The sequence below is a fragment of the Vibrio renipiscarius genome, assembly GCF_000827885.1.
Lineage (GTDB): Bacteria > Pseudomonadota > Gammaproteobacteria > Enterobacterales > Vibrionaceae > Vibrio > Vibrio renipiscarius.
This window is the reverse complement of record NZ_JTKH01000005.1, coordinates 57,672-115,342: the sequence shown is the minus strand read 5'-3', so window position 1 is coordinate 115,342 and position 57,671 is coordinate 57,672. Positions and strand designations below refer to the sequence as shown.

Here is a 57,671-nt window from a genome sequence, read left to right as displayed (position 1 = left end):
GCTAACCTGTACTAATTGCCCGTGAGGCTTAACCATACAACACCCAAGGGGTTTTGTAGGACTCAATGCAAGAACATGATTGAATGTGTGTGAGAACATAAGACAGCTTTCCGAATTAAAGAATTTGCTTGGCGACCATAGCGTTGCGGACCCACCTGATTCCATGCCGAACTCAGAAGTGAAACGCAATAGCGCCGATGGTAGTGTGGGGTTTCCCCATGTGAGAGTAGGACATCGCCAGGCTTTAATTTCGTTTTCATCTTTAGCCAAGTGAAGACAAGAAACACCGTTATTTGCATAGCAAATAACAACATCGTCAGTGTACTAATCTGATGATGAAAGAACGTGGAGAGATGGCTGAGTGGTTTAAAGCACCGGTCTTGAAAACCGGCGTGGGTTTATAGCCCACCTAGGGTTCAAATCCCTATCTCTCCGCCACATTCGAATAACCCCAGTCGAAAGACTGGGGTTTTTTCGTTTATAAGTCTTTAAAATATAGAGCATGCAATCGTCATCGATAGATTCAATGCGATAGCTTGACCGCCCTATCCCCTAAAGAGATACAATTTATCAACTCTCAACTCTCAACTCTCAACTCTCAACTCTCAACTCTCAACTCTCAACTCTCAACTCTCAACTCTCCTTTTGTTCAGGTATAAAAAAACCGACCCTAAGGCCGGCTATAAAACTTGATTGAGTTAATGGCTTAAACGCGCTTAGCTGCCATGTCGCGTAGGGCTTGTTTCTCTGCGTTAGACAAGAACGCCAACTCTAGACCGTTGATCTGTGCTTGACGAATTTGTGCTTGAGACAGGCCAGCTTGTGGTGCAGCAACTTCATATTCGTAAGGAAGCTCAATACCTTCAACTGCGGGATCATCGGTGTTTAGACAGGCTAATACACCATGCTCAAGAAACTGCTTGATTGGGTGAGTCGCGAGTGATTCAACCGTGCTGGTCTGGAAGTTTGAGGTTAGACATGACTCAATACCGATACGGTTAGCTGCTAGGTAATCCATAAGTTTCGGGTCTTGGATCGCTTTTACACCGTGACCGATACGCGTCGCACCTAGTTCATGTATCGCTTGCCACATACTTTCCGCGCCAGCGGCTTCTCCGGCATGCACGGTCACATTCAGTCCTGCATTTTTTACTTGAGCAAAATGTGTCACGAAACGATCACCCGGCTGACCTAATTCATCACCCGCGAGATCAACTGCAACGATGTGGTCTTTCTGTGAAAGAATCGCATCAAGCTCTTGCTGACAAGCGTCTGTACCGAATGTACGGCTCATAATGCCAATAAGGTTAGCCTTAACACCAAAGTCACGGACACCGGCTTGTACGCCATCGACAACCGCCTCTACTACGCCTGCAATAGGAAGATTATGCTTCATTGCCATGTAGTAAGGAGAGAAGCGAAGTTCGGCGTAATCGATTTGTGCATTAAGTGCGTCTTCCACGTTTTCATAAGCGACACGACGACAAGCATCGAGATCGCCCAAAACCGCGACACCCCAATCTAGCTTCGAGAGAAACGCGACAAGTGAAGGCTCTGCTTCAACAATCTGGACATGAGGTGTTAGGCCTACAATATCATTCGCAGGCAAAGCAATACCGAATTGTCGACCTAACTCAAGAATGGTTTGAGTTCGGATGTTGCCATCTAGATGGCGGTGCAAATCGGTGAGCGGTAAATTCTTCGTTATCATTATCATTTTCCAAACGGAGCAAGTTGAGCTAAGTATAAGAATCAAATCAGCAAGTGTCAGTAGGGGATGTGTTGAAATTCCCTCAATCTCGATGAAATTGACTTCATGTTAACGAAATTTGTTGAGTCATTATTTGAGGAAGGATTGATGCGGATAGAGTTCTCCGCATCAATGGTATTGAAGAGTTTGCGATGGATGAATCAATAGAGCTCTTTGAGCTTTCTGGTGAGCGTATTTCGACCCCAGCCCAATACTTTGGCTGCTTCTTGTTTATGACCATTGGTATGGTCGAGAGCGGCTTCAAGTAAAATACGTTCAAACTCAGGTTGTGCAACGTTCAGTATTTCAGCGTCGCCATTTTCGAGCGCAGTTTTCGCCCAAGTCGAGAGTTGCTGTTGCCAGTTATTACCCGTGGAGTTGGTCTGCATGGTTTTCACTTCAAGCAGCTCGGCTGGTAGGTCATTGGGCAGCACTTCACTGCCACTCGCCATCACGGTCAACCAGCGGCAAATGTTTTCTAACTGACGAACATTACCCGGCCAATCCAATTTAGCGAGGGTTTCAACCGTCGCTGGGTGAAGCGTTTTAGCATCAACACTGAGCTCTTCGGAAGCAAGTTGAAGAAAATGCAGTGCGAGTTTTTCGATATCTTGGCGACGCTCTCGTAGTGACGGAATTTGAATACGTATGACATTAAGACGATGAAATAAGTCTTCACGAAAATCGCTATCGGCCACTCGTTTTTCTAGGTTTTGATGGGTTGCGGCAACAATACGCACATCCACTTGTATCGGAGAAATGCCGCCAACGCGATAAAACTGACCATCGGCCAATACACGTAACAAGCGTGTTTGGATATCCAGTGGCATATCTCCAATTTCATCCAAAAATAATGTCCCGCCATTGGCTTGTTCAAATCGGCCTTGGCGAACACCATTGGCACCGGTGAACGCGCCTTTCTCATGACCAAATAGCTCTGACTCAATCAAATCTTTGGGAATTGCGGCCATATTGAGGGCAATAAACGGTTTTTTAGCGCGCGGGCTATGACGATGTAATGCATGTGCAACGAGCTCTTTGCCTGTTCCTGATTCACCATTAATGAGTACCGAGATGGAGGATCGAGATAGACGGCCAATAGCGCGAAACACTTCCTGCATAGCAGGTGCTTCACCAATAATTTCAGGTGTGGGCTCTATGTGATTACCGACTTTTGCTTGTTGCTGTCGTTGCTCTTGATTGTGTGCGATTGCTCGCTCGACTAAAGTCAGCGTTTCATCCACATCAAACGGTTTCGGTAGATACTCAAACGCGCCTTGTTGGTAAGCGTTGACGGCAGCATCAAGATCCGAGTGCGCGGTCATGATGATGACGGGTAAATCCGGTGAACGTTGCTGTACTTGATTCAGTAGCTCCATGCCGCTAATACCAGGCATGCGGATATCCGAAATCAGTACGTCGGGGGTTTCTCGCTCTAGGGCCAAGAGTACGCTTTCGGCGTCAGCGAAGGTTTCACATTTTATATTGGCGGATGACAGTGTTTTTTCGACTACCCAACGGATAGAACTGTCGTCATCGACAACCCAAACGTATCCTTTGCTCATTGTTTCTTCCTCGCAGCCGTGTGCTTAATAGTGCTCATTATGTGATGGGTAAAAATATGGTGAAGCAAGTACGGCCAGGCCAACTTTCAACATCAATTTTGCCTTTATGTTGGTCGATCAAATTCTGTGAGATGGATAAACCTAGCCCTGTTCCCCCTTCTCGACCGCTTACCATTGGGTAGAAGAGCGTATCTTGCAGGTCAACGGGAATGCCTCTGCCATTATCAATAACTTCAATTCGGGCCGCGAGTTTGTAACGCTGGCCATGAATGTTGGCCTGATGCACGGTTCGTGTGCGTAGCGTGATGGTTCCATGCGGTTGGCTTGATAAGATTTGTCCGGCATTACTAACGATGTTCAGCAGCGCTTGTTCTATTTGCTCAACGTCCATCAGTATGTCAGGTAAGCTCGGGTCATAGTCGCGTTCAATGTGGATCTGTTCGTGAGTGTCGAGCTCAACCAGTTGACGTACTTTCTCAAGAATCAGGTGCAAGTTTTCCGGTTTCTTTGTGCCTGGCTTTTGAGGGCCAAGTAAGCGATCGACAAGAGATCGCAGCCGATCGGCTTGCTCGATAATGATTTGAGTGTATTCCTTTAAGCTTTGATCCGGTAAACAGCGTTCAAGTAGCTGTGCTGCCCCTCTCAAGCCACCAAGAGGGTTCTTTATCTCATGAGCCAAGCCACGGACTAATAATTTGGCCGCTTGTTGTTGAGCGTGTTGATTAAGCTCTTGTGATAACCGGCGTTGCTGGTCAATTTTTCGCATTTCTACGAGCAGCAATATTTCTTTCTGCCATGAGATGGGGCTTGCGGTGACTTCGAGCATCAAGGGTTTGCCATCGACAATAAAGGTCACATCGCTATCGGTTATGCTTTGGCCACTTTGCAGTGGTTGGGAGAGTAGGTCTAAATCAAGCGAAGCATGTTGGATATGCTGGCTTAAAAGTGTCTTCACTAATCTTTTCGCGCTCTGCGAGAAAAGCTGTTCAGTGGCAGGATTGGCATAACGAATCTGTAGTGATTCATCCATGATCAAAATCGCCGTAACTTGGTGATTCAGTATTATTGTATTTAGCTCGTGATCCACTCGAGTCTCCCTGCTCGTCATGCTTGAAGCGATTGCACTATATTGGTGCAACAACTTCAAGTATGGCGCATTCCCTATAGAAGAGAAAGTAAAAGTGCAGCTCTAGAGGGCTTTGGGTTGAGGTTTTACTTTCTTAACCACAGCTCGCTGAAGATGTACCGTAATACTAGGAGAGGATGCAATTTGCTTGCCGCTTTGTTTCGCTTCAATACTAAGTTGATGTGTGCCGCGGTCAATATTACGTAGTGACCACGTTGGGGAGGTGGTTGGAGCGTGGTAAGGCTGATTATCAAGTAATAATTGTAGCTGTTCACCTGGGACAAGTTGGCGATTGAGCTCCGCACTCACGGTGAAGTTTCCATCATTGCTGCGGATTATTTCATCGTTATTTGGTTGTGTTATCTCGAGTGCCAGCGCAATTATTTTTTCTTTAGGCTCTGGATTTGAAGTGATGTCATCATCTTGGTTTAGATCGTCAATATCACCAAAATCTGGGGTTAATTCCTCTAATTCAACAGGAATAGGTTGGAAGTCTTGCAGTTTAACCGCAGATGCGTCTGTACTGTCGGGGGTATCGCTAAAATGTAAAACACCGTGCTCGTCGACCCAGGTAAACACAGTTTTCCCATTGTTAGCATAGATAGGTAAGCTAAAACTAAGGCATAGAAGGGACAATAAGATAGTTTTCAGCATCGCATTTCTCTCTTCTTTTTAGTCCGGTTGGTTGTTCACTAAATAGACTATAAACAAGAAGTTTTTTTGCTGCATATAAAAAAGGCCCGCCTGCGAGGCGAGCCTGATAATCATGTAATCTGATTACACTGAGTAGTAAAGTTCGAACTCAAGCGGGTGAGTTGCCATGTTCACTTTCTCAACATCTTGCATTTTAAGTTTGATGTAAGAGTCGATAAAGTCATCAGAGAACACACCGCCAGAAGTCAAGAATTCACGATCTTCGTTTAGTGCTTTTAGAGCCACTTCTAGTGATTCTGCTACTTTTGGAATCTCAGCTGCTTCTTCTGCTGGTAGGTCGTACAAGTCTTTATCCATTGCTTCGCCTGGATGGATCTTGTTCTTCACGCCATCAAGACCTGCCATTAATAGACAAGCAAACGCTAGGTATGGGTTCGCTGCTGGATCTGGGAAGCGAGCTTCGATACGACGCGCTTTCGGGCTTGGTACCACTGGGATACGGATAGAAGCTGAACGGTTACGTGCAGAGTATGCAAGCATAACTGGTGCTTCATAGCCTGGGACTAGACGCTTGTATGAGTTCGTTGATGGGTTAGCAAATGCGTTGATTGCACGAGCGTGTTTGATGATACCACCGATGAAGTTCAGTGCCATCTCAGATAGGCCGCCGTACTTATCACCCGCAAACAAGTTTTGACCATCTTTGTTTAGAGACATGTGTACGTGCATGCCGCTGCCGTTGTCACCAACAAGTGGTTTAGGCATGAATGTCGCTGTCTTGCCAAAAGCGTGTGCTACGTTATGTACAACGTACTTGTAGATTTGGATCTCATCGGCTTTCGCTGTTAGCGTGTTAAAGCGAGTCGCGATCTCATTTTGACCTGCCGTTGCTACTTCATGGTGGTGAGCTTCAACAACAAGGCCCATCTCTTCCATGATCAGACACATTGCAGAACGGATGTCTTGTGATGAGTCAACTGGAGCAACTGGGAAGTAACCGCCTTTCACGCCTGGACGGTGACCTTTGTTACCGCCTTCGAAATCTGCACCTGTGTTCCATGCCGCTTCCACGTCATCGATCTTGAAGAAAGAACCAGACATGTCGTTTGAGTATTTTACATCGTCAAACAAGAAGAATTCTGGCTCAGGACCAACAAGCACAGTGTCAGCTAGACCGGTTGCACGCATGTAATCTTCAGCGCGTTTCGCGATAGAGCGAGGGTCACGGTCGTAACCTTGCATTGTTGCAGGCTCAAGGATGTCACAACGGATGTTTAGCGTTGAATCTTCTGTGAATGGGTCAAGCACAGCTGATGTTGCGTCAGGCATCATCACCATGTCTGATTCGTTAATGCCTTTCCAGCCAGCAACTGAAGAACCATCAAACATCTTTCCGTCTTCAAAAAAGTCTGCATCGACTTGGTGAGAAGGGATAGAGATGTGTTGCTCTTTACCTTTTGTATCAGTAAAGCGTAGGTCAACAAACTTAACTTCGTTTTCTTGGATCAGCGATAGAACGTTTTCAACTGACATCTTGGATAACCTCCAGTGTTATTAAAGCGGTATTAGCTCGATTTGGGTAATCTAGCATTGATTAATCTTGAGTGAAGTTCATTAATCGATGCTGATTTTTACTAAGCCAAATTCGTGCCAAAAAAATTAATCCATTAATTTCAATGTATTATGTAAATTGTGGTGTATTTTCTTTATTTCCTTGCACCAAATTGGAATTGCCATGCACCGTAGTGGTGCAATAAATGCAAAGTGCACAATAATGAAGCAAAAAAAACGATTCCATTCAGCCGTCGTTTGAATGAGATGTCAACGACTTTACGATTAAACTGGAGAGCGATTTCCATTATTTCGTCGGTAATTTCGTTCAAGAAGGCGAGATTCTTGGCTATGCTTAAGCTGTAGAGGCGGGCTGAGCAAAAAGTTAGCTGCTTAAAACGCCTAATATTGTCGAAAACCTCAGGGATGGATCACATATTTCTAGGTTTTTCGCTAAAATCTGGTACATTACGGACGTTTTTTTAATCAAATAAGTGATGCTTGGCTGAATTCTATTCGCTGAGGGTCATTTCTTTTATAAGTGAATCAAAATCCATGGCTACTACACAGATTGATAAATTGAGAAATATCGCGATCATCGCGCACGTTGACCACGGTAAAACAACACTGGTTGATAAACTGCTACAACAATCAGGTACCTTGGAGTCTCGTGGCGAAGCTGAAGAGCGTGTCATGGACTCGAACGACATCGAAAAAGAACGTGGTATTACCATTCTTGCTAAGAACACAGCAATCAACTGGAACGACTACCGCATCAACATCGTAGATACTCCGGGACACGCGGACTTCGGTGGTGAAGTTGAGCGTATCATGTCAATGGTTGACTCTGTTTTGCTTATCGTTGACGCAGTTGATGGCCCAATGCCACAAACTCGTTTCGTAACGCAAAAAGCATTTGCTCACGGCCTTAAGCCAATCGTTGTAATCAACAAGATTGACCGCCCAGGCGCACGTCCTGAGTGGGTTATGGATCAAATCTTTGATTTGTTCGACAACCTAGGCGCGACTGATGAGCAGCTAGACTTCACTACTGTATACGCTTCAGCACTAAACGGCTGGGCAACAATGGAAGAAGGCGAAACTGGCGAGAACATGGAACCATTGTTCCAAGCAGTTGTAGACAACGTAGATGCTCCAAACGTTGACCGTGAAGGTTCACTACAAATGCAAATCTCTCAACTAGATTACAGCTCATACGTAGGTGTTATCGGTGTTGCTCGTGTTACTCGTGGTAGCGTTCGTGCTAACCAACAAGTAACTATCGTTGGCGCTGACGGCAAAAAACGTAACGGCAAAGTGGGCACAGTAATGGGCTACCTTGGTCTTGACCGTCATGAAGTTGAACAAGCTGACGCTGGCGACATCATTGCAATCACAGGTCTTGGTGAGCTGAAAATTTCAGACACTATCTGTGATCAAAACAATGTTGAAGCATTGCCACCACTATCTGTTGATGAACCAACAGTAACAATGACGTTCCAAGTAAACACTTCTCCGTTCGCGGGTAAAGAAGGTAAGTTCGTAACGTCACGTAACATCCTTGAGCGTCTACAAAAAGAACTTGTACACAACGTTGCACTACGTGTAGAAGAAACTGACAGTCCAGACCGTTTCCGCGTTTCAGGCCGTGGTGAGCTTCACCTATCTATCCTGATCGAAAACATGCGTCGTGAAGGTTTCGAGCTAGCAGTATCTCGTCCAGAAGTAATCATCAAAACAATCGATGGTGAGCTAATGGAACCGTTTGAAACGGTAACTATCGACGTAATGGAAGAGCACCAAGGTAGTGTTATGGAAAACATCGGCATCCGTAAGGGTGAGATGAAAGACATGGCACCAGATGGTAAAGGCCGTATCCGTATGGACTTCGTTATGCCTTCTCGTGGTCTGATCGGTTTCCAAACAGAATTCCTAACAATGACTTCTGGTTCTGGTCTTATCTACCACTCATTTGATCACTACGGTCCACACAAAGGTGGCGTAATTGGTCAACGTGCTAACGGCGTATTGATCTCTAACGGTATGGGTAAAGCGGTAACTTACTCACTGTTTAACCTTCAAGAGCGTGGCCGTTTGTTCGCAGAGCACGGTGATGAAGTATACGAAGGTCAGATCATCGGTATTCATAACCGTTCAAACGATCTAACAATCAACTGTCTACGTGGTAAGCAGCTAACGAACGTTCGTGCTTCTGGTACTGATGAAGCTCAAACGCTATCTCCAGCTATCAAGCACACGCTAGAGCAAGCTCTAGAATTTATCGATGATGATGAACTAGTTGAAGTAACACCTGTAAGCATCCGTATCCGTAAGAAACTACTTACTGAGAACGATCGTAAACGCGCAGGTCGTGCACCAAAATAATTAGTCGCTAGTCGATTAAATGAAAGGCTCTGATAATATCAGGGCCTTTTTTATGGGCGCGATTTAGCGAACAACAACGATCATAGAATGTTGAACACAAAAAAACAGGAATTGAGATGTTACCGATCATTATTACCGGTGGCCCAGGCGCGGGGAAAACTAGCTTAATTGATGCATTAGCGAATAAAGGGTATGCAACGTTTGCAGAGGTCTCTCGCACGCTCATTGAGCAGCAAGCTCAATTGGAGAATGGCATCTTACCTTGGCATGATTTACCGGGCTTTGCCGCATTATGTTTAGAAAGCATGAGCGAGCAAAAGCAACAAGCCGCTTTGCAGAGTGTGGCTTTTGTGGATCGCGCGATTCCCGATATTTGTGGTTATTTAGCCCAGGCAGGGCTAGAAATTGATGCGCATTATCGTGAGGCAAGTGCCGGCTACCATGGGCAGGTCTTTTTCTGTCGCCCACATCGAGACATCTATGTGCAAGATGAGGTGCGTCCATATCCGTTTGAAGGCGCGCTCGCGATCCACGATGCGTTAGTCGCGATTTATCAGCAGCTCGGTTATCAGGTCGTGGAAGTGCCTTGGGGAACCTTGGCTGAGAGGTGTGCTTTTATCGAGAGTGCCGCAGCACTCCCGATGACAATGGAAGCGTGATTATTGCGTTTGTAGTTTATTGAGAAACTTATCGGATTCGCTGATCGCTTGGTTCATTTGTTGAATCGCTTGTTCGATTTCTCTTTCTAGGCTAACAAATTCGCCTTGCAAAGAACCAATCGCACTGGCATTCAGGTTGTGTTTTAAGAACAACGTATTATCACGAAGTGCATTCAGAACCGGTGTCATGCGTTGCTCGGCGCGCTGCATCGCTTTAATCATGGTGTTGTAAGATGTTCGTGTCTCTCGTAGTTTTTGTTCACTAGAGCGACGTAGAGAGGCGTTGGTGTAGAGTTCTAGCTCTTGCTCCCATTCGGCAAATAACGCATCAGAGACGTCTTCAATGGCCGCAATTCGATCACTAACTTCTTGCGCCGCGCTCTCACTGGCTTCATATTTATCATTGATTTGGTTGTAAACGGTTTCGAGTTCACCACCGTCAAAATGGGTTAGAGCTGACACGGCATCGAGTGCGCTGGTAAACTCTTGCTGCGCTTCTTGTTGGGACACTTTAGCGTCTTCAACGCGATCGACCATGATGTCGCGCTTGTGCACACCGACTTGCTCCATCGCGGCATAATAGGTGGATTGGCATCCAGTCAGCGTCGTAAGAGCCATCAAAAAAGCGATAAAATAAGGCATCGTAAAGTCCCTTTAAGCGAATAATAACAGAATTAGGATGAATCAGATGATAGGGAGATACAAGTTGAAAATGGCCCCCTTCATGCAGCCGTGTATTCAATTTGCGCGCTACCTCTTAACGCGCATGTTGCACGATCGAATTAATGTTAACGCAGGCTATTTGGCCTACATCACCTTGCTTTCGATTGTGCCAATGTTGACGGTATTGCTTTCCGTATTGTCATCATTCTCTATTTTTGCCGATGTGGGCACCACGATTCAGGATTTTGTGATCACGCATTTTGTGCCTACTGCCGGCGATGCGGTGAAAAACGCCTTACTCGAATTTATCAGCAATACCGGAAAAATGACCGCGGTTGGCGGTGCTTTCTTATTTGTCGCGGCGGTGATGTTGATTTCTAACATCGACAACAACCTTAATTATATATGGCGAGTGACGAAAAAACGCCGGATGGTGTTTTCTTTTTCAATGTATTGGATGTTTCTCACGTTGGGGCCGATTCTCGTCGGTGCCAGTATTGCGGTGAGCTCATATGTCACCTCGCTGCGCCTATTAGACAGCCATGTATTGCTGACCGCTTATGATGAATTTTTGCGCTGGTTACCGTTGATTTTATCTTTCCTCGCGTTTGTTGGTCTCTATACGGTTGTGCCGAACAAAAAAGTGAAACTTTCTCATGCGATGATAGGCGCGCTGGTGGCGGCGCTGTTGTTTGAATTAAGTAAAAAAGGCTTTACCGTTTACATTACTCAATTCCCATCCTATCAAGTGATCTACGGAGCATTAGCCGCGATTCCAATACTGTTTATTTGGGTTTATTTATGTTGGCTGATCGTGCTGATCGGGGCGGAAGTCACGGCGGCATTGGGTGAGCAAGAATACTGGAGTGACGAGACAAGCGTGGTACACTCGAGCGGAAAATACCTAAGTAGTAAACAAGAAGGAAGTCGAAGTGATAGCTCTAATTCAACGAGTGAGTGAAGCAACGGTACGTGTTGATGGCGACGTTGTGGGTGAAATTGAACAAGGGTTATTGGTGCTGCTTGGTGTTGAAAAAGACGATGATGAAGCCAAAGCGAAACGTCTGATGGAGCGCGTTACCACTTACCGTGTGTTTGGTGATGAAGATGGCAAGATGAACCTCAACGTGAAGCAAGTGGAAGGTAAAGTCTTGGTGGTTTCTCAATTTACTCTGCCAGCAGACACCAACAAAGGGACTCGTGCAGGTTTCTCTCGTGGTGCACATCCGGTTGATGCCGAACGCTTATATGACTACTTCGCCGATCAGTGCGCAACCGTCTTGCCGACGGAACGTGGTCGCTTTGCTGCGGACATGAAAGTCTCGTTGGTCAATGATGGCCCAGTGACATTTTGGCTGCAGGTCTAGTCTGTTTTCTACTGCGGTAAAATCCGTATCAATCCATCGCCATAATAGCGCCAGATAAGCGCTTAATTGGCCGGCTCACCGGAGAGTGAGCGGCAATGAAAAAGGAATTTTATGTTTAAGCTGATTACGCCAAAAACAGACAATCAACTTAAAAAGTATTACCACTTTCGCTGGCAAATGCTGCGCGAACCTTGGCGTATGCCTGCGGGCTCTGAGCGTGATGAGTTTGATGCGATGAGTCATCATCGCATGATTGTCGATGGACGAGGGCGCCCAATGGCGATTGGTCGTTTGTATGTGACGCCCGATCACGAAGGGCAAATTCGCTACATGGCAGTGAAAAGCAATCGCCGCAGTAAAGGTATGGGGTCGTTGTTGCTGGTGGCGTTAGAGTCACTCGCTCGCCAAGATGGCGTGAAGCGCTTGGTATGTAATGCACGCGAAGAGGCGATCGACTTTTATGAGCGCAATGGCTTTGAGCGTCGCGGCGATCTTTCAGATGAACGCGGACCGACACGCCATTTACAAATGGTGAAGCCACTTGATCCAATGGCCAATGTGCTGCGCAAGCCGGAATGGTGCACTGAGTTGCAAGAGCGTTGGGCTCACCATATTCCAATTAGCGATAAAATGGGCATCAAAATAAACCAGTACACGGGTTATCAATTTGAATGCAGCGCGCAGCTTAATCCGAATCTCAATCCTCACAATACCCTGTTTGCCGGATCGGCATTTACTCTTGCGACATTAACCGGTTGGGGCATGGCGTGGTTGTTGCTCAAAGAGCGCGGCTTGCATGGTGACATCGTGCTAGCAGATAGCCGTATTCGCTATCGTCACCCAGTCGAGCAAAATCCTGTCGCACAAACCTCATTAGATGGCATCAGTGGTGATTTAGACCGTTTAGCGGGTGGCCGCAAAGCCCGCATCGTCATTCACGTGACGATTTACAGCGGTAAAACCGCAGCGGTTGAGTTCATTGGTACTTACATGTTGCTGCCCAACTATAAGTCAGTACTCGATTCTCGGTTGGATGTCTGAGCTTGCTCTCCAGAGCATGTGTCAAACAACTGATAGATTTTCGCGGTGATGTCCCACTGCAACGTTTGGCATTCACTTTGATTGCGAAGCAGTAGCGTTGCAAGTGAAGGTTGGGTGAGGTCGATGTGCCCAGCCATTTGCATACCTTGCTCTAGAGTTGGAGATTGAATGGTGATCCTACCTCGGTCAGCACTGATCGCGAGGTCATCCAATTCAAAAATCTGCTCAAGCTGACTTGGCTCGCCATGTTGACCGATACGGATGTGGCCCTGACGTAATGCCGCAGACACCGACCCATTCAGTGAATGGGCAAGCATCGAATAGTCACCCGCAAGCCCGGATAGCGCCATGTGTACTTCAGCCAGTGCGTTGAGGTGAACCGGCTGTTGGTATGTGTCTATTTGGCTATCGAGCGGTAGGCCATCTATCGTGGCATTGATCTGCCATGGCGCACTGAGCTTACTTCTGTCCCAGAAACCATCGGCTTCAATATAGCCTTGGTCAAGCGGCACAAACAAACGGGTAAGATGCCATTGTTTCTGATCGGCATTCATTTCAATCGTTGCTTGCGTGCTAAGGTGCTTATCAATACTGGCGCTATTGGCACTGGCGCTTAAATTGCCCTGCCATAATCCCAATTCCCCTTGCTGCTTAAGCACTAAATCCGTCGCATCGATATTAAGGCCTGAGATTTGCCAAAAGGGTTTTTGATTGAGTTGAATGATTTGCAGGTTATTCACGTCGAGCTGATCAATCGCCAAGTGCTGCAATGATTGCATCCACTGCCATGCATTCATGAGATCTTGCTGTGTTTCTTCAAGTAACTTGATACCAGAAAGCGACAACTGTTTTAGATGGACAGCTTGAGGGGATAGGTTTCCTTGCAGTTGCAGGCGACCTTGCAGCCAATCCGTATCAAGCTCAGAGACTTGAATGTCATTTGTTGATAAACGAATGGTAGCGCTGGGTTCTACCCATAGCTGATTTTTATGACGAATAGAGTCGGCATTAAACGAAATATAGCCGCCGTTTTGCTGCCACACGGATAGGCTTGGAGTGATTTTTTCTGCGGAGAGATCGAGATTAATCAAACGCATGCCCTGATAGGTGAGGTTACTCTTGAGGATATCTAGGCTATTAATATCGCGCACCCAGCCGGTCTGTCCGAGCTGTTGCAACCACGCTTCCAGCGGTTGTTCATCGGTTAAATTGAGCTGATCAATCGTAACATTGATCAGCGACCAACCTTGAGGGTACTGCTCTGCTTGGCCTGAAATTTGCGCACCATTCCAATCAAACGACGCCCCATACACCGTGCTGCTGTTTGCTTGGTATTGCGCATCGATCAGTAGGTTATCCAATGCGTGGCCTTTGACGTACAACTGTTCGGCAGAGAACTGTATATCGCCATAAGGCAAAACTTGCTGCTCATCTTGCCAAATAGGGTGATCGATTTGCAGGTTCACTCCTCGCGCTGACCAATCGGCAGCCGATAATTCACTTTGCTTAAAGGCGAGTTGACCAATATTGAATTGGCTCAGTACCGACCAAGCTTGCTGCGAGAGATTGAGTTTGGCTTGCTCAATGACAATGGCATCAAAGCGCCATGTCTTCTGTTGTGGCAATGACTGATGCAGCCACAATTCAACTTTAGGTAGGTAGAGTGGCGCATCATCACCGATGGTGAGCCCATGCAATGTGAGCTGTAAAGGTGGCGTAAATTGGGCTTGTTCAACCTGCATCGGCTGTGATGAGAATTGGGCTAAGGCTTCATTGACCACTTGCGTGGCATATTGGCTGCGCATCACGGCATAAAAACCCGCGATACAAAGGGAAATAAGCAGCAGCACCGCAAGCAACAAGTAGCGAAGTCTTTTTTTCACAAGGCCCAATCCATAATGAGGGTGAGTAATGATTCTGTCGGCAAATCAAACCATCTGCAACAAAAAAGCCCCTCATAGAGGGGCTGATAGTAGAGATTTAAGCAAGCGTCACTAATCTAGCTGTGGACCTGCGGCAACAAGCGATTTGCCTTCTGCATTGTCAGTGTATTTATCAAAGTTGTTGATAAAGCGCTGAGCAAGGTCGTGAGCTTTGCTTTCCCATTGTAGAGGGTCGACATAAGTATCACGTGGATCGAGAATCGCTGGATCAACACCTGGTAGCGCCGTTGGGACTTCAAGGTTGAAGATTGGAATGTGCGTTGTTTTCGCATTCTCAATCGAGCCATCTAAAATCGCATCAATGATTGCGCGTGTATCTTGGATAGAAATACGTTTACCTGAACCGTTCCAACCCGTATTCACAAGGTAAGCTTCTGCACCAGCTGCTTCCATACGTTTAACAAGTACTTCTGCATATTTGGTTGGGTGAAGCGTTAAGAACGCCGCGCCAAAACACGCTGAGAAGGTTGGTGTTGGCTCGGTAATTCCGCGCTCAGTACCGGCTAACTTGGCCGTAAAGCCTGATAGGAAGTGGTACTTGGTTTGCTCTGGTGTCAATTTAGACACAGGTGGTAGCACCCCAAACGCATCCGCAGATAGGAAGATCACCTTGTTTGCGTGACCGCCTTTCGATACCGGCTTAACGATGTTGTCGATATGATGAATTGGGTAAGAAACACGAGTGTTCTCGGTTTTTGAACCATCATCGAAGTTGATCGAGCCATCGTTACGTACCGTTACGTTTTCTAGTAGAGCATCACGACGAATGGCGTTGTAGATATCAGGCTCTGCCTCTTTCGACAGTTTGATGGTTTTCGCGTAGCAGCCGCCTTCAAAGTTGAAGACACCATCATCATCCCAGCCGTGCTCATCGTCGCCAATCAGCGCGCGTTTAGGGTCAGTTGATAGGGTGGTTTTACCTGTGCCAGATAGACCGAAGAAGACCGCAACATCACCGGATTCACCCATGTTGGCACTACAGTGCATTGATGCGATGTCTTTTAACGGCAAGAAGTAGTTCATCATGGCGAACATGCCTTTCTTCATCTCGCCGCCGTACCAAGTACCACCAATTAATTGGGTGCGCTCAGTTAGGTTGAATACGGTAAAGTTTTCTGAATTTAGACCTTGCTCTTCCCATTTCTGGTTCGTGCATTTTGCGCCATTCATTACCACAAAGTCAGGTTCGAATGTTGCCAATTCTTCTTCGCTTGGGCGAAGGAACATGTTTTTTACAAAGTGTGCTTGCCATGCCACTTCAGTGATGACTCGAATGCTCAAGCGAGTATCCGGGTTTGCCCCACAGTAGCCGTCAATCACAAATAGACGTTTGCCAGAAAGCTGATTGGTCACTAATTCTTTCAAATCGTTCCAAACGGCTTGGTTGATTGGTTTGTTATCGTTCTTAACTGCGTCCGATGTCCACCACATATGTTCTTCTGTTGTGGCATCTTTAACGATGTATTTATCTTTTGGGGAGCGACCGGTGAAAATACCAGTGTCGACAGCGATGGCGCCAAGTTCAGTGACTATTCCACGTTCGTAGCCTTCTAGATCAGCACGCGTTTCTTCTTCGAACAACATTTCGTAACTTGGGTTGCGTACAACCTCTTTTACATTATGAAGTCCGTGCTTGGTTAGATCAATTGTTGCAGCCTTTGTATGTTCCATAACGGTCATAGGTGCTCCTTGTGGGAAATTTTTGTAGGGATTTTGTAATAATGTTTTATTTTTCTCTGTTAACCATGCTAGCAACGAGGCTGGGATAAAACAGGGATGCAGTTCAAAAATTAACCATGATTTTTCTATGGTTTTAGGTAACTCGTCACATATTGCGACGGATATTTTATCGTGTAGGGAAAGGTATGCGCTAGATCAAATGGATTATTAATGAATAGAAATTAAGTATAGCGTTCGGTGCTCTAAACCTTGCAATTACTGGGCTTAGTTCACAAAAAAAGCCAGCATGATGCTGGCTTTTAAAGGAATTTACAGGCTTGTTAAGTTATGCAAATTAATGCACTACGTTGTCGCCGCCTAGTGCGTTGATAAACAGCTCAGAGACTTCAGGTTCATTGAATGAATATGTTGTGCCGCAGTAATCACAGTGTAAAGAAACTGAACCTTCCTCCGCTAAAATGTCATTTATTTCAGCACGATCAACGGTGATGATCGCCGCGCCGCTGCGCTCACGAGAGCAGCCGCAATGGAAGACAACCGGTTGTGGTTCAAATAGACGAACTTTATCTTGGTTGTACAGACGGTAAAGCAACTCTTCTGCTTCTAGGCCGAATAGCTCTTCATCTTTTACTGTGTTGGTCAGTTGCTCTAGGTGTTCAAAATCGTCAACTGAGCCTGTGCCATCTGGCATGATTTGAATCAGCATGCCCGCTGCGTGTGCTTTGCCGTTTAACTCACCAGTACGGATCCAAAGACGAGTTTTTAGCTGCTCAGAGTTCGCAAAGTAGTTTTCAATCACTTGAGTGAGGTTTTCACCTTCTAAGCCAACAATACCTTGGTAGCGTTCGCCTTTCTTCGGTTCAATTGTGATCACTAGGTAACCTTTGCCCATCATCTCATGCAAGGTTGCATTGTCTGCAATTTCACCATCCCAACGTGCAACACCACGGATTTTTTGATCGTGGTCGCCATTGATTACCGCAAGAGAAACAGGGCCGTCACCTTGCAGTTGAATGGTAATTGAACCTTCAAATTTTAACGTTGCCGTTAAAAGAGTGGTCGATACCAGTAGCTCACCCAGTAGCTTTTTCAGTGCAACAGGGTATTCCTTGCTCGCGATAATTTGTTGGTACGCTTCATCCAGTTGCACCATTTCGCCACGTACTGATAGGTCTTCAAATAGGTAGCGATTTAAAACATTGTTCTTGATTACAGTATCAGTCATTTGGACAGTCCGGCTTATTGATGTTTAAACTTAATGATATCGCGGCGCTGCTTTTTATCAGGGCGGCGTTCAGGGCTAGGGTTGTGAGCATTCAGCTTGCGTTGACGAGCGTATTCTTCACGTTTCGCAATGCTGTCAGCGGTTTCAGAATAAAGGGTTTGAGCTTCTGGTGCGCCACGACGATGGCCTGAGATTTGCTCAATAGTGACCGTTTTTTCTTCGTTGGCTTGACGTAAAGTCAGTACCGCGCCCACTTCGACAATTTTACTTGGCTTGCTGCGTTGCCCATTATAATGAACTTTGCCACCATCGACCATATTTCGTGCGATGGAGCGCGTTTTATAAAATCGTGCTGCCCAAAGCCATTTATCTAATCTTACCGCGTCTGTAGGGGAACCCATCTCACTTCTTACCCTCTAAATAGGTCAACTCTCGCCCTAACAATGGTGATGTAGTGCTCATTTTTCAAGGTAAGAGCTTAAAATATAGTTTTGACGGAGGCTGACGCCATCTTTTCCTATAGCACAATTATATAGTTTGTTAGAATTGATGATTGCTGGTCATATTTGTAGTGTTTTTATGCCTATATCGCAGTATTGAGTCGATGTGGGCACACCGTCATCAAGGAAATTCCGTGAAGCCGTTCAGCTTTAGTTCTCCCTATTTACAAAAGCTCATTGCTAATCAAACTCGCTTGAGTATTTTGGCCATGGTTATTTTGCTTTTGTCTGCCGCTTGGGTGGCCGGAAAGTTAGTTTGGTTTCCCTATCAACAAACTGATGTTACGCAATGGAAACCCACTCATCATGCCGCGGGCGCGGTGGCCTCTTCACGTCTCGATTTATCTTCTCTACACAACAGTCATTTGTTTGGTCAATACCAAGCCGAAATCGTGGCGCCCGTTGTGAAACCAAAATTGGAAGATGCACCAAAGAGTCGTTTGAATGTTGTCTTAGTCGGGGCGGTGACCAGTAGCGACCCATCGAAGAGTTTAGCGGTGGTTGCCAAAGGTGGTAAACAGGCCACTTATGGCGTCAATGAAGTGATAGAAGGGACGCGAGCTAAGTTAGTTCAAGTTCAACACGATCGCATTATTGTCGATAACTCGGGTCGTAATGAAACGGTGATGCTAGAAGGCCTAAAGTATTCAAAACCGGTAGTTCAAGAGCCACAACCGAGAACGTTAGATCAAAACACCAAAAACCAATTGGTTAAAATCCGCGCTGAAATCAGCCAAGATTCAAAGCAAATATTCCAATACATTGTCATGTCTCCGTCCAAGGTCGAGGGCGATTTGATGGGGTATCGTTTAAGTGCAGGTAAAAGCCGTCAATTGTTTGATGCTGTTGGCTTGAAAGATGGCGATGTTGCCACGCATTTAAACGGACAAGATTTACGTGACGATGGTGCGATGGCGTTGATTATTCGCCGACTGTCTGAATTAACAGAATTGAATTTGACGGTAGAACGTAATGGGCAACCTTACGATATCTATATCGAATTATAACACGCGCAGAGAGTTATCCTTTGAGGAGTAAAAAGTGAAGCATTGGCTTAAGAAAAGCGCATGGCTATTGGCCGCGACATTAGTGGTTTCTCCAGTAGCGATGGCCAGTGAATACAGCGCCAGCTTTAAGGGCACCGACATTCAAGAGTTTATCAATATTGTTGGTCGTAATTTAGAGAAGACCATTATCGTCGACCCATCTGTGCGAGGCAAAATTGATGTTCGTAGCTACGACACCTTGAGTGAAGAGCAGTACTACAGCTTTTTCCTTAATGTGCTGGAAGTGTATGGCTACGCTGTGATCGAAATGGACAACGGCATTCTTAAAGTCATCAAATCAAAAGACGCCAAAACGTCGGCCATTCCTGTGGTTGGCGATGGTGATGTAAAAGGTGATGAAGTCGTTACTCGCGTCGTGACGGTACGTAACGTTTCGGTTCGTGAGCTTTCTCCTTTGCTGCGTCAACTAAACGATAATGCGGGTGCAGGTAACGTTGTGCACTACGATCCTGCCAACATCATTTTGATTACCGGCCGTGCGGCTGTGGTGAACCGTCTAGCGGACATCATTAAGCGTGTTGACCAAGCGGGTGACAAAGAAATTGAAGTTGTGGATCTGAAAAACGCCTCTGCGGCTGAAATGGTGCGTATTGTTGATGCTCTGAATAAGAGTAGCGATAGCAAAAACACCCCAGGATTCTTACAGCCTAAGCTGGTGGCCGATGATCGCACCAACTCGGTACTGATTTCTGGTGATCCACAAGTCCGTAAACGCCTGCGTAAGTTAATTCAACAACTTGATGTAGAAATGGCCAGTCGTGGCAACAACCAAGTGGTTTACTTGAAGTACGCGAAAGCTGAAGATCTCGTTGATGTATTGAAAGGGGTATCAGACAACCTACAAGCAGAGAAATCTTCAGGCTCTAAAGGCTCGAATTCGAATTCAACGGACGTAATGATCGCGGCACATGCATCAACCAACGCATTGGTGATCACCGCGCCGCCGTCAATCATGACGGCGTTGCAAAATGTGATTGCTCAGCTGGATATTCGTCGTGCGCAAGTATTGATTGAAGCCTTGATTGTCGAAATGGCAGAAGGCGACGGCATCAACCTTGGCGTGCAATGGGGCTCGTTAGAAAGCGGTGCGGTGATTCAATACGGCAATACAGGTGCTCAGTTAGGCCAAGTGATGGTCGGCCTTGAAGAAGCCGAAGACCAAACGACCACAGAATACTATTATGATTCAGATGGCAATCGTCGACCAACCACCGTTACCGAATCGGGTGATTACAGTACGCTGGCTTCTGCGCTTGCGGGCGTAAATGGTGCCGCAGTGAGCATCATGATGGGTGATTGGACAGCGTTGCTGACCGCCGTTTCCACCGACTCTAACTCCAATATTCTCTCTTCTCCGAGTATCACGGTAATGGATAACGGTGAAGCGTCGTTTATTGTTGGTGAAGAAGTGCCGGTCCTTACGGGCTCGGCGGCGGGATCAAATAATGACAACCCGTTCCAAACTGTTGATCGTAAAGAAGTGGGCATCAAACTGAAAGTGGTGCCACAAATCAACGAAGGCAACTCGGTACAACTGAATATTGAGCAAGAAGTGTCAAATGTCTTGGGTGCCAATGGTGCCGTCGATGTGCGTTTTGCCAAGCGTCAGTTGAACACCTCGGTGATTGTTGAAGACGGTCAAATGATTGTCTTGGGTGGTCTGATTGATGAACGTGCGATGGAAAGTGAATCGAAAGTGCCAATCTTGGGTGATATTCCGGTATTGGGCCATTTATTCAAATCAACCAGCACTCAGGTAGAAAAGAAAAACCTGATGGTATTTATCAAGCCAACCATCATTCGCGATGGTGTGACGGCGGATGGCATTACCCAGCGTAAGTACAACTTTATTCGCGCTGAGCAGCTATTCAAAGCAGAAGAAGGTTTGAAGTTGATGGATGATAGCCATATTCCGGTATTGCCAGAGTTTGGTCATGAACGCCATCATCCGGCTGAAATACAAGCCTTTATCGACCAAATGGAAAGCGTGCAATGATGGAGTTAGATGCGGTGCATCTTCATCGCCGCTTACCGTTTAGTTTTGCTAAACGTTTTAACTTGGTGTTAGAGCAAGAGAGCGCGGGTTTGACGTTGTTTTACGTCGAACCGCTGTCGATTGAAGCACTGTTAGAAGTGAAGCGCACCACCTCGGTGAACTTTGTCTTACAAGCCGTGAGTAAAGAGAGCTTTGAGAAGAAGCTCACCATTGCGTATCAACGTGATTCGTCGGAAGCGCGTCAGCTGATGGAAGACATTGGTGCCGATAGTGATGATTTCTTCTCGCTCGCCGAAGATTTGCCGCACGACGAAGATTTATTAGAGTCTGAAGACGATGCGCCGATCATCAAACTGATCAACGCTATGTTGGGCGAAGCGATCAAAGAAGGCGCGTCGGATATTCATATCGAAACGTTCGAGAAGAGCTTGTCGATCCGCTTCCGTGTCGATGGTGTTCTACGTGATGTTTTATCGCCAAGTCGCAAGTTGGCACCGTTATTGGTGTCCCGCGTGAAGGTCATGGCGAAGCTGGATATAGCAGAGAAACGCGTTCCTCAAGATGGCCGTATTTCGTTGCGTATCGGTGGTCGAGCGGTGGATGTGCGTGTTTCGACGATGCCCTCATCGCATGGCGAGCGCGTGGTAATGCGTTTGTTGGATAAAAACGCCACCCGTCTTGATCTGCACAGCCTTGGTATGGAAGCGCAAACCCATCAGCGCTTCCAAGCAATGATTGCTCGTCCACATGGGATTATCCTGGTAACCGGTCCAACCGGTTCCGGTAAATCCACCACCTTGTATGCAGGCTTGCAAGAGATCAACAGTAATGAACGCAACATTCTTACCGTTGAAGACCCGATTGAATTTGATATCGATGGCATTGGCCAAACGCAAGTGAACCCTAAGGTGGACATGACGTTTGCTCGTGGCCTGCGCGCGATTTTGCGTCAAGACCCGGATGTGGTGATGGTCGGTGAAATTCGTGACTTAGAAACCGCACAAATTGCCGTGCAAGCCTCATTGACCGGTCACTTAGTGATGTCGACTCTGCACACCAATACCGCGGTGGGTGCGATTACGCGTTTGCGCGATATGGGGATTGAACCGTTTTTGATTTCCTCTTCTTTGCTGGGGGTGCTTGCCCAGCGCTTGGTGCGAACACTGTGTCCAAGTTGTAAGCAAAGCTATGAAGCGGATAGCGCGCAAAAAGCGTTGTTCGATCTCAGCGCGCAGGATTCTCTAACGCTATACAAACCGGCAGGTTGTGATCACTGTAATCACAAAGGTTATCGTGGTCGAACGGGTATCTATGAATTGCTGGTGGTGAATGAACAAGTTCAAGAACTGATTCATAACGAAGCGGGTGAGCAAGCGATGGAAAAAGTCGTTCGTCAGCATACCCCTTCGATTCGCAGTGATGGTTTAGAGAGAGTTCGCCAAGGCGTCACATCACTTGAAGAAGTGATGCGAGTAACCAAGGAAGGCTAATGGCGGCGTTCGAATATAAAGCGCTTAACGCGAAAGGCAAATCTCAAAAAGGGGTGATGGAGGGTGACAATGCTCGCCAAGTCCGTTCTCGTCTTAAAGAGCAAGGCTTAGTACCGGTCGATGTGGTTGCGACGCGTGCAAAACACCAAGCGAGTAAGCAAGACAGCGATGTTCTCACCTTTAAGCGTGGTATTAGTACGCCAGATTTGGCGTTGATTACTCGTCAACTGTCTACCTTAGTACAATCGGGCATGCCGTTGGAAGAGTGTTTACGCGCGGTGTCTGAGCAAGCGGAAAAACCCCGCATTCGCACCATGTTAATGGCGGTACGAGCCAAAGTGGTTGAAGGGCATACTTTGGCGGATGGCTTGGGTGATTACCCGCATATCTTTGATGAGCTGTTTCGTTCCATGGTCGCCGCGGGTGAAAAATCGGGTCACCTTGATGGCGTACTTGAGCGCTTGGCCGACTACGCCGAAAACCGCCAGAAAATGCGCAGTAAATTACAACAAGCACTCATATACCCAGTGGTATTGGTGGTGTTTGCGGTGGGTATCGTCGCATTCTTATTAGCGTCTGTGGTGCCAAAAATTGTGGGTCAGTTTGTGCAAATGGGGCAGGAGTTACCTCTTTCAACCCGTATTTTGATCAGCGCGAGTGATTTTGTGCAGCATTGGTGGATTTCAATTGCGATTGGTTCGGTTGTCTTAGTCTACTTGTGCCGCTATGCCTTATCGAAAGCATCGATACGCTTACGTTGGGACCAAAGAGTGATTGGGATGCCGGTTATCGGCAAGATCGCTCGTGGCCTAAATACGGCGCGTTTTGCGCGTACATTATCGATCTGTACCTCGAGTGCCATTCCTATTTTGGATGGTATGAAGGTCGCGGTGGATGTGATGTCGAATCAATACGTGAAACAACAAGTGCTGCTCGCATCGGATCGTGTTCGTGAAGGGGCGAGCCTGCGAAAATCGTTAGATCAAACCAAATTATTCCCACCCATGATGCTGCACATGATTGCCTCTGGTGAGCAAAGTGGTGAGTTAGAAAGTATGCTGACTCGAGCGGCCGATAACCAAGATGCGAACTTTGAATCGATGGTAAATATCTCATTAGGGATCTTTACCCCATTAATGATTGCGGTACTGGCCGGTTTGGTGCTGTTTATTGTGATGGCGACTATGATGCCAATTTTGGAAATGAACAACTTAATGAGCGGCTAATTGAGCTGGCAGAAAAGTGATCTTTTGGAGACAAAAATGAAAAAACAACAAAATAAAAAACAGTCTGGCTTTACCTTGTTAGAGTTGATGGTCGTGGTGGTAATTTTAGGTATTTTGGCCAGTGTTGTGGCGCCTAACTTGCTGGGTAGTAAAGACACGGCGGCACAGAAAAAGGCCACGGTTGATATCAAAGCACTAGAAACCGCTTTGGATACTTACAAGCTGAACCACAACGTGTACCCAACGACAGATCAAGGTTTGGAAGCATTGGTTACCGAGCCGAGCAATCCAACGCCACGTAACTACCCACAAGATGGTTACATCAAGCGTTTGCCACAAGACCCATGGGGCAATGATTACCAATACCTAAGCCCTGGTGATAACGGCAGTATTGATGTGTTCACCCTCGGAGCCGATGGTCAAGAAGGCGGTGATGGTGTGAATGCGGATGTGGGCAACTGGAATCTACAAGATTTCCAATAACCTCACGAGTAATAAGATTGGCGGCGTAGGCCGCCATTTCTCCCTTTAGGCCGTGAATGCGCGGATGTTGATAACTGTATTGAAGTAGTGCTGTTCATGCCGAAAAACAAAGGTTTTACCTTAATCGAAGTGTTGTTGGTGGTGGCATTGATTGCGATCATGGCTTCAACGGTGGTGTTTTCTTTACCGGATAACAACCGTGATGAAGCAGAACAACAAGCCAAATCGCTTTGGTTACGGCTGCAACTGCTAAATGAAGAAGCCATGCTCAGCGGTCGAGATTATGGATTGCGAATCGACTCGACAAAGAACCGCTATTTCTTACAACAACTTGAGAGTGAAGGTTGGCAACCGCTGCAACTGGATCGCTTACCTTATGAAACCGAACTGGTGAAATCACTTAAGTTTGAATTTAACTTAGGCGGTTCTGCTTGGCAGGACCAAGACCGTTTGTTTAACCCCACTTCATTGTTTGATGAAGAGATGTTTGCCGATCTTGAAGAAGAAAAAGAGTTACCGGCACCCCAAGTGTTTGTTATGTCGAGTGGTGAAGTCACCCCATTTTCTATTGCGATTTATCCTGAAGATGCCGATGCGGAAGAAACCGCGTGGCACGTAGTCGCAAAAGAAAATGGTCAAATCGTCTTGCTACAACCGGGAGAGCAAGAGGAGTTCGCCGATGTTCAGTAAATCGATGCATCCTCGGATGAGAAATAAACGTCACGGTTTTACCTTGCTTGAGGTGTTGGTCGCTTTGGCCATCTTTGCAATGTCAGCCATGGCTTTAGTCCGCTCGGTGGGGCAACACATCAATACATTAAGCCTAATGGAAGAAAAAGCCTTCTCTGCCATGGTTATTGACAACCAAATGGCCAAAGTGATGCTCAATCCACAAGGGCTTAAAAAACAATCGGGACAAGCGCAACTCGCCGATCGTACTTGGTATTGGACGGTATCGCCGGTCTCCACCCAAGACAGCTTAATTCGCGCGTTTGACGTTTCAGTCGCGACGTCACAAAAAGGAGCGCCGGTTCTCACGGTGAGAAGCTATGTTACCAAATAGCCGCGTTAAGCGTCGCTCGACACAAGTTGGCTTTACCCTCATTGAAGTGCTGGTCGCGATGTCGATCTTTGCGTTTCTGGCTGCGGGTGCTCAACAAGTGCTGAATCAGATTTATCGCAGTAACGCGATTTCGCAAGAGCGCAGTGAACGCTTGAAAACTTTACAGCGTGCATTGGTTTTTATGGATAACGATTTTCGCCAAATGGCGCTACGACCGATGCGAACCAATGGTGCTGAGCCCGAGGGGAAACTACTGGCGTGGAACGATTACCTACTCGACTCTGATAACAAAGGCGTGATGTTTGCACGTGCAGGTTGGCATAACCCCGCGCAGCAATTTCCGCGTGGTGAAGTGACCAAAGTCGGTTATCGCATTAAAGACAATGAATTGCAGCGAGTGTGGTGGCGTTATGTTGATACGCCAATCGGGCAAGATGGCATTGTCATGCCATTGATAGACCAAGTTGAAGATTTTGAAATGCGCTTTTATGACGGTAAAGAATGGCGTAATCAATGGGATAAACCAAGTACGTTACCGCTCGCGGTTGAGGTGTCCTTAACCTTTAGTGACTATGGCGAAATTGAACGCATCTATCTGACCGGTGGCGGAAGTGTCGCAACAGGGGGCGACGATGAAGAGTAATCAGCGTGGGGTTGCTCTGCTGGTGGTGTTGTTGATTTTAGCCTTGATGACGGCGGTGGCGGCGACCATGTCAGAGCGTCTCTTTAGTCAATTTAAGCGCTCGAGTAACCAACTTAACTATCAACAAGCGTACTGGTACAGCATTGGTGCTGAAGCCTTGGCCATTGAAGCCATTGAGCAAAGTTATAAAGACACTGACACGGTTAACCTGTCTCAGCCTTGGGCGTTAGAAGAACAAGTTTACCCGCTTGATTATGGTTCGTTGTCAGGACGCATTTTGGATCGTCAGGCGTGTTTTAATCTGAATGCTTTGGCGGATCTTGATGGCGCTTCAGGGACTGATACGGCGCCGTATCTTGTCTCTGTTTTACAAGATTTATTATTGTCGCTTGAAGTCGACAGCCATGTCGCTGAAGTGGTCGCGCATTCCAGTTGGGAGTTTATGGACAGCAACACCACGGTTAACTCAGTCGCAGGGGTGGAAGACAGTTACTACGAATCCATGGTGCCCGCTTATATGACGGCCAATGGCGTCATTGCGGATGAAAGTGAATTGCGCGCGGTGAATCAGGTGTCTGGTGAGGTGATGACCGAGCTGCAGCCGTATGTGTGCGCGCTTCCGACAACGGAATTTCGTCTTAACGTGAACACCTTATCCGCTGATCATGCGGCTTTGCTTGAGGCCATGTTTGATCAGACGTTGAGTGAGAGTGATGCGCAGAGTGTTTTAGAAAATCGCCCATTTGATGGGTGGAGCGATGTTGATCAATTTTTAGCGGAATCACAAATAGCAGCGCTCAGTGATGAAGTAAAAAAGCGGGCTAAAGGCTATCTCACGGTAGATAGTGCTTATTTTGAATTGGATGCACGGGTAATCGTGGGTGAGTCTCAAGTACGCATTCGCAGTTTATTATTCAGTGCAAATAGAGAAACCGCAACGGTGATAAGCCGTCGCTTTGGAGGAATCGGTGAGCGAGTACCTAATCGTTCGACTGAGCAATAATCGCCACGCCGAAACGCCGTGGTTGGTTTGGTCTGAGAGCCAGCAAGAAGTGATCGCCAGTGGTGAATTGACCGCAGAGCAAACGGTGGATGACATTGCGAGTTATGCGCAAGCACGTCAAACGATTGTGTTATTAAATAGTGCGGATGTGCTATTGAAACAGGTCAGTGTCCCTGCGGGTGGCGCACGTCAATTTGAATCTATGCTGCCTTATTTGGTGGAAGATGACGTGGCGCAAGATGTGGATGGCTTGCATTTTAGCATCCTCGCCAAGCAAGGTCAGACCGCTTATGTTGCGGGTGTTGATCGTGAGTGGCTAAGCGGTCAGTTAGACGCGCTAAAAGAAGTCGGTTTTAACGTGACAAAAGTGCTGCCTGACGCGCTGGCTTTGCCTGATGTTGAGGGCATCGCAGCGGTAGAATTGACCGGGCAATGGTTGCTAAAAAAACAGCCATACCAAGCGTTAAGTATCGATGCAGATTGGTTGCCGATGGTCGCGCAATCGGAATGGGTAAAAGAAGGTGACGCGTGGTTATCGCTGCAAGCCTATTCGCCTCTTCCAGAACTGGCACTTGCGCCAGAACAAGCGTGGCAGCAAGGTGATCCACAGTTGGTGATGCAGTTGCTTGGCCGCCAAGCTATTTTTGCGCCAATTAACTTATTAACCGGTCGCTTCAAGCCGAAATCAGGCATTGCTCGCCATTTGAAAGTCTGGCGTAAAACGGCGATTGCGGCGGGGATCTTCGCTGTGGTTTTAGTCGCACAAAACCTGATTGAAACGCATAACGCGGCGCAGCAGGCGGCGAAGTATCGTGCGGAAAGCGAGCGTATCTTCCGTACTGTGTTAGCCGGGAAAAATAAAATCCCAACCGTCAGCTACTTGAAACGTGAACTGGACAATGAATCGAAGCGTTTGTCTGGTGGCAGCGGTGACGAGTCGTTATTGGTGTGGATGGCTAAGCTCCCTCAAGCGCTAAAATCGGTACCGGATTTCACACTGACTGGGATGAAGTTTGATCGCCAACGTGGCGAGATTCAACTTGAAGCCAGCAGCCAGGGTTTTCAAGCGTTTGAACAGGCAAGAGTGAAGTTAGAAGGTCAGTTTTTAGTGGAGCAAGGTCAGCTCAATAAATCCGGATCGCAAGTGACCGGTAATCTGATTTTGAAAGCGCGATGAGGAATGAAGTAATGAATAGACTATTAGCCTCGTTGCAAGTTTGGTGGGTACGAATTACCCCTCGTGAACAGCGTTTAGTGGGTGTTGGCGCGCTCGCACTCGTCATTGGTATCGCCTTTTGGGGCATTTATCAGCCAATGGCTCAGCGTGCGGAAGTGGCACAAAATCAGCTGCGTAATGAAAAGCAGCTACTCAGCTGGGTTCAAAACAAAGCGGACGATATTGTGGCATTGCGTGGTAGTGGCGCAAAACCGCTTTCGCCATTGCCATTTAACCAAGCCGTGTCCTCATCGGCACGTCGCTTCAATATTGAATTAGTGCGTGTGCAACCTCGTGGCGATGAAATGCAAGTGTGGGTACAGCCGTTACCATTTAATCAATTGGTGACTTGGCTGGAGTACTTGCAACAAAACCATGGTATCGAGGCTGAATTTCTCGATTTAGACAAAAGTAATCGAGTGGGCGTGGTGGATGTAAAGCGTCTGCAATTGAGCAAAGGATAAGAGCCAGTGAAGCGTAAAATAGCCTTGGTCGCGTTATTGCTGCTGACGTTTATGGTCAGTGCTGTGGTGAATTTACCGATTCAAGTGGTGCTCAATTATGCCCCTCTGCCGACGGCATTGAGCATTCGCCAAGCCAGTGGTACGTTATGGCAAGGCCAAGCGCAACAAGTCAGTTGGCAGCGTAATCATCTTGGCCAAGTCTCTTGGCAATTTGAACCCAGTGCGTTGCTGGGCGGCAATGCTCAGGCGAAGGTTCGTTTTGGCCGCGGGAGTCAATGGCAGCTGCAAGGCCGTGGCACAGTGGGTTATGGCTTGAGTGGTGCTTATGCGGAGAACTTATTGGCGTCGATGCCCGTGACAGAAGCGCTGAAACTCGCACCGGCGTTACCGATCCCATTGACGCTGGATGGTCTTTTAGAATTGAACATCAAGCAACTAAGCTACGCGAAGCCTTATTGTTCGCAAGGCTCTGGCAGTTTGGTGTGGAACACCAATGTTGTCGGTACACCATTAGCCGATTTACAGCTTGGTCCTGTGATTGCTGAATTGAGCTGCCAAGACAGCCAGATTAGCGTGAAAGGGACCCAGCAAAGTGACCAAGTTCGCAGTGAGTTCTCGGTTGAGCTGATGGCGGATCACCGCTTTAACGCAAAGGCGTGGTTTGTGCCTCAAGCTGAAATGCCAAGCGCATTGACTGACGGATTAAAGTGGCTGCCGAGTCCTGATGCTCAAGGGCGTTACCAGTTCAGCCAGCAAGGGCGTTTATAACCGTGATTCACATTGATTTGAAAACAACAAACCCCAGCATTGCTGGGGTTTGTTTTATGGGGATAACGCTCAATAGCAGGTTAACGTGTCGGAAAACTCAACTGCACTTTTAAGCCGCCTTCACTGCGATTATTGACCACCACAGAGCCATTGTGTTGGCTGATGATACGTTTGACGATCGCAAGTCCAAGTCCAGTGCCTTCACTGCCTCGCGCGGTATCACCACGAGTAAAGGGTTCAAACAGTTTCGCTACTTGGTCTTTGGGAATGCCAGGGCCGTTATCTTCAATACACACCCAGCACAGCTTATTATCCGCGGTCATGCCCGTTGAAATCATCACCCAACCATTACCGTAACGTACCGCGTTCACCACTAAGTTACTCACTGCACGTTTCATCGCAATAGGGCTACCAAAGGCCGGTTTGAGTGTGTTAAGTGCCGTCTCAATCTCGATATGATGGCGGTTGCCTTCCGAATTCGCTAAGTCTTGTGAAATATCATTAAGGTCAACTTCGATGAATGATTCGCGATTGACGGGTTTGAGGTAGTCCATGAACTGGCTAATGATCTCATTACACTCCTCGGTATCACTGATGATGCCTTCGGCGAGGTAGCTGTCTTCGGGTGACATCATTTCCGTGGCAAGGCGAATACGCGTTAAGGGGGTGCGCAGATCGTGGCTGATCCCCGCCATTAATAACGCGCGGTCTTCTTCCAATGCTTGAATGCCTTTCGACATCTGGTTAAAGGCGCGGGTGACTGAACGGATTTCAGAGGTGCCTTTTTCGGCCAGTGGTGGCGGTATTTCACCGCGCCCCACGCCTTTTGCCGCGCGTTCAAGTGCCAGCAGCGGTCGGTTTTGTAAGCGAATAAACAGCCAGCCGCCTGCAATGATCAACAGCGCCATGACTAAGCTATTGCGAAACAGCGGTGCAAAATCTTCTTCTTGCAGTTCAGACAACGGAATGCGGATCAGCGAGTCGGGCAGTGATTCCAGACTCATCCATAGCACATAGCTTTCTTCGCCTTGCGCCATGCGGACATCGGCTTGAGTGCCGAGTGTTTGCGTCATCTCTTCGCTCATCAAATCAATGCTGATGGCATGACGAAACTCATTCGCAAGATCGCTTTCTTTAGCATGAATGGTGACGCCAAGCTGTTCGAGAATCTGGCGGCGCAGCGGCGCATCCATCACTAAACCATTTTCAAGACCGTCAGAGTTATCCAGCATCAAGTTGATTTCATAACTGAGGATTTTATTGAACTGCTGCAAGCTTGGCAGTAACGCATAGTTGAATACGGCGTAGTACGAGTAAACTTGGCTAGCAATCAGCAGTGTAATGAACAGAACAAGCGATTGAGTAAATGAGCTGCGAATACGCATAGTCAGAACCTATTTCTATATTGGTCGATAGGGTTTGATTACAACCTGTCGAGGTTCGGCAAGTTGCTATTGGGGGTTGATCGCAATCAACATAAGCCTACGATAAAAAAGTGCGAGCCTAAAGCTCGCACAAATTTGAATCTATGTTGGTTTATGCGTCTTTGCCATCTGGGACAAACACGTAACCTAAGCCCCAAACCGTTTGAATATAGCGGGGTTTGCTTGGGTCAACTTCGAGCATGCGACGCAGACGGGAGATTTGCACGTCGATTGAGCGCTCCATTGCTGAATACTCACGGCCACGAGCCATGTTCATCAACTTATCACGAGAAAGCGGTTCACGAGCGTTGGTCACAAGCGCTTTCAAAACCGCAAATTCACCTGAAGTCAGTGGCATGGATTCTTCACCGCGGTACATTTCACGCGTACCTAGGTTTAAGCGGAACTCACCAAATTCTACAATCGATTCTTCTGAGCTTGGTGCGCCAGGCAGTTCGGTGGTTTGACGACGCAAAACCGCTTTAATGCGTGCCAGCAGTTCGCGTGGATTGAACGGCTTTGGCAGGTAATCATCGGCACCCACTTCTAAACCGACGATGCGATCAATCTCATCACCTTTTGCCGTCAACATCAGAATAGGCAATTCGTTGTTGGCATTGCGTAGGCGGCGACAAATCGACAGGCCATCTTCGCCAGGTAACATAAGGTCAAGCACCATCAGGTGGAAGTTTTCACGCGTTAGCAGGCGATCCATTTGTTCGCCGTTGGCCACGCTGCGTACCTGAAAGCCTTGCTCAGATAGGTATCGCTCCAAAAGCGCACGTAAACGAGCATCGTCATCGACGACGAGTATTTTATGAATTTCTTGCATTGAAACACCTTAATCAAAAGCAAAGCAGTAAGCAAAAATGTATCACTGTTTGCCAAAGCGTGCTTGCCGAAATTGTTACTCTTTTTATCTCAAGCGCAGTTTTATACTGTTGCGCAGCAATATCTTGGAATAACCGCGCCATTATTTCGCCTGAATCTTATGGTGCGATAGAGAAGATCGGGGCGGTGAGATGGGCTTGGCAACACAATCTGAGCGACAATATGTCACTTTTCTATCAAGTCACACAACGCACACTGTTATAGGGCGCTTTTTTATGTCAATGTGTCTGCCATTCTCTGATGGTGGATGCCTTATTAGTTAAGTATGAAAACCAATTTGATAACTCGAGAAGGCGTCAATCGCCTAAAAACAGAACTCGATTTTTTATGGAAAGAAGAGCGACCGGAAGTGACGAAAAAAGTCACTTGGGCGGCCAGTCTTGGTGATCGCAGTGAAAATGCCGATTATCAATACAATAAAAAACGCCTACGCGAAATAGACCGCCGAGTGCGCTATTTACGCAAGCGCTTAGAGCAAGTCACCGTGGTTGATTACTCCCCACAGCAAGAAGGCAAAGTCTTTTTTGGTGCTTGGGTTGAGATTGAAAATGAACACGGCGACATAAAAACGTTTCGTATTGTCGGCCCTGATGAAATTTACGGCGACGCGAAAAACTACATTTCTATCGATTCACCTATGGCGCGCGCCTTACTGAAAAAAGAAGTCGATGACGAATTTTCGGTAAAAACCCCTGAAGGCTTCAAAGAGTGGTTTATTAATAGTATTCGCTATGCTCAATAGCGAATACGAATAATTGCGCCATTAACCTACTAATTTAAATAAAGAGATTCTGCGGATGAGCCAAGCTATCTGTAAATTGATCGCTCAGGAACTGAATGTTCGCTCTGAGCAAGTCATTGCGGCTGTGACCCTAATTGATGATGGTAACACCGTTCCATTTATTGCACGTTACCGTAAAGAAGTTACGGGCGGTCTAGACGATACACAATTGCGTAACTTAGACAGTCGTTTGTCTTATTTACGTGAGTTGGAAGATCGTCGCCAAACGATTTTGAAATCGATTCAAGATCAAGGCAAGTTAAGCACAGCGTTAGAGCAAGAAATCCTTCAGGCGGACAGCAAAACCCGCTTGGAAGATTTATACCTGCCATACAAACCAAAACGCCGCACCAAAGGCCAAATCGCGATTGAAGCGGGTCTTGAGCCTTTAGCGGATACGCTATGGCATCAACCACAAACTGATCCAGAAAGTGAAGCGGCGAAATACATCAGCGCCGACAAAGGCATTGCGGATAATAAAGCGGCATTAGATGGCGCGCGTGCCATTGTGATGGAACGCATTGCGGAAGATGCTAACTTACTGGAAAAAGTGCGTAGCTACTTAAACCGCCATGCGGAATTGGTGTCACGCGTCGTGACCGGCAAAGAGCAAGCGGGCGAAAAATTCAAAGATTACTTTGCGCATAATGAAGCGTTAAGCAAAGTACCTTCACACCGAGCGCTTGCGATGTTGCGTGGCCGTAATGAAGGCTTCCTGACTCTGGCCATGAATGCCGATCCTGCGCAAGAAGAAGGCGTACGCCAATCGTATTGTGAAGGCCTAATCGCCGATCACTACGGAATTTCGTTAAGCCAAGCACCTGCTGATGTGTGGCGCAAGCAGGTCATTAGCTGGGCGTGGCGCATCAAGGTGTCTATGCACATGGAAACCGAGTTGATGGGCGCGATGAAAGAGCGCGGTGAAATCGAAGCGATTGAAGTGTTTGCGACCAACTTGAAAGACTTGTTGATGGCGGCACCGGCGGGTCCTCGCGCAACGCTAGGCTTAGATCCGGGTTTACGTACGGGGTCTAAAATTGCCATTGTGGATGCAACCGGCAAAGTACTGACCACCGAGACTATTTACCCGCACCCACCTCAAAAACAGTATGACCAAGCAATGGCCGTCGTCGATAAGTTGGTGCGTAAGTTCAATGTCGATTTGATTGCAATTGGTAACGGTACGGCGTCGCGTGAAACCGATAGCTTTGTTGGCGATTTGATTGCTCGTGGCAATCTAAAAGTACAAAAAATCATGGTCAGTGAAGCGGGCGCGTCGGTTTATTCAGCATCGGAATTGGCGGCGAAAGAGTTCCCTAATATGGACGTGTCACTGCGTGGCGCTGTGTCGATTGCGCGTCGTTTGCAAGACCCATTGGCGGAATTGGTGAAAATCGACCCGAAATCGATCGGGGTGGGCCAATACCAACATGATGTTAGCCAATCTATGTTGGCCAAACGTCTTGATGCGGTGGTTGAAGACTGTGTGAACGCGGTGGGTGTGGATGTGAATACGGCATCGGCAGCGTTATTAACGCGCGTGGCGGGATTGTCTACAACCATGGCACAAAACATCGTGGATTACCGTGATGAGAATGGCCGCTTTGAAGCGCGCACAACCTTGAAGAAAGTGGCACGTTTAGGGCCAAAAGCCTTTGAACAGTGTGCGGGCTTCCTGCGTATTATGGATGGTAAAAACCCATTGGACGCATCGTCTGTTCACCCAGAAGCTTACCCAGTGGTGAAGGCCATTGCGGAGAAAAACAGTAAAGCGGTGAAGAGCTTAATTGGCGATACTGAGTTTTTACGTGGCTTGCACGCGGTTGATTACACCAATGACAGCTTTGGTTTGCCAACGGTGACCGACATCATCAAAGAGTTGGATAAACCGGGCCGCGATCCACGTCCTGAGTTTAAAACGGCTACTTTTGCGGAAGGGATTGAAAAAGTTTCTGATCTTGAAGTGGGCATGGTGTTGGAAGGTGTGGTGTCTAACGTGGCAAACTTCGGCGCCTTCGTTGATATTGGCGTTCACCAAGATGGCCTAGTGCACATTTCAGCGCTGACTGATCGTTATGTTGCGGACCCGCGTGAAGTGGTGAAAGCGGGTGACATCGTGAAAGTGAAAGTGATGGAAGTCGACGTGCAGCGCAAGCGTATTGCGCTTTCAATGCGTCTCAATGATGAGCCTGGGCAAGATAATCGCACTCAGCGCAGCTCTGAGCCGCGCAGCAACAATCAGAATCAAGCTCGTCCACAAGGTGGTCAGCAGCGTCGTCGTGAAGAGCCAGCAGGAGGCAATGCGATGGGTGGTGCGTTTGCGGCTGCCTTTGCAAAAGCGAAACGCTAAGCCTCACGATGAGTTCGTGTGATTGGTGATACAAAAAAAGCCCCGCTCAAATGAGAGGGGCTTTTTGTCTTTTGGTATTCACTGGGCATAGAAGGCATCACGAAGATTCAGCCCACGCACTCAGCAACTACAACACCGCAATGACCTCTGAAGGGGTATTGGGCGCAACAGCATGGCCGTAATGGTATCGAATAACGACTCGCCGCTTTGCCATTTTCCCTTCGGTTATCGCTGCATCGATTATGCGTTTAGGTAAACGAAACCGCATTGCGTAGCCTTTCCCTTGCTGATCGCTATAACTCGATAGAGCCAGTAGCTCAAACAGCCTTTCTAATGGAGTCTCCGGTCGGCGATGCTCATTTTTCTCAATGGCATGCTCCTCTTCGTCGTCATAGTTCGGATGCTCAGATGGGTCCCAAGCCGCATTGCGACGTCGTTTATCATCTGAATTGATTTTACGTTCAGCATTGCTTTTGGCTAGTGCAACGGTGGGGGTAATCGGTTCGCGAATTCGATTGTCGCGGGCCGCTTGCTCCGTTTGCACATTAACCGATGGGGCGATAAGTGACACACTCACATTGGTGGGTGACACGATCATAACTGAGACCTCTTCAGTTTCGCCCACTGACATGGCTATCGTTCTGTCAGTTAACTGAGTTATCGGCGGAAATGGTCAAAAATTTAACGTTTTATGCGATTAATTTATGATTTTGAAAGCCGATCACTTGTTCAATAAAGGCCTCAGGCTCAGTCATAAAAGGCGCGTGAGAGGATTGATTGAAGACGAAACTTTGGCTGTTTGGCATTAATTTATCGACTTCTTTGGCTATTTTTATCGGCACTAATCCGTCCAAGCGGCCGTAAAGACGCAAGGTGGGTACCTCGATGTTGGCTAGCTGCGCGCGGTAGTCGAGTTCTGCCAGCAAATGCAAACCAGAGAGCAATGATTGTTGATTTGGAGAAGGACGAGAGAGCACCGCTTTTTTGAGTGTTTTGACATCTTGGCGAGCCGATGGACTGCCGATGGCTTGCAACGCCATGAAGCGCTCAATGGTCAATTGAAAATCATCCATCAACTGGGCAGTAAAAGCGCTGAGCACGTTGGCTTGAATGCCTCGCCACGGCGCTTGGCCGATGATGTCATCGCTTGGTTTTGCGGCAAAGCAGGGAGAGCTTGCAACGCTGATGAATCCCAGCATCCGATCTGGGTGATGCAAAGCAATGTGTGAGGCGACCAACCCACCCAAAGACCAACCAAGCCAGATGGCTTGCGGTGGTGCGTCACGCAATACTTGTTCGGTTAAATCTTCGATCGTCGAAAAGTGGCAGTGGTGGCTGTGACCAAAGCCGGGTAAATCGACCACATGCACGCAATAGTGCTGACTAAGGGCATCAATACTTTGCTGCCAAACGGCACCATTCATTCCCCAACCATGCAGTAACACCAAATGTTCCCCTGCGCCGTAAGTGGACCAATGTAAGGCTGGGTTTGTTCTCTCAGTTTGTCGCACTTATTTCATCCTTCTTGTTGCGAGGGTCGCGGCACTATCACTCCACGATCAACGAAAATGATTCACTGAAGTCGCTTATGGTAACGCAATGGTGGCAGAAAAACAGACAGGCCTGGATCGCGCATTATTGCCAGTATTGTATGTTGCCTTTAGAGCCTCGTAATAATCAAGATCGGCTTCCTTGGTTATTGTGTCGAGCGTGCATTGATGCGATGAGCCGACAAGTTCGTTGCCAATGCTGTGGCTTAGCGGTCCCTCAGGTGATGGAGCGTTGTGGGGCGTGTCTCTCTGAGCCACCGCCTTGGCGTCGCTTGGTTTGCGTTGGCGACTATACGCCGCCACTGTCGGATTACGTGCAACAATTGAAATTTGCTCGCCAGCTTCGCTATGTTGAGGTGTTAGCGGATCTGCTTACTCAGCAAGTTGTCACCAATATTCAGGAGGTTACGGAGGTGCAAGTCATCAGTTATGTCCCGTTGCATTGGCGTCGTCAGCTATGGCGTGGATTCAATCAGAGTGAGTATTTAGCGCGGGCTTTAGCTAAGCGACTCGATCTGCCTTGTGTCTCCTTGTTTAAACGCACTCGCGTGACGGGCGCGCAGCGAGGAATGGATCGAACCCAGCGGCGGCGCAATTTGCGTGGGGCGTTCAGGTTAACGCAATCTGTCGGCGAGCTTCACTCGGTCGTGATTGTTGACGATGTGGTGACGACAGGGAGTACTGTGCAGCAATTATGTAAATTACTGCTTGATGAAGGTGTCAAAAATGTTGATATTTACTGTATCTGCCGCACTCCTGAATCATTCGGTTATAGCTAAGCATGATCAATTATGCGTAAAAGGCTAGATCTCAGAATTTTCAGGAGTAGAATGGTGAACAAATAGCCTACAAAATTACTCAGGTATTCGTCGTGTCAAATACAATTACTATTACTGAAAGCGCTCAAGAACACTTTGCCAAGTTGCTTGCACAGCAGCCTGAAGGCACTAATATTCGTGTGTTCGTGGTAAACCCAGGCACTCAAAATGCTGAGTGTGGTGTCTCTTATTGTCCGCCAGAAGCTGTAGAAGCTACTGATACTGAACTGACATTCCCAATGCTATCTGCGTATGTAGATGAGCTAAGTCTGCCATTTTTAGACGATGCAGAAATTGATTACGTTACGGATAAGATGGGTTCACAGTTAACATTGAAAGCACCGAACGCAAAAATGCGTAAAGTGTCGGACGATGCACCGCTTGTAGAGCGTGTTGAATACGCGATCCAAACTCAAGTTAACCCACAACTGGCGGGTCACGGTGGCCACGTGAGTCTGGTTGAAATCACTGAAGACGGTATCGCAATTGTTGCGTTTGGCGGCGGTTGTAACGGTTGTTCAATGGTCGATGTGACACTAAAAGATGGCATCGAAAAAGAGTTACTGCAACAGTTTGAAGGCGAACTAACCGCGGTTCGTGATGCGACTGAGCATGACCGTGGTGAGCACTCTTACTACTAATGCGTCACCAATCCCACGTGAGTGATGATTGAAGAATGGATAGATGGAGCTCTTAGAGCTCCATTTTTGTATCTGCCGTTTGAATGATGTGCATACCTACAGAATATACCCACACAACGTTAAGTCGGACGGAGATAGAGAAGGAAGATATAGTGCGATTGATTCGGTTTTCTCAAAATAAGACGGCTGAGAAACTGGTTTAACGTATTGTCTTCTCATATATTAAGAATCTATTGCTTAGAGAAGGAGAAACATTGTGGCCAAACGGACACCACCAGAAATTCTGGCTAAGCAGACGGTCGCGCAATCTCGACTGTTTACGATTGAAGCGATTGATTTACGTTTTAGCAATGGCGAAGAACGTGTGTATGAACGTATGCGTCCGAGTGATCGCCATGCGGTCATGGTTGTGCCGGTCACCGAACAAGGTGATTTATTGCTGGTGCGTGAATACGCGGCTGGCACCGAGCGCTACGAGTTAGGTTTTCCTAAAGGATTAATCGATCTTGGTGAAAGCGCCATCGAGGCAGCGAATCGAGAGCTAAAAGAAGAAATTGGTTTTGGTGCTCACAACTTGGTGCCATTAAAAGAGGTGATCCTCGCGCCATCGTATTTCTCAAGCAAGATGACGCTGTTTATTGGCCAAGAGCTCTACGCGGAACAATTGCTGGGGGATGAGCCTGAGCCATTAGAGATCGTGCGTTGGCCATTGGCACAAGCAGAAGAACTGCTGACCCATCTCGACTTTTGTGAAGCGCGCAGTATTACCGCATTGATGCTCGCTCTACGCTATCTAAAATCATAATAAGTGCGTCGCCCAAGGAACGATTATGCCAATAAGCCCTGACCTTTCTCACCATCTTCCCGCTGTGATTGACATTGCACGTACTGCAGGTCAACTGATCTTAGATATTTATCAGACCAAGCAGTACGAAGCGTACACCAAAAGTGACTCAACTCCGGTTACCAGTGCCGACCTTGCTGCGCATAAGTTCATCGTCGAGAAGTTGTCTGAACTCACGCCTGATATTCCCGTGTTATCGGAGGAAGCGGCGGATATTAGCTTGGAACAACGCTCACAGTGGGATCGTTATTGGCTGGTGGATCCGCTGGATGGTACGCAAGAGTTTATTGCCCGTAGTGGGGACTTTGCGACCATCATTGCCTTAATTGAAAATAACAAGCCGATCATGGGTGTGGTGTATGGGCCAGTTTCGGGGGTGACTTACTATGCCTACCAAGGCAAAGGCGCATGGAAGATTCCAGATATGAGCGAAAATGTGCGTATCACCACGCATAAGCATGAAGGTCCGCAGCAGCCGATTGCGATTGCCATCAGTCGTCGCCAAGACATCAATCGTATTACGGAGCGCATGAGTAGTGCGTGGAACTACGACTTGGTGCCATTGGGCTCTGCGGCGTTGAAGGCGTGCTTGGTGGCCGAAGGGGCGGTGGATTGTTACTTACGTTTAGGTCCGACTGGTGAGTGGGATACGGCGGCAACGCAGTGTATCGTTGAAGAGGCGGGTGGGCGTATTCTGAGTACTTTGCTTGAGCCGCTCTCTTACAATGAGCGTGACACGTTAGAGAACCCGAACTTTATCGTCTTGGGTGATGAGCAATTACCGTGGCATGACATCTTACTGGTGAAAGATTAGGTCATGAATTGCCTGTCTCTCTGCATAGGCATAGGCATAGGCCTCGATATCGGATAATGATGAATGAGCTCGCTTCGGCGGGCTTTTTTATGCCTGAATGTTATCGCCGATGGCCATCTTTATGACTTACTTTGGGCATTCAAAGGTTTAGCGACTTGTTATTACTCATGAGAAAAATTGTCAAAACAGCAATATTGACGAGCCTTGACGATGATGAAATGGCGATCTTATTCACGTTTTTGCTGAGAAAATTTAACGTGAGTTCATTTTGAGCGCTGGTAAATAGAGCGATGAACGACTTAAGTTATTGATTGATGTATCAACGGTAGTGATTTAGATCGCAGAAATATCGTCAAAAGATTTTTAATGATTTTGACGTGCCTCGTAACCTATTGAAAATAAACTTTTTATATTTTTCTGATTTCGGCCAATTTGAACTGGATCACCGAATCCTATCGATTAATTTTACTGCGAAAAATAACTCCCTATATTTTGACGTCATTGGATGTACTTTTTTTGGTAAGCGCAGCCGTTTTGGTTGCTTGTTTCGGTAAGTGTTCACAAGGTAAGTAAGATGTTGAAACCAACTATGATCGCAGTTTCAGTGTTAGCAACTTTGGCCGGTTGTTCTTCGCTGCAGAGCCCACAAAGCGTGGTAGATTCACTAGCAGATAACTTAGATATCAACTATCAAGTCATGACTAATCACGGTGCGAACGATGGTCTCGCATGTGAAAACCTCGGTGCGGAGTGGGCATCGTGCAATAAAGTTATCATGACTTTAGATAACCAAGGCGCAGCCGTTGACTCAAAAGAGTGGGCAATTTACTTCCACAGCATTCGTTTAATCTTAGACGTCGACAATGAGCAGTTTAAAGTCACTCGTATTACGGGGGATCTACATAAGCTGGAACCTACGGATAAGTTTGATGGCTTTGCGGCTGGCGAAAAAGTCGAGTTGGGTTTGATTGGTGAGTACTGGCAATTATTTGCGACCGACTTTATGCCGGGTGCATTTGTGACCGCTCCTGATGCTCAGCCAAAGATGATCGCATCACTGAATACGGAAGATGTTGCTAGTTTTGTTTCTGGCCTTGAAGGTGACAACCTAAAACGCACACCCGATGACAACAACGTTTTTGCTAATGCCGTAACGCGCTTTGAGAAGAACGCGGATCTTGCTCAGCAAGATGTCTCAACGACCTTACTGCCAACCCCACTGCATGTTGAAGCGGGTACCGGTTCAGTGAGCCTTGCTCAAGGTCTTGCGCTACCAAGCACCTTATTCAGCGCGGAACAATTCAAAGCATTACAAGCACGCGGCGCATTATTGGACATCAACCTAGCGGGTGAGCTTGCGGTTGAGACCAGCATTGTACCGAGTGAATTTCCAGAAGATTTAGCCAAAGCAGGTGCTTACGAACTCGTGATTGGCGAGCAAGGCATCAAGATTGTCGCGTTTGACCAAGCTGGCCTGTTCTACGGCGTGCAATCTATCTTCGGTTTGGCTGATGGCTTGATGGGCGAAGAAGCAACATTGCCACAAATCCGCATCATCGATGCGCCGCGCTTTGATTACCGTGGTGTCATGGTGGATGTGGCGCGTAACTTCCACAGTAAAGACGCGATTCTCGCCACGCTAGACCAAATGGCGGCTTACAAGATGAACAAGCTACACCTTCACTTAACCGATGATGAAGGTTGGCGTTTAGAAATTCCAGGCCTTCCTGAGTTAACGGATATCGGCGGCCAGCGTTGCTTTGACCTTGATGAGCAACAATGTCTGTTACCACAGTTAGGTTCTGGTCCTACTTCAGATAACTTCGGTTCAGGCTACTTTAGCAAAACCGATTATGTTGAAATTCTGAAATACGCCAAAGCACGTAACATTGAAGTGATCCCTGAAATCGACATGCCAGCGCACGCGCGTTCTGCAGTGGTTTCAATGGAAGCGCGTTACGATCGCTTAATGGCGGCAGGCCAAACAGAACAAGCGAACGAATACCGTTTGATGGACCCGCAAGATAGCTCGAACGTCACGACGGTTCAGTTCTACGATAAGCACAGCTTTATCAACCCGTGTCTTGATTCTTCAACCCGCTTTGTTGACAAAGTGATCTCTGAAGTGGCGGCAATGCACCAAGAAGCGGGCGCCCCTCTCACTACATGGCACTTTGGTGGCGATGAAGCGAAGAACATCAAATTGGGCGCAGGCTTCCAAGATGTAAACGCAGAAGAGAAAGTGAACTGGAAAGGCACGATTGACCTGTCTCAACAAGACAAGCCATTCGCGAAGTCACCACAATGTAAGACCCTAATTGAAAACGGTACGGTGAGCGATTACGGCCATCTACCAAGTTACTTTGCCGAAGAAGTGTCGAAGATTGTGGCAGCAAAAGGCATCCCTAACTTCCAAGCTTGGCAAGATGGTTTGAAATACAGTGAAGGTGGCGAGAAAGCCTTCGCAACTGAAAATACCCGCGTAAACTTCTGGGATGTTCTTTACTGGGGCGGTACGTCTTCAGTGTACGAATGGTCTGAAAAAGGCTATGACGTAATTGTCTCTAACCCAGATTACGTTTACATGGATATGCCTTACGAAGCGGATCCTCAAGAGCGCGGTTACTACTGGGCAACTCGTGCAACCGATACACGCAAGATGTTTGGTTTTGCACCGGAAAACATGCCACAAAACGCGGAAACCTCATTGGACCGTGATGGCAATGGTTTCACGGGTAAAGGCACCATTGAAGCGAAACCGTTCTACGGCTTGTCAGCGCAACTTTGGTCTGAAACGGTGCGTACTGATGAGCAGTACGAATACATGGTCTTCCCTCGCGTACTAGCTGCCGCTGAGCGTGCTTGGCATGAAGCTGAGTGGGAAAACGACTACCAAGTGGGCGTTGAATACTCGCAAAACACCAACCTAGTTGATAAAGAAGCACGTAATCAAGATTACAACCGCTTTGCGAACGTACTTGGTCAACGTGAATTGGCGAAGCTGGAAAAAGCGGGCATTGATTACCGTCTACCAGTACCGGGTGCGAAAATTGAAAACGGCAAGTTAGCCATGAACAGTGCGTTCCCAGGTATTGAGCTGCAATACTCAATCGATGGCGAAAATTGGCTAACTTACGCAGACAGTCAACGCCCAGCCGTGATGGGTGAAGTCTTCATTCGCTCGGTATCGGCCACCGGTGAGAAAGCCAGTCGTGTGACATCAGTGAAATAATTACTGAACCCAAGAATTTATGTTGTTGGTAAGCCAAGGCCCTGCGTGATGCAGGGTCTTTTTTTGGTTCAAGCCCAATAGAAAGGAAGGTTTTAACGCTGTGCTTTGATCGCGAGGGTTGTCGTTAAGCTTTGGCGTAAATATCACGCTCGCCCAACCAACGTTCGATGATCGCGCTGGCATTGTGCGGGTATTGGTCGTGAATGTGGCGCGCAATGCGTTGAACTTCTGGGATCAAGCGCTGATCGCGAACTAAGTCTGCAATCTTAAAATCGGCCATGCCCGTTTGTTTGGTGCCCAGTAATTCACCCGGACCACGGATTTCCAAATCACGCTGTGCAATCACAAAGCCGTCGTTACTTTCTCTTAGTACACCTAAGCGTTTCTGAGCCGTTTTCGACAGCGGTAAGTGATACAGCAGTACACAGTGACTCGCAACGGTTCCTCGGCCTACACGGCCGCGTAATTGGTGTAATTGCGCCAGACCTAAGCGCTCTGGGTTTTCTATGATCATCAAGCTGGCATTGGGGACGTCCACGCCGACTTCAATTACGGTTGTGGCCACGAGCAGGTGCAATTCGTTGTCTTTGAACGCCTTCATCACCGCTTGTTTCTCTGCCGCTTTCATGCGGCCATGCACTAAGCCGATTTTGACATCGGGCAGAATGCGTTGCAGCTCTTCGGCGGTATCGGCCGCGGCTTGCGCTTCGAGTACCTCCGATTCATCAATCAAGGTACATACCCAATAGGCTTGCTTGCCTTCGTTCAAACAGGCATTGCGTACCCGCTCGACGATGTCATCGCGCTTAGTATCGGGAATGGCGACGGTTTGGATTGGGGTGCGACCCGGTGGTAGCTCATCAATCACGGAGGTTTCTAGATCGGCGTAAGCCGTCATTGCTAAGGTGCGTGGGATTGGCGTCGCCGTCATGATCAACTGGTGCGGGAAGCTGCCTTGTTTCTCGCCTTTAGCTCGCAGTTCTAAACGCTGATGAACACCGAAGCGGTGCTGCTCATCAATGATGACTAAAGCCAGGTTATGGAAGGCAACATGTTCTTGGAATAAGGCATGAGTGCCAACGACCATTTTGGCTTCACCACTGGCAATGCTGGCTAATTGTGCTTCTTTGGCTTTGCCTTTTAGTTTTCCGGCCAGCCAACCTACTTTGATCCCCATCGATTCAAGCCAATGGCCAAAGTTGATCGCGTGTTGCTCGGCGAGCAGTTCGGTTGGTGCCATAAGAGCGACTTGATAGCCGTGTTCAATCGCGCGCACGGCCGCGAGTGCCGCGACTAAGGTTTTACCTGAGCCCACATCGCCTTGCACTAAGCGCATCATGGGATGTGGTTTCGCGAGATCTTGTTCAATTTCATTCACGACGCGTGCTTGAGCGTTGGTCGGAGAGAAGGGCAGTTGTGCCAGTAGCTGCTGTTTTAGTTGCTGGACTTCGGGCAGTGCAATGGCCACATCTTGTTGGCCTTTGCTGCGTACGGCCAGCATAGATAGGTTTTGTGCCAGTAGCTCTTCCATGATCAAGCGAACTTGAGCGGGGTGCTTACCTTCATCAAATAGGGCCAAATCGATATCTGGCGTTGGTCGATGGATGGTATGCAGTGCTTGAGCAAGGGTCGTTTGATGTGGATAAAGCCCGCTTGGTAGCAACTCTTGCACCGCGGCTTTATCTAATAACGCTAAGGCTTGATCGGTTAAGTTGCGTAAGGTCAGTTGACGCAAGCCTTCAGTGGTTGGGTAAACCGGTGTTAAGCTTTGCTCTATTTCGGCTGGCTGGTTAGGCGCATAGAATTTGTAATCTGGATGGACGATCTCCAAACCAAAATTGCCGCGCTTGATTTCCCCAAAGGCATGCACCGTTTTGCCTTCAGCAAAGTTGTTTTTCATCCCGGCGGTAAAGTTAAAAAACTTCAGCGCCACCGTGCCGTTGCCATCGCTGATTTTTACCGTCAGCATTTTGCGCTTACCAAACAGGGTATCGGCGCTCATCACTTTACCTTGCACCGCCGCCCACAGGCCGGCATGCAGTTTTATCATCGGATAAACTCGAGTGCGATCTTCGTAACGTAGCGGCAGGTGGAACAGCAAGTCTTGCACACTGTTGAGGCCAACTTTTTCGAGCTTCTCGGCCACCTTGGCACCAACGCCCGTCAGTGAAGTAAGAGGAATAGCAGAAAGAAGTTGAGACATAACACAAAGCTCGTTAACGAAGATAAAGATAGTTAACCATTTGGCTGTGTTTTTGTACAGGGGAAAGTGAGGGCGACAGGGGGTCAGTGAGGGATAGTCAGCCGAGAGACGCATCGCATGTTATCGAAGCATACTATCTACGATGCGTTCTCGAGCTCTATACGTGCTGTGGTTGACACGTGAATGTTCTATTTGGCTTGCATCTCTGCCCACCAAGCCTCATCCGCGACGATTTGCCCTTCGTCATCTAATGGTGGATAAGGCATCTTTTTGCGCTTCGCGACTTTGGCTAGGACGGGATGGCCACGTTCAAATAAGACGCGATGAATCACTTCTTCTGAGAGCGGGCTGGTTTCACGATTGTACATGCCTGCCGCTTCTCGTTGGCGCTGCGCTTCATACATGATCACCGCGCTCGCCACCGAGACATTGAGCGATTGCACCATACCCATCATCGGGATGATGATGTCTTGATCAGCCAGTTCTTTGGCACGCTTAGAAGCCCCAACTTTTTCGCTGCCTAAAATGATGGCCGTTGGTTTGGTGTAGTCAATCTCGCGAAAATCGACCGCAGTCTCCGACAAGTTGGTGACTAAGATCTGCATGCCTTGTGCTTTCAACTCATCAATTGCGTCATCAATGCTTGTATGCGTATCCACTTCAACCCAGTTACGCGCACCTGCGGAGGTGTGCGTAAGCGTGCGCATTTTGGCTGGCCAAACGGCGTGGATTTTATGAATGCCGGTTGCATCGGCGGTACGAATGACGGCAGATACGTTGTTCGGCTTATGCACTTCTTCTAAGCAGAAAGTCAGATCGGTTTGACGGGCTTTGAGGACTTGTTGAATACGGTTATAGCGTTCTAAATTCATAATTCACTCTAAAAGAAAGGCCCTTGAGAGGGTTGTCTCAAGGGCCTGTAAAGAGAATACAATCAGTTCTTACGACGGCGTACTTTGAGCGTATACGGCATCGATTTAATGCGGCGCATAATGCTCGCCAAGTGCACACGATCTTTGGTGGTCAGTAAGACCGTCACGGTATACAAACGGCCATCGCGCTCTTCGGTTGAAAGACCGTGAATGTTCGATCCCGTTTTGGATATCACATTGGTCAGCTCAGCCAATGCACCTTGACGGTTTTGTACATCGACGCGAAGTTCGGTGCTGAACTCTTGATCGTAATTATCTGACCATTCCACCGCCATGTATTTATCGGGTTCACGTTGGTAACCACGTACGTTTGGACAGGTTTCACGGTGCACCACAAGGCCACGACCCGGAGAAACGTGAGCAATGATGGAGTCATCGGGAATTGGATGACAACAATTGGCAAACGTCAGCAAAATACCTTCTGAACCACGAATTGGCATTTTCTTCTTCGGCGTGTCGCTGGTGGATTCCACTTCCGTTAATTCGTCAGCATCGCCCAATAGACGGCGAGCGACGACAATGCTCATCAGTTCGCCCAAACCAATATCAGCCAGCAGATCTTGTAAGGTACTGATTTTCAGATCTTTCAATACATGATTGATGTTTTCTTCGCTGATGTCAGAGACAGAAAGTTCACCCAAAGCATGATTGAGCAAGCGACGGCCAAGAGTGATCGACTCTTCACGACGCATGGTTTTCAATACTTGACGGATCTTGGTGCGAGCACGAGAGGTAACGACATAGTTGAGCCAAGCCGCATTTGGACGCGCGCCCGGAGCGGAGATGATCTCAATCGTTTGACCGTTTTTCAGTGATTTGCTTAGAGGGTAAGGCGTGCGATCGACACGTGCGCCTACACAGGTATTGCCCACATCGGTATGTACGGCATAAGCAAAATCCACCGCCGTTGCGCCCACAGGCAACTCAACGATACGGCCTTTCGGTGTGAAAACATAAATCTCATCTGGGAACAGATCCGATTTTACGTTCTCAATAAATTCAAATGAGTTGCCAGCGCTTTGTTGTAACTCAAGTAGGCTTTGCATCCAACGCTGAGCTTTCACTTGTGCGGTGGTGCCAGTGCGATCGCCATTGCCTTTGTAAGCCCAATGCGCGGCGACACCTTTGTCTGCCATTTGATCCATATCTTCGGTACGGATCTGCACTTCAACCGGTACGCCGTGAGGGCCAACCATTGAAGTATGAATAGATTGATAGCCATTGGCTTTCGGTACCGCGATGTAATCTTTTACGCGACCTGGACGTGGCTTATACAAGCTGTGTACTTGGCCAAGCACGCGATAACAAGTATCCGCGGCATCGACAATGACACGGAACGCGTAGATATCCATGATGGTATGGAAACGCTGTTCCTTGGTTTTCATCTTGTTGTAGATAGAAAACAGGTTTTTTTCTCGACCCACTACGCGAGCGCTCAGACCGACGTCATCCAAACGGCCTTCAATTTCGCTGTGAATACGCTGGATCATCTCTTTACGATTACCACGCGCTGCTTTGACCACTTCTTTTAAAACGCGGTAACGGTTGGGATACAAGGCTTCAAAGCCAAGTTCTTCCAGTTCGGTTTTAATATTGTGGATGCCAAGACGATGGGCAAGGGGAGAGTAGATTTCGAGCGTTTCACGGGCGATGCGACGTTTTTTATCTGGGCGGAGAGCCCCGAGTGTGCGCATGTTGTGAGTGCGGTCGGCAAGCTTGATCAGAATAACGCGAATGTCTTGCACCATGGCAAGGACCATTTTACGAAAGTTTTCTGCTTGTGCTTCTTTGCGATCACGAAATTTAAGCTTATCCAGCTTAGAGACACCATCCACCAGTTCTGCAACGGTTGTGCCAAATTGCGCTTCTAGATCTTCTTTGGTGACATCACAATCTTCGATGACATCATGAAGTAAGGCAGCTTGGAGAGTTTCGATATCAAGGCGCATTTCGGCCAAAATACGAGAAACCGCAACGGGGTGAATGATATAAGGCTCGCCGCTAGAGCGAGTTTGCCCTTCATGGGCATCTTTCGCTACCACATAAGATTGACGCAGAGCCTCAATTTGAGGCTCTGTTAGATATTCTTGGGCAACGTCTTTGAGGCTATCGAATAGATACAAACTTTAGGCCTAGAAAAGAGTTGTAGAGAAAGTCAGATTAGCGAGTGTGAGCGATGCTGCTTACTGCTGCTAGTTCTGCTGCTTCTTGCTCTTGTTGCTCTTGACGCTCACGCGCATCAAGAATGTCTTTCGTGATCAGGCCTTCTTCGATTTCGCGTAGAGCGATAACCGTAGGCTTATCGTTTTCTTCAGGCACTAGTGAATCTTTCATGCCAGTTTGCATTTGACGAGCGCGGCGAGCCGCAATCAGTACTAGGTCGAAACGGTTGCCAACTTTTTCAACAGCGTCTTGAACAGTTACGCGTGCCATGAGGACTCCAAATAGTTAACTAAAATTTTTAATGACGAGAAATTATACAGGCTTACGCGACTATATTCTAGCCACAGCGTTGTCTCATCTGTGAATGGCTTTTGGGAGATCCTTACTCAGCCAATAGAGCGTCAAGCATGCCTTTATATTTAGCCGCTTGCTTATCTTGCTTCAATCGTTCTGCACGGATGATCGCTTTAAAGTCCATCAGAGCAGTATCAAAGTCATCGTTCACAATAACGTAGTCATACTCGTTATAGTGAGAAATTTCTGCTTTTGCTTCTGCCATGCGTTTTGCAATGACAGCTTCGCTATCTTGACCGCGCGCATTTAGACGGCGTTCTAGCTCACCATTTGATGGCGGTAGAATAAAGATGCTTTGTGCAAGAGGCATTTGTTCGCGGATTTGACGAGCGCCTTGCCAGTCAATATCTAGGAAGACGTCGATGCCTTTTTCAAGGTTTTCTTCGATCCATACGCGAGACGTACCGTAGTAGTTACCGAAGACTTCGGCATACTCAAGGAATTCTGATTTTTCAATCAACTCTTCAAAATGTTCTTTTTGCACAAAGTGATAGTGCACGCCATCTTGCTCACCTGGGCGCATTCCGCGCGTCGTGTGAGATACAGATACTTTCATCGCGTATGTTGGATTGGTTTCCAGCATCGCTGAGATCAAGCTAGATTTACCAGCGCCGCTCGGTGCCGAGACGATATATAGAGTACCTTTGCCCATATGTAACGTTCCACATTTGGTTGGATGGTGCCGAAAAGAAGAGTCGACAGTTTAAAGATAGCACTGACCAAGAAAAATCACGTAAAGAGTGAAAAATAGGTCAGAAAAATGGAGGCGAAGAGTAGCACAATCACAAGGTTCATCACAAGGAAAAGAAATGTGCACAATGGTGCCTTTTATATGTGTTAAGTGGAATAAAAACACGGCGTTAAGGGCAACACACAAAGTAAACGTTTGCTTTATTTCGCATTCAGGCGGTAAAAAGCGTTGAACTTTAATGGTAAATCCTTACAATCCGCGCAAACGATTACGTGCTGTATATGTCTGGTAATTTGGACCGGATGTTTCTACCGCTGAGCCTAACTCGGTGACTACAGTAAGTTTGCTTTAATTAAGGCGAACTTTCTCTATATCAGCATGTGTACCCATCTTCTATTTTATTCAGTTGTAAGGTTACATTGTGAGTGTCGAATCTACCCTCAAAGCCCAGAAATCTTCTGGCATTCTAGAGTCGATCTTTAAGATCTCAGAACGAAAAACCACGGTTAGCACTGAGCTGTACGCTGGCTTTATTACTTTCCTTGCGATGAGCTACATTCTGGCGGTGAACCCTGCGATTTTGGGCGGCATTCCGGGCATGGATAAAGGTGCGGTGTTTACGGCAACGGCGGTATCTGCTGCGATCGCGACTCTCATTATGGGCATTTGGGGTAATTATCCGGTCATGCTTGCACCAGGCATGAGTATGAATGGCTTTTTCAAAGGCATGTTGCTGAGTGGCTCGGTTGCGGTGGTTTGGCATGAAGCGCTGTTTGGTATTTTCCTCTCTGGTGTGCTGTATCTGATTTTGTCGATGACCAATATCCGCAAAGCGATGATTGAATCTCTTCCGGAAGATCTCAAGTTATCGATTACGGTGTCATTGGGTTTGTTTATTGCGTTTCTGGGTTTAAAAAATGCCGGAATAATCGTCTCTAACCCAATTCTTCTCGTGAGCATGGGCGATATTGCCAACCCTCAAGTGTTGATTGCTTACATCAGTATCTTTATTGCGCTTGGGTGCATGGTGCGTGACATTAAGTTGGCGACCTTCATTTCGTTTGTTTCAGCGATTATTTTGACCGTGATGGCCGACTGGATGTTAGGCACGAATTTCGCGCCAATTCCGGATCAAATCGTCTCTATGCCGCCAAGTATGGACAGCACTTTTGGCGCTATTTTTGATTTGTCTGGCATTACGATGGATAAGTGGTTTGATTTACTGTTTATCGTGGTGATCTTCTTGATTGTCGATTTCTTTGATGGCTTGAGCACGATTATTGGTGTGGGCCGTGATGCGGGCATCATCGATGAAGATGGCAAAGTGCCGAATGCACGTTCAGCGCTGGTTGCGGATGCCGGCGGTACGGTGATTGGTTCTATTTTGGGTACAACGTCGATTACGGCCTTCTCTGAATCAGGTATTGCGTCTTCACAGGGCGCGAAAACTGGTCTTGCGGCGGTATTGGTGGCGGGCATGTTTATGCTGTCGTTGTTCTTGTACCCACTGTTTTCTATTTTCTCTGCCGCGATGGTTGCTCCGGCAATGGTCGTGGTCGGTATCTACATGATTGGTCGTTTGGGCCAAATCAATTGGGATCAAAAAGAGTCACGCATTTCTGCTTTCTTTACCATCATGTTTACCGTGTTGAGTTTCTCTCCTGCTAACGGTATGGCAATGGGCTTTATTAGCTACTGCTTTACCATGGTTGTGGCCGGTCGTGGCAAAGAAGTGCATCCGGCGATTTATGCGCTCTCGGTTGTTTTCCTCGCGTACCTGATTTTGCTGTAATTGAGTCGTCGAACACGATAAATAAATGGCCCTGTTTCACACAGGGTCATCCTTTCATCAAAAAGCCGTGATAAAATTATCAGTTAGAGATTAATTATTCGTGAGCTTAAAGCATGCCATCCCATCTTCCTAAGGCGTTTAGTCGTCCATTTTTGAAAGTGTTCCATATCTTGGAAGCGATTCTTTTGGTCGCGATTACCTTGGCGACTTTGTTTGCCATGGTGGAAGAGTTTATTCATGTGTTTGTGGAGAGACGAGTACAGCTGACCGACATTCTGCTGATGTTCATTTACCTTGAAGTGTTGGCCATGGTGCAGCAGTTTGTGATGAACGGTAAAATTCCGGTTCGTTACCCAATTTATATTGCGATGATGGCGATTGCTCGTTACATCACGCTGGGAATGAAAGAGCTCGATGCCATTTTAATTGTGTGGCTGTCAGTGGCGGCGTTTGTTTTAGCTGCCGCGACCTTGTTAATTCGAGTGGGGCACCACTATTGGCCGTATATCGATGGTCGAACAACGGAAAAAGACGAATAGCCGGCAGTAAACAGGTCAGCTATAAACGATGAGAGCCTCGCGATTGCGGGGCTTTTTAGTGAGTGAAACAGATTTATAATCAGAATAGTTGATGAAACGGCTGCACTAGGCGATGACGTCATCTCATTTTTGGTTCAAACTAATCACTTACAGTTAATTGGGTTACCCGCACGCATTTGAAGATAAGACGGGTATATCGTTGATGCGCATTTGAAACACAGCGTGAGTCATCTGTACTCTCGATACGTCAGTGTTAAGAGCGTTAAAGCTCGCTTTTGAGGTAGTTATGCAAGGTATTCTTTCCATCCAGTCTCACGTTGTTTATGGCTGTGCCGGTAACAGTTCAGCGGTATTCCCATTGCAGCGTTTGGGGCACATCGTTTGGCCTATTCACACGGTGCAGTTTTCTAACCACACCCAGTACACACAAGGTTGGACGGGTAAGGTGATGCAGCAAGGGGATATCACGGCATTGGCGGATGGCTTAATCAATATTGATGCCGCGCGTAAAGTGAAAACGGTGATTTCAGGCTACATGGGCAGCGGTGTGCAAGCGGATGAAATTCTGGCCACAGTTGAGCGCGTTAAGCAGCATAATCCACAAGCGTTGTATGTTTGTGATCCGGTGATGGGTGATCCAGAGAAAGGCTGCATTGTGAGCCCGGAAGTCACGGAAGCGCTGTGCGAAAGATTGATGAAAAAAGCCGATATTATCGTGCCAAATCAGTTTGAGTTAGCGCGCTTCACGGGAGTGGATATTCACGACCTAGACAGTGCGATTGAGGCTTGCCAATTGGCGCTGACGATGGGGCCGAAAATTGTGTTAGTGAAGCATCTTCATTGCGCATCAAAGCAAGACTTCACCATGTTGATGGCGTGTGAGCAGGGCTTGTTCTTGGTAACGCGTCCGTTGCTGGATTTTGTTCGCCAACCAGTGGGTGTGGGCGATTTGATTACCTCTATCTTTACGGGTCACTACTTGAATAATAACGATGCGGTCTTGTCGTTTGAGTTGTGTAATAACGCGGTGTACAGCGTGCTAAAAGAAACCGCAGAACGCAATGAATGGGAGCTGCAAATCGTTCCCGTTCAAGACGCAGTTGCCAGCACCGACGAGCCAGCGTTTAAGGCGCAAAAGATTGAGCGTTAGAGCCTCGTTTTAAAGCTTAGTTTACAGCTAACTTTTAAAGGTAAGCTATAAAGCTTCGTTTTTTAGTTTCGTCGTTCTAAAACGAAAAAAGCCCTGAACCGTTGTTTAAGACCAGTTCAGGGCTTTTTGCTATCGGAAATATCGCAAACGATTACTCGATGTTTTGAATTTGTTCGCGCATTTGTTCAATCAGCACTTTAAGCTCAACACCCGATGCGGTGATGTCTGTGCTGATGGATTTTGATGCTAGCGTGTTTGATTCACGGTTAAACTCTTGCATCATGAAGTCCAGCTTACGGCCACAAGCGCCGCCTTTCTTCATCACGACTAGAGTTTCTTTTACGTGAGAATCAAGACGATCAAGCTCTTCTGCCACGTCTGATTTTTGCGCCAGTAGGATCAGCTCTTGTTCAACACGAGAACCATCGAGGTCCACTTTCGCGTCTTCAAACTTGCTCATTAGGCGTTCACGTTGCCAAACCAAGATTTCAGGCATGCGAGCACGAACTTTCACTACTTCATCCGTAATCGCGTTTAGACGCTGCTCAATCAATGCCTTCATGTTGTCACCTTCACGACCACGAGCATCGATAAATTCGTTTACGGCTTCATCAAAGCCCGCAAGTAGGTCTTTGTTGACGCTGTCCATGTCTTGCTCTGGCGTTTCCATCACACCAGACCATTGCATTACTTGGAATGGGTTGATACGGCTATCATCACCGGTGAGCGCCATGACTTGCTTCGCCGCATTGATCACTTGTTTCGCCAGTGTTTCGTTGATAGTCAGATCGCCTTGCGCGGCTGGGTTCGCTTCAAAACGTAGGTGACACTCCACTTTACCGCGCGCTAGGCGTTTACGAAAACGGTCACGCAGGATTGGCTCTAGGCCACGAAACTGTTCTGGTAAGCGGAAGTAGGTTTCTAGGTAGCGTTGGTTTACGCTGCGAATTTCCCATACGGCTGTGCCCCAGTCGCCTTTCACTTCTTTACGGGCGTAAGCAGTCATGCTGTAGATCATCGAATTTTCCTGTCTTATATATGCTGAAAATTAACCTTGAGATAGTAGCACAGTTGTCACATCAATCTTGTCGACTATTACTGCTTTATGAGGATGTCACTGATTTGTCTGTGCGGCTTTGCTCGCCAGTTATATTCTTTTCCGCTATAATCTTGACCCAACCAAACGTTTCCCCTGCTAATTAAGGTACATGCCCATGCGTCCAAACGACCGCAAGGCGGATCAAGTTCGCCCAATCAAAATTACTCGTAACTATACTGCGTATGCAGAAGGCTCTGTACTGGTAGAGTTCGGTAACACCAAGGTTCTTTGTAACGCTTCTATTGAAGAAAACGTACCGCATTGGATGAAAGGCAAGGGTAAGGGCTGGGTAACGGCTGAATACGGCATGCTGCCACGTGCAACGCATACGCGTAACCGTCGTGAAGCGGCGAGCGGTAAGCAAGGCGGACGCACAATGGAAATCCAACGCCTTATCGCGCGCAGCCTACGCGCAGTGGTTGATCTAAAAGCAATGGGTGAGTTTATGATCACCGTTGACTGTGATGTTATCCAAGCAGATGGCGGTACTCGTACTGCGTCTATCTCTGGTGCAAGTGTTGCACTGGCAGATGCATTCCAACACCTGATCGAAAAAGGTAAGTTGAAGAAAAACCCGATGACTGGCCATGTAGCGGCAGTGTCAGTGGGTCTGCTTGGTGAAAACGTATTGTGTGACCTTGAGTATGTTGAAGATTCAGCAGCGGACACCGATATGAACGTCGTCATGACTGAAGATGGTCGCATGATTGAAGTGCAAGGCACGGCAGAAGGCGAACCGTTTACTCACCTACAATTGTTGGCGCTACTAGAGTCGGCGACCAAAGGTGTGGCCGATATTGTTGCGGCGCAGAAAGCGGCGTTGGCGGAATAATCTTTTATAGCTTCCCATTGGGAGGCTATTTTTTTATCTTTTTTGTAGATAACACCACAGCGTTGTTCACTGCAATTTTTCGACCTAATCACATACTTGAGTATGCTCATAGGTTCGAAAAATCTGGCTGCCTAGCTGTGATGCCATCTACTGCAAAGATTACCTCTTCATCGTAAAGGCGAGTCTATTTACTGCCAATGACGTTGAGGAGGGCTGTGTCAAAATATTTGAATTTTTGTAGACCATCTAGCAATGAGTGCTAGAGATTTATTTAGAGAGTAAGAGATGAAAGCATACCAGCGTGAATTTATTGAATTTGCATTAGAGAAGGAAGTTTTAAAGTTTGGTGAGTTTACTTTGAAATCAGGCCGTAAGAGTCCGTATTTCTTTAACGCTGGCCTGTTTAATACTGGCCGTGATTTGGCGCGTTTAGGTCGCTTCTACGCGGCGGCGCTAGCAGACTCTGGTATCGAGTTCGATGTGTTGTTTGGCCCTGCGTACAAAGGCATTCCAATTGCAACCACCACCGCGGTTGCGCTGGCGGATCACCACGATATGGATAAGCCTTACTGCTTTAACCGTAAAGAAGCCAAAGATCACGGTGAAGGTGGCAACCTAGTCGGTAGCGCACTGGAAGGTCGTATCATGCTGGTGGACGATGTGATTACCGCGGGCACGGCGATTCGTGAATCAATGGAAATCATTCAAGCGAACGGCGCAGATCTTGCGGGTGTATTGGTGGCGATTGATCGTCAAGAGAAAGGCAAGGGTGAGTTGTCGGCGATTCAAGAAGTGGAGCGTGACTTCAACTGTGAAATCATCTCTATCGTGAGCCTGACTGACCTTATCACTTACCTTGAAGAAAAAGGCACCAGCGTTGAACACCTAGAAGCGGTGAAAGCGTACCGTGCACAATACGGCATCTAATTTAACCAAGGCGAATGATTGGTTGAACGAAAGCGTATAAACATGAAAGCCCTGCATTTGATGCGGGGCTTTTTGTTTTCTAACGCGGTACCACTTTCTTTAGAAGGTGTGCGTTAGAAGGCCGTGATTGCGGGTTAGGTGCTAGCCTACAACGCTATTGATAACGGCAGGCTTTCTTCGCCTGAGGGTCTGCCATGGTTTTAAAGCGTTTGTGCAGCCACATCCACTGTGAAGGTGCGCGGAGAATCAGCATCTCAATATACTTGTTCATGTAGGCTGCGGCGGCCACTTCATCTTTTTGTGGGTAATCTTGCCCAATGGAGATATCAGCCATGATCTCATACTTGCCTTGGTCATTTCTAAAACCAGAGCCGGGTATGATCTTGCATTTACTGGTATAAGCAAGAATGCTGGTGCCGGTGGTGGTGCAAGCGTCTTCTACCGCGAAAAAGGGCACAAAGACCGACTTGTTGCGACCGTAATCATGATCGGCTAAGTAGAAAAGATGTTTACCTTGGCGCAATACGCGGATCATCTGTTTTATGTCTTTACGATCAATCAGTGTGTTGCCGTTATGAGTTCGGCCCCAGTATTGGATGAAGTTATACGCAGGATTATTGTGTGGACGAAATACACCGTATCCGCCAATGCCGAGTACACCTAATGCTCGTGCGGTGATTTCTAAATTAAGGGCGTGTACACAACAAAGCAGGACGCCTTGTTTTTCTTCGGTGTATTTACGCAGCATGTGCGTGTCTTTATCAACAATAATGCGTTTGAAGCGCCACGTTGGCCAAAACCAAGTGATCCCCGTTTCGATTAAAGCAAGGCCGGTATTTTTGAAGTTGTCTTCGACAATGGCTTGGCGTTCTTGCTCGCTCATATCGGGAAAGGCGAGTTCAAGGTTTCGATGCGTGACGTGAACTCGGCTTTTGCCATATTTCATGCCGATATGGCCGATAAATCGGCCCAAGCGATACAGCAGTGAATAGGGCAAGAGATTGACGATGATGGCTAGGAGCCCAAATCCTAACCAAACGCCCCAATTCTTAGGGTGTAAAAGGGAGAAAGAGAAAGTTGGCTTAGCGTATTTATTATTACTCATCGTCGTCACTATCCTAAACTGATTTCCATGTTCAGAGTTGTCTATTTGTAGGTTATAGGCGCCTGTTATTCAATTTGGTTTTTGAGCAGGGCCCAGTATTCATCGAAGTTCGCAGTCGGCTGATATTTGAAATCAGAACGCACGAAACGATTTAAGCTGCCTTCGACTTGGCCAAGCAATTGCGCAGCGAGGATGCGCTCATCCACCGGAAATGATTTGCCTTCACGCAGTTTACGTTCACGCAAAATTTGACGTAAAGAGGTTTCAATACGTTCAAATAATTGGTTGATACGCTCACGCAGACGTTCATTTTCAAACATCAACGCGTGCCCTGAGAGGATGCGAGTGAGGCCGGGATTGCGTTCAGCAAAGGCGAGTATCAATTGTAGCACTAAGCGAATGCGCGTTAAGGTGTCTTTTTCTTCATCTAAAATACGATTAATGCGCGACATCAAAGATTCTTCGATAAATTCGATGAGGCCTTCAAACATGCGTGCTTTGCTTGGGAAGTGTCGATAAAGCGCCGCTTCTGAAACACCAACTTGCTTCGCCAGTTTCGCGGTTGTAATACGAGAGGCACCATCTGTTGATTCCAACATTTGTGCCAGTGCTTGCAAGATTTCTTCTCGGCGATTGGTTTTTCTTGTTACAGCCATCAACGCTTCCTTTAATTACCACTTTTAGCAAAGAACGGCGCACCCCACTTGTCAGATAAGAATAAGCAGGGTGACTCGCTTCGTTATATGATTTCTTGATTACAGCTTGTCGGCAATGACTTGCAGGATCTGCTGTGCAATCTGTTGTTTGGGTGCAAGGGTAAGTGATTGCTCACCTTCTTTCCAGTATACGGTGATGGCATTATCGTTGCTATTGAACCCTTGGCCCGCAAGCGAGACATCATTCGCACAGATCATATCGAGATTTTTACGTTCCAGTTTACTGATGGCGTACTGCTTCACATTCTGTGTTTCAGCGGCAAAACCCACCGTAAATGGTCGGTTGTCGGCTAAG

The 57,671-nt window shown here is 47.4% G+C and carries 52 protein-coding genes, 1 tRNA gene, 2 rRNA genes and 1 riboswitch (2 of these 56 cut by a window edge); of the genes, 32 read left to right on the top strand and 23 right to left on the bottom strand.

Translation table 11 applies throughout. The features are described from left to right. From OJ16_RS20150 to OJ16_RS03155, 3 genes are all read left to right on the top strand, one after another. Positions 1-36 (top strand): 23S ribosomal RNA (locus OJ16_RS20150); its annotated part reaches 730 nt to the left of the window's first position; the annotation flags it as partial. A gap of 91 nt (positions 37-127) precedes the next feature. After that, positions 128-243, top strand: a 5S ribosomal RNA gene (gene rrf / locus OJ16_RS03160). 104 nt (positions 244-347) lie between these two features. Continuing rightward, positions 348-438 (top strand) — tRNA-Ser (locus OJ16_RS03155). A gap of 268 nt (positions 439-706) precedes the next feature. On the opposite strand, the gene add is transcribed toward OJ16_RS03155, so the two are convergent. The 5 genes from add to glnA form a co-directional block, all read right to left on the bottom strand. Continuing rightward, positions 707-1,711, bottom strand: coding sequence for an adenosine deaminase (gene add / locus OJ16_RS03150; RefSeq protein ID WP_040987368.1), 1,005 nt, complete (start codon positions 1,709-1,711; stop codon positions 707-709). A 200-nt stretch (positions 1,712-1,911) separates the two neighbouring features. Continuing rightward, positions 1,912-3,315, bottom strand: a complete 1,404-nt coding sequence (gene glnG / locus OJ16_RS03145; RefSeq protein WP_040987366.1) for a nitrogen regulation protein NR(I) — start codon at positions 3,313-3,315, stop codon at positions 1,912-1,914. 37 nt (positions 3,316-3,352) lie between these two features. Further along, positions 3,353-4,423, bottom strand: coding sequence for a nitrogen regulation protein NR(II) (gene glnL / locus OJ16_RS03140; RefSeq protein WP_040987379.1), 1,071 nt, complete (start codon positions 4,421-4,423; stop codon positions 3,353-3,355). Positions 4,424-4,504: 81 nt separating this feature from the next. Then, positions 4,505-5,095, bottom strand: a complete 591-nt coding sequence (locus OJ16_RS03135) for a DUF4124 domain-containing protein (protein WP_040987364.1) — start codon at positions 5,093-5,095, stop codon at positions 4,505-4,507. Positions 5,096-5,218: 123 nt separating this feature from the next. Beyond that, the gene (glnA, locus tag OJ16_RS03130) at positions 5,219-6,628 is read right to left on the bottom strand and encodes a glutamate--ammonia ligase (RefSeq protein ID WP_040987362.1); all 1,410 of its coding nucleotides are present in this window, start codon (positions 6,626-6,628) and stop codon (positions 5,219-5,221) included. A 573-nt stretch (positions 6,629-7,201) separates the two neighbouring features. Here glnA and typA point away from each other — a divergent pair. Further along, on the top strand, positions 7,202-9,031 hold the full coding sequence (gene typA, locus OJ16_RS03125) for a translational GTPase TypA (protein ID WP_040987360.1): 1,830 nt from the start codon (positions 7,202-7,204) through the stop codon (positions 9,029-9,031). A gap of 116 nt (positions 9,032-9,147) precedes the next feature. Beyond that, a complete protein-coding gene (locus OJ16_RS03120) occupies positions 9,148-9,690 on the top strand; it encodes an AAA family ATPase (RefSeq protein ID WP_040987358.1) in 543 nt (180 codons plus the stop codon). Here OJ16_RS03120 and OJ16_RS03115 read toward each other — a convergent pair whose 3' ends face one another. Then, positions 9,691-10,332 carry a DUF2959 domain-containing protein gene (locus OJ16_RS03115; protein ID WP_040987356.1) on the bottom strand — a complete coding sequence of 214 codons (642 nt, stop codon included), beginning with the start codon at positions 10,330-10,332 and terminating at the stop codon, positions 9,691-9,693. It abuts the gene before it with no gap. Positions 10,333-10,369: 37 nt separating this feature from the next. Between OJ16_RS03115 and OJ16_RS03110 the strand changes: the two genes are divergently transcribed. The 3 genes from OJ16_RS03110 (at position 10,370) to OJ16_RS03100 (ending at position 12,761) form a co-directional block, all read left to right on the top strand. Further along, on the top strand, positions 10,370-11,314 hold the full coding sequence (locus tag OJ16_RS03110) for a virulence factor BrkB family protein (RefSeq protein WP_173424993.1): 945 nt from the start codon (positions 10,370-10,372) through the stop codon (positions 11,312-11,314). Further along, positions 11,286-11,720, top strand: coding sequence for a D-aminoacyl-tRNA deacylase (gene dtd, locus OJ16_RS03105; RefSeq protein WP_040987352.1), 435 nt, complete (start codon positions 11,286-11,288; stop codon positions 11,718-11,720). Before OJ16_RS03110 ends, dtd begins: the two co-directional genes overlap by 29 nt. A 111-nt stretch (positions 11,721-11,831) precedes the next feature. Further along, positions 11,832-12,761, top strand: coding sequence for a bifunctional GNAT family N-acetyltransferase/hotdog fold thioesterase (locus OJ16_RS03100; protein WP_040987350.1), 930 nt, complete (start codon positions 11,832-11,834; stop codon positions 12,759-12,761). Here OJ16_RS03100 and OJ16_RS03095 read toward each other — a convergent pair. The 4 genes from OJ16_RS03095 to hslR all read right to left on the bottom strand — a co-directional run bounded on the left by OJ16_RS03095 (position 12,725) and on the right by hslR (position 18,010). Further along, entirely contained in the window at positions 12,725-14,644 is a 1,920-nt protein-coding gene (locus tag OJ16_RS03095) for an AsmA family protein (protein WP_040987349.1), read from the bottom strand. The two genes, OJ16_RS03100 and OJ16_RS03095, sit on opposite strands and share 37 nt — an antisense overlap. Positions 14,645-14,755: 111 nt before the next feature. Continuing rightward, a complete protein-coding gene (gene pckA / locus OJ16_RS03090; protein ID WP_040987347.1) occupies positions 14,756-16,384 on the bottom strand; it encodes a phosphoenolpyruvate carboxykinase (ATP) in 1,629 nt (542 codons plus the stop codon). A 334-nt stretch (positions 16,385-16,718) separates the two neighbouring features. Further along, the gene (gene hslO / locus OJ16_RS03085; protein WP_152613815.1) at positions 16,719-17,594 is read right to left on the bottom strand and encodes an Hsp33 family molecular chaperone HslO; all 876 of its coding nucleotides are present in this window, start codon (positions 17,592-17,594) and stop codon (positions 16,719-16,721) included. A gap of 29 nt (positions 17,595-17,623) precedes the next feature. Beyond that, entirely contained in the window at positions 17,624-18,010 is a 387-nt protein-coding gene (hslR, locus tag OJ16_RS03080; protein ID WP_040987343.1) for a ribosome-associated heat shock protein Hsp15, read from the bottom strand. Positions 18,011-18,243: 233 nt separating this feature from the next. Between hslR and gspC the strand changes: the two genes are divergently transcribed. The 12 genes from gspC to OJ16_RS03020 all read left to right on the top strand — a co-directional run bounded on the left by gspC (position 18,244) and on the right by OJ16_RS03020 (position 29,528). Beyond that, entirely contained in the window at positions 18,244-19,116 is an 873-nt protein-coding gene (gspC, locus tag OJ16_RS03075; RefSeq protein ID WP_040987341.1) for a type II secretion system protein GspC, read from the top strand. A gap of 34 nt (positions 19,117-19,150) precedes the next feature. Further along, positions 19,151-21,172 (top strand): type II secretion system secretin GspD, encoded by a 2,022-nt coding sequence (gene gspD, locus OJ16_RS03070; RefSeq protein ID WP_040987337.1) that lies wholly within the window; start codon positions 19,151-19,153, stop codon positions 21,170-21,172. Beyond that, the gene (gene gspE / locus OJ16_RS03065; protein ID WP_040987335.1) at positions 21,169-22,662 is read left to right on the top strand and encodes a type II secretion system ATPase GspE; all 1,494 of its coding nucleotides are present in this window, start codon (positions 21,169-21,171) and stop codon (positions 22,660-22,662) included. Before gspD ends, gspE begins: the two co-directional genes overlap by 4 nt. Then, complete coding sequence (gene gspF / locus OJ16_RS03060; protein ID WP_040987333.1) at positions 22,662-23,888, top strand: type II secretion system inner membrane protein GspF; 1,227 nt, start codon at positions 22,662-22,664, stop codon at positions 23,886-23,888. Before gspE ends, gspF begins: the two co-directional genes overlap by 1 nt. A 36-nt stretch (positions 23,889-23,924) precedes the next feature. Then, entirely contained in the window at positions 23,925-24,371 is a 447-nt protein-coding gene (gene gspG / locus OJ16_RS03055) for a type II secretion system major pseudopilin GspG (RefSeq protein WP_040987331.1), read from the top strand. 96 nt (positions 24,372-24,467) lie between these two features. Further along, positions 24,468-25,061, top strand: a complete 594-nt coding sequence (gspH, locus tag OJ16_RS03050; protein WP_040987329.1) for a type II secretion system minor pseudopilin GspH — start codon at positions 24,468-24,470, stop codon at positions 25,059-25,061. A gap of 16 nt (positions 25,062-25,077) precedes the next feature. Further along, entirely contained in the window at positions 25,078-25,434 is a 357-nt protein-coding gene (gspI, locus tag OJ16_RS03045) for a type II secretion system minor pseudopilin GspI (RefSeq protein WP_040987377.1), read from the top strand. Further along, positions 25,421-26,077: a type II secretion system minor pseudopilin GspJ gene (gspJ, locus tag OJ16_RS03040; RefSeq protein ID WP_040987327.1), complete on the top strand. Its 657-nt coding sequence runs from the start codon at positions 25,421-25,423 to the stop codon at positions 26,075-26,077. The genes gspI and gspJ overlap by 14 nt, the downstream gene beginning before the upstream one ends. Further along, positions 26,067-27,080 carry a type II secretion system minor pseudopilin GspK gene (gene gspK / locus OJ16_RS03035; protein ID WP_040987326.1) on the top strand — a complete coding sequence of 338 codons (1,014 nt, stop codon included), beginning with the start codon at positions 26,067-26,069 and terminating at the stop codon, positions 27,078-27,080. Before gspJ ends, gspK begins: the two co-directional genes overlap by 11 nt. Further along, entirely contained in the window at positions 27,046-28,257 is a 1,212-nt protein-coding gene (gspL, locus tag OJ16_RS03030; RefSeq protein WP_040987325.1) for a type II secretion system protein GspL, read from the top strand. Before gspK ends, gspL begins: the two co-directional genes overlap by 35 nt. Positions 28,258-28,268: 11 nt before the next feature. Next, entirely contained in the window at positions 28,269-28,760 is a 492-nt protein-coding gene (locus tag OJ16_RS03025; protein WP_040987324.1) for a type II secretion system protein M, read from the top strand. Between the two features lie 6 nt (positions 28,761-28,766). Beyond that, entirely contained in the window at positions 28,767-29,528 is a 762-nt protein-coding gene (locus tag OJ16_RS03020) for a type II secretion system protein N (RefSeq protein WP_040987323.1), read from the top strand. Positions 29,529-29,608: 80 nt separating this feature from the next. Here the strand turns inward: OJ16_RS03020 and envZ are convergent, their stop codons facing one another. Continuing rightward, positions 29,609-30,913, bottom strand: a complete 1,305-nt coding sequence (gene envZ / locus OJ16_RS03015; protein ID WP_040987322.1) for a two-component system sensor histidine kinase EnvZ — start codon at positions 30,911-30,913, stop codon at positions 29,609-29,611. Between the two features lie 151 nt (positions 30,914-31,064). Next, a complete protein-coding gene (ompR, locus tag OJ16_RS03010; RefSeq protein ID WP_040987320.1) occupies positions 31,065-31,784 on the bottom strand; it encodes an osmolarity response regulator transcription factor OmpR in 720 nt (239 codons plus the stop codon). 324 nt (positions 31,785-32,108) lie between these two features. Between ompR and greB the strand changes: the two genes are divergently transcribed. Beyond that, the gene (gene greB, locus OJ16_RS03000) at positions 32,109-32,585 is read left to right on the top strand and encodes a transcription elongation factor GreB (RefSeq protein ID WP_040987316.1); all 477 of its coding nucleotides are present in this window, start codon (positions 32,109-32,111) and stop codon (positions 32,583-32,585) included. A 55-nt stretch (positions 32,586-32,640) separates the two neighbouring features. Beyond that, a complete protein-coding gene (locus tag OJ16_RS02995; protein ID WP_040987314.1) occupies positions 32,641-34,974 on the top strand; it encodes a Tex family protein in 2,334 nt (777 codons plus the stop codon). Positions 34,975-35,101: 127 nt separating this feature from the next. Here the strand turns inward: OJ16_RS02995 and OJ16_RS02990 are convergent, their stop codons facing one another. After that, positions 35,102-35,572, bottom strand: a complete 471-nt coding sequence (locus tag OJ16_RS02990) for a hypothetical protein (RefSeq protein ID WP_040987375.1) — start codon at positions 35,570-35,572, stop codon at positions 35,102-35,104. A gap of 91 nt (positions 35,573-35,663) precedes the next feature. Beyond that, positions 35,664-36,485 carry a pimeloyl-ACP methyl ester esterase BioH gene (bioH, locus tag OJ16_RS02985; RefSeq protein WP_040987312.1) on the bottom strand — a complete coding sequence of 274 codons (822 nt, stop codon included), beginning with the start codon at positions 36,483-36,485 and terminating at the stop codon, positions 35,664-35,666. Between the two features lie 77 nt (positions 36,486-36,562). Here bioH and OJ16_RS19590 point away from each other — a divergent pair, with 77 nt between their 5' ends. The 5 genes from OJ16_RS19590 to OJ16_RS02960 all read left to right on the top strand — a co-directional run bounded on the left by OJ16_RS19590 (position 36,563) and on the right by OJ16_RS02960 (position 42,873). Beyond that, the gene (locus OJ16_RS19590) at positions 36,563-37,303 is read left to right on the top strand and encodes a phosphoribosyltransferase family protein (RefSeq protein WP_040987310.1); all 741 of its coding nucleotides are present in this window, start codon (positions 36,563-36,565) and stop codon (positions 37,301-37,303) included. 92 nt (positions 37,304-37,395) lie between these two features. After that, positions 37,396-37,983, top strand: a complete 588-nt coding sequence (nfuA, locus tag OJ16_RS02975; protein WP_040987308.1) for a Fe-S biogenesis protein NfuA — start codon at positions 37,396-37,398, stop codon at positions 37,981-37,983. Between the two features lie 256 nt (positions 37,984-38,239). Next, positions 38,240-38,788, top strand: a complete 549-nt coding sequence (gene nudE, locus OJ16_RS02970; protein WP_040987306.1) for an ADP compounds hydrolase NudE — start codon at positions 38,240-38,242, stop codon at positions 38,786-38,788. A 25-nt stretch (positions 38,789-38,813) separates the two neighbouring features. After that, positions 38,814-39,641, top strand: a complete 828-nt coding sequence (gene cysQ / locus OJ16_RS02965; protein ID WP_040987304.1) for a 3'(2'),5'-bisphosphate nucleotidase CysQ — start codon at positions 38,814-38,816, stop codon at positions 39,639-39,641. 574 nt (positions 39,642-40,215) lie between these two features. Next, on the top strand, positions 40,216-42,873 hold the full coding sequence (locus tag OJ16_RS02960; protein WP_040987302.1) for a beta-N-acetylhexosaminidase: 2,658 nt from the start codon (positions 40,216-40,218) through the stop codon (positions 42,871-42,873). A 124-nt stretch (positions 42,874-42,997) separates the two neighbouring features. Here OJ16_RS02960 and recG read toward each other — a convergent pair whose 3' ends face one another. The 5 genes from recG to gmk form a co-directional block, all read right to left on the bottom strand. After that, positions 42,998-45,076, bottom strand: a complete 2,079-nt coding sequence (gene recG, locus OJ16_RS02955) for an ATP-dependent DNA helicase RecG (RefSeq protein WP_040987300.1) — start codon at positions 45,074-45,076, stop codon at positions 42,998-43,000. A gap of 188 nt (positions 45,077-45,264) precedes the next feature. Further along, positions 45,265-45,948 carry a tRNA (guanosine(18)-2'-O)-methyltransferase TrmH gene (trmH, locus tag OJ16_RS02950; RefSeq protein WP_040987299.1) on the bottom strand — a complete coding sequence of 228 codons (684 nt, stop codon included), beginning with the start codon at positions 45,946-45,948 and terminating at the stop codon, positions 45,265-45,267. Positions 45,949-46,010: 62 nt separating this feature from the next. Beyond that, positions 46,011-48,131 (bottom strand): bifunctional GTP diphosphokinase/guanosine-3',5'-bis pyrophosphate 3'-pyrophosphohydrolase, encoded by a 2,121-nt coding sequence (spoT, locus tag OJ16_RS02945; RefSeq protein ID WP_040987297.1) that lies wholly within the window; start codon positions 48,129-48,131, stop codon positions 46,011-46,013. A gap of 37 nt (positions 48,132-48,168) precedes the next feature. Then, positions 48,169-48,441: a DNA-directed RNA polymerase subunit omega gene (gene rpoZ / locus OJ16_RS02940; protein ID WP_005596951.1), complete on the bottom strand. Its 273-nt coding sequence runs from the start codon at positions 48,439-48,441 to the stop codon at positions 48,169-48,171. Positions 48,442-48,553: 112 nt separating this feature from the next. Beyond that, positions 48,554-49,177 (bottom strand): guanylate kinase, encoded by a 624-nt coding sequence (gene gmk / locus OJ16_RS02935; protein WP_005596953.1) that lies wholly within the window; start codon positions 49,175-49,177, stop codon positions 48,554-48,556. 294 nt (positions 49,178-49,471) lie between these two features. After that, positions 49,472-49,571, top strand: a riboswitch (purine riboswitch). A gap of 66 nt (positions 49,572-49,637) precedes the next feature. Between gmk and OJ16_RS02930 the strand changes: the two genes are divergently transcribed. From OJ16_RS02930 to pdxY, 3 genes are all read left to right on the top strand, one after another. Further along, positions 49,638-51,008: an NCS2 family permease gene (locus tag OJ16_RS02930; RefSeq protein ID WP_040987295.1), complete on the top strand. Its 1,371-nt coding sequence runs from the start codon at positions 49,638-49,640 to the stop codon at positions 51,006-51,008. A gap of 113 nt (positions 51,009-51,121) precedes the next feature. Beyond that, positions 51,122-51,547, top strand: a complete 426-nt coding sequence (locus tag OJ16_RS02925; RefSeq protein WP_040987293.1) for a phosphate-starvation-inducible protein PsiE — start codon at positions 51,122-51,124, stop codon at positions 51,545-51,547. Positions 51,548-51,833: 286 nt separating this feature from the next. Further along, on the top strand, positions 51,834-52,697 hold the full coding sequence (pdxY, locus tag OJ16_RS02920; RefSeq protein WP_040987291.1) for a pyridoxal kinase PdxY: 864 nt from the start codon (positions 51,834-51,836) through the stop codon (positions 52,695-52,697). Positions 52,698-52,848: 151 nt separating this feature from the next. Here pdxY and OJ16_RS02915 read toward each other — a convergent pair whose 3' ends face one another. Further along, positions 52,849-53,715: a YicC/YloC family endoribonuclease gene (locus tag OJ16_RS02915; RefSeq protein WP_040987289.1), complete on the bottom strand. Its 867-nt coding sequence runs from the start codon at positions 53,713-53,715 to the stop codon at positions 52,849-52,851. Positions 53,716-53,911: 196 nt separating this feature from the next. Between OJ16_RS02915 and rph the strand changes: the two genes are divergently transcribed. Then, the gene (gene rph, locus OJ16_RS02910) at positions 53,912-54,628 is read left to right on the top strand and encodes a ribonuclease PH (protein WP_040987287.1); all 717 of its coding nucleotides are present in this window, start codon (positions 53,912-53,914) and stop codon (positions 54,626-54,628) included. Between the two features lie 285 nt (positions 54,629-54,913). Then, on the top strand, positions 54,914-55,555 hold the full coding sequence (gene pyrE, locus OJ16_RS02905) for an orotate phosphoribosyltransferase (RefSeq protein ID WP_040987285.1): 642 nt from the start codon (positions 54,914-54,916) through the stop codon (positions 55,553-55,555). A 154-nt stretch (positions 55,556-55,709) separates the two neighbouring features. On the opposite strand, the gene OJ16_RS02900 is transcribed toward pyrE, so the two are convergent. The 3 genes from OJ16_RS02900 to coaBC form a co-directional block, all read right to left on the bottom strand. Then, the gene (locus tag OJ16_RS02900) at positions 55,710-56,660 is read right to left on the bottom strand and encodes a Kdo(2)-lipid IV(A) acyltransferase (protein ID WP_040987283.1); all 951 of its coding nucleotides are present in this window, start codon (positions 56,658-56,660) and stop codon (positions 55,710-55,712) included. 65 nt (positions 56,661-56,725) lie between these two features. Next, entirely contained in the window at positions 56,726-57,316 is a 591-nt protein-coding gene (gene slmA, locus OJ16_RS02895) for a nucleoid occlusion factor SlmA (RefSeq protein WP_040987281.1), read from the bottom strand. Positions 57,317-57,415: 99 nt separating this feature from the next. After that, positions 57,416-57,671, bottom strand: the 3' portion of a protein-coding gene (gene coaBC / locus OJ16_RS02890; protein ID WP_040987279.1) for a bifunctional phosphopantothenoylcysteine decarboxylase/phosphopantothenate--cysteine ligase CoaBC. The gene runs 944 nt beyond the window's last position; the window shows 256 of its 1,200 coding nt (coding positions 945-1,200); its start codon lies beyond the right edge, outside the window; it ends in the stop codon at positions 57,416-57,418.

Coding starts and splice junctions, on each gene's coding strand:
- gspE (WP_040987335.1), top strand. CDS start 21,169: ATGATGGAGTTAGATGCGGTGCATCTTCATCGCCGCTTACCGTTTAGT.
- glnG (WP_040987366.1), bottom strand. CDS start 3,315: ATGAGCAAAGGATACGTTTGGGTTGTCGATGACGACAGTTCTATCCGT.
- trmH (WP_040987299.1), bottom strand. CDS start 45,948: ATGAATTTAGAACGCTATAACCGTATTCAACAAGTCCTCAAAGCCCGT.
- OJ16_RS03120 (WP_040987358.1), top strand. CDS start 9,148: ATGTTACCGATCATTATTACCGGTGGCCCAGGCGCGGGGAAAACTAGC.
- gspG (WP_040987331.1), top strand. CDS start 23,925: ATGAAAAAACAACAAAATAAAAAACAGTCTGGCTTTACCTTGTTAGAG.
- gspK (WP_040987326.1), top strand. CDS start 26,067: ATGAAGAGTAATCAGCGTGGGGTTGCTCTGCTGGTGGTGTTGTTGATT.
- glnL (WP_040987379.1), bottom strand. CDS start 4,423: ATGACGAGCAGGGAGACTCGAGTGGATCACGAGCTAAATACAATAATA.
- pckA (WP_040987347.1), bottom strand. CDS start 16,384: ATGACCGTTATGGAACATACAAAGGCTGCAACAATTGATCTAACCAAG.
- envZ (WP_040987322.1), bottom strand. CDS start 30,913: ATGCGTATTCGCAGCTCATTTACTCAATCGCTTGTTCTGTTCATTACA.
- gspI (WP_040987377.1), top strand. CDS start 25,078: ATGAGAAATAAACGTCACGGTTTTACCTTGCTTGAGGTGTTGGTCGCT.
- recG (WP_040987300.1), bottom strand. CDS start 45,076: ATGTCTCAACTTCTTTCTGCTATTCCTCTTACTTCACTGACGGGCGTT.
- pdxY (WP_040987291.1), top strand. CDS start 51,834: ATGCAAGGTATTCTTTCCATCCAGTCTCACGTTGTTTATGGCTGTGCC.
- gspJ (WP_040987327.1), top strand. CDS start 25,421: ATGTTACCAAATAGCCGCGTTAAGCGTCGCTCGACACAAGTTGGCTTT.
- gspF (WP_040987333.1), top strand. CDS start 22,662: ATGGCGGCGTTCGAATATAAAGCGCTTAACGCGAAAGGCAAATCTCAA.
- OJ16_RS19590 (WP_040987310.1), top strand. CDS start 36,563: ATGGTAACGCAATGGTGGCAGAAAAACAGACAGGCCTGGATCGCGCAT.
- ompR (WP_040987320.1), bottom strand. CDS start 31,784: ATGCAAGAAATTCATAAAATACTCGTCGTCGATGACGATGCTCGTTTA.
- gmk (WP_005596953.1), bottom strand. CDS start 49,177: ATGGGCAAAGGTACTCTATATATCGTCTCGGCACCGAGCGGCGCTGGT.
- OJ16_RS03115 (WP_040987356.1), bottom strand. CDS start 10,332: ATGCCTTATTTTATCGCTTTTTTGATGGCTCTTACGACGCTGACTGGA.
- OJ16_RS02990 (WP_040987375.1), bottom strand. CDS start 35,572: ATGATCGTGTCACCCACCAATGTGAGTGTGTCACTTATCGCCCCATCG.
- rpoZ (WP_005596951.1), bottom strand. CDS start 48,441: ATGGCACGCGTAACTGTTCAAGACGCTGTTGAAAAAGTTGGCAACCGT.
- OJ16_RS03110 (WP_173424993.1), top strand. CDS start 10,370: ATGAATCAGATGATAGGGAGATACAAGTTGAAAATGGCCCCCTTCATG.
- add (WP_040987368.1), bottom strand. CDS start 1,711: ATGATAACGAAGAATTTACCGCTCACCGATTTGCACCGCCATCTAGAT.
- glnA (WP_040987362.1), bottom strand. CDS start 6,628: ATGTCAGTTGAAAACGTTCTATCGCTGATCCAAGAAAACGAAGTTAAG.
- OJ16_RS02925 (WP_040987293.1), top strand. CDS start 51,122: ATGCCATCCCATCTTCCTAAGGCGTTTAGTCGTCCATTTTTGAAAGTG.
- gspH (WP_040987329.1), top strand. CDS start 24,468: ATGCCGAAAAACAAAGGTTTTACCTTAATCGAAGTGTTGTTGGTGGTG.
- greB (WP_040987316.1), top strand. CDS start 32,109: ATGAAAACCAATTTGATAACTCGAGAAGGCGTCAATCGCCTAAAAACA.
- OJ16_RS03135 (WP_040987364.1), bottom strand. CDS start 5,095: ATGCTGAAAACTATCTTATTGTCCCTTCTATGCCTTAGTTTTAGCTTA.
- OJ16_RS02900 (WP_040987283.1), bottom strand. CDS start 56,660: ATGAGTAATAATAAATACGCTAAGCCAACTTTCTCTTTCTCCCTTTTA.
- pyrE (WP_040987285.1), top strand. CDS start 54,914: ATGAAAGCATACCAGCGTGAATTTATTGAATTTGCATTAGAGAAGGAA.
- cysQ (WP_040987304.1), top strand. CDS start 38,814: ATGCCAATAAGCCCTGACCTTTCTCACCATCTTCCCGCTGTGATTGAC.
- slmA (WP_040987281.1), bottom strand. CDS start 57,316: ATGGCTGTAACAAGAAAAACCAATCGCCGAGAAGAAATCTTGCAAGCA.
- OJ16_RS03100 (WP_040987350.1), top strand. CDS start 11,832: ATGTTTAAGCTGATTACGCCAAAAACAGACAATCAACTTAAAAAGTAT.
- typA (WP_040987360.1), top strand. CDS start 7,202: ATGGCTACTACACAGATTGATAAATTGAGAAATATCGCGATCATCGCG.
- rph (WP_040987287.1), top strand. CDS start 53,912: ATGCGTCCAAACGACCGCAAGGCGGATCAAGTTCGCCCAATCAAAATT.
- hslR (WP_040987343.1), bottom strand. CDS start 18,010: ATGGGTTCCCCTACAGACGCGGTAAGATTAGATAAATGGCTTTGGGCA.
- OJ16_RS02915 (WP_040987289.1), bottom strand. CDS start 53,715: ATGATCTACAGCATGACTGCTTACGCCCGTAAAGAAGTGAAAGGCGAC.
- OJ16_RS03025 (WP_040987324.1), top strand. CDS start 28,269: ATGAATAGACTATTAGCCTCGTTGCAAGTTTGGTGGGTACGAATTACC.
- OJ16_RS02960 (WP_040987302.1), top strand. CDS start 40,216: ATGTTGAAACCAACTATGATCGCAGTTTCAGTGTTAGCAACTTTGGCC.
- OJ16_RS02995 (WP_040987314.1), top strand. CDS start 32,641: ATGAGCCAAGCTATCTGTAAATTGATCGCTCAGGAACTGAATGTTCGC.